Annotated in this window: 55 protein-coding genes and 1 riboswitch (2 of these 56 cut by a window edge); of the genes, 41 read left to right on the top strand and 14 right to left on the bottom strand. The window is 67.8% G+C overall.

Annotated elements, in window-relative coordinates; all coding sequences use genetic code 11:
* The 12 genes from AC1DFR_RS14190 to AC1DFR_RS14135 form a co-directional block, all read left to right on the top strand.
* Positions 1-987 carry the 3' portion of an NAD-dependent malic enzyme gene (locus AC1DFR_RS14190; RefSeq protein ID WP_476856964.1) on the top strand. Its footprint begins 426 nt before the window's first position, so the window shows 987 of its 1,413 coding nt (coding positions 427-1,413); the start codon falls outside the window, past its left edge; its stop codon occupies positions 985-987.
* Positions 988-1,022: 35 nt separating this feature from the next.
* Entirely contained in the window at positions 1,023-2,621 is a 1,599-nt protein-coding gene (gene aceB, locus AC1DFR_RS14185) for a malate synthase A (RefSeq protein ID WP_476873688.1), read from the top strand.
* 66 nt (positions 2,622-2,687) lie between these two features.
* Positions 2,688-3,974: a DUF6986 family protein gene (locus tag AC1DFR_RS14180; RefSeq protein WP_476873702.1), complete on the top strand. Its 1,287-nt coding sequence runs from the start codon at positions 2,688-2,690 to the stop codon at positions 3,972-3,974.
* On the top strand, positions 3,971-4,783 hold the full coding sequence (locus AC1DFR_RS14175; RefSeq protein WP_476873687.1) for a bifunctional allantoicase/(S)-ureidoglycine aminohydrolase: 813 nt from the start codon (positions 3,971-3,973) through the stop codon (positions 4,781-4,783). Before AC1DFR_RS14180 ends, AC1DFR_RS14175 begins: the two co-directional genes overlap by 4 nt.
* Before the next feature lie 166 nt (positions 4,784-4,949).
* Positions 4,950-5,111 (top strand): glycine zipper domain-containing protein, encoded by a 162-nt coding sequence (locus tag AC1DFR_RS14170; RefSeq protein ID WP_162159054.1) that lies wholly within the window; start codon positions 4,950-4,952, stop codon positions 5,109-5,111.
* A 279-nt stretch (positions 5,112-5,390) separates the two neighbouring features.
* Entirely contained in the window at positions 5,391-6,191 is an 801-nt protein-coding gene (locus tag AC1DFR_RS14165; protein ID WP_476873686.1) for a hydroxypyruvate isomerase family protein, read from the top strand.
* A 94-nt stretch (positions 6,192-6,285) separates the two neighbouring features.
* Positions 6,286-7,197 (top strand): 2-hydroxy-3-oxopropionate reductase, encoded by a 912-nt coding sequence (locus AC1DFR_RS14160; protein WP_290370298.1) that lies wholly within the window; start codon positions 6,286-6,288, stop codon positions 7,195-7,197.
* A 160-nt stretch (positions 7,198-7,357) separates the two neighbouring features.
* Positions 7,358-9,148, top strand: coding sequence for a glyoxylate carboligase (gene gcl, locus AC1DFR_RS14155; RefSeq protein WP_476856967.1), 1,791 nt, complete (start codon positions 7,358-7,360; stop codon positions 9,146-9,148).
* Between the two features lies 1 nt (position 9,149).
* Positions 9,150-10,364 carry a glycerate kinase gene (locus tag AC1DFR_RS14150; RefSeq protein ID WP_476873685.1) on the top strand — a complete coding sequence of 405 codons (1,215 nt, stop codon included), beginning with the start codon at positions 9,150-9,152 and terminating at the stop codon, positions 10,362-10,364.
* Positions 10,357-11,700, top strand: coding sequence for an allantoinase AllB (gene allB, locus AC1DFR_RS14145; RefSeq protein ID WP_459385722.1), 1,344 nt, complete (start codon positions 10,357-10,359; stop codon positions 11,698-11,700). Before AC1DFR_RS14150 ends, allB begins: the two co-directional genes overlap by 8 nt.
* Positions 11,701-11,711: 11 nt before the next feature.
* Positions 11,712-12,362, top strand: a complete 651-nt coding sequence (locus tag AC1DFR_RS14140) for a winged helix-turn-helix domain-containing protein (RefSeq protein ID WP_476873684.1) — start codon at positions 11,712-11,714, stop codon at positions 12,360-12,362.
* A 44-nt stretch (positions 12,363-12,406) separates the two neighbouring features.
* A complete protein-coding gene (locus AC1DFR_RS14135; protein WP_476873683.1) occupies positions 12,407-12,904 on the top strand; it encodes a peroxiredoxin in 498 nt (165 codons plus the stop codon).
* Between the two features lie 51 nt (positions 12,905-12,955).
* On the opposite strand, the gene AC1DFR_RS14130 is transcribed toward AC1DFR_RS14135, so the two are convergent.
* Positions 12,956-13,888: a serine hydrolase gene (locus AC1DFR_RS14130; protein ID WP_476873682.1), complete on the bottom strand. Its 933-nt coding sequence runs from the start codon at positions 13,886-13,888 to the stop codon at positions 12,956-12,958.
* A gap of 239 nt (positions 13,889-14,127) precedes the next feature.
* On the opposite strand from AC1DFR_RS14130, the gene bcp reads away from it, so the two are divergent.
* Together bcp and AC1DFR_RS14120 are read left to right on the top strand one after the other, a co-directional pair.
* Positions 14,128-14,607, top strand: a complete 480-nt coding sequence (gene bcp / locus AC1DFR_RS14125; RefSeq protein WP_028275479.1) for a thioredoxin-dependent thiol peroxidase — start codon at positions 14,128-14,130, stop codon at positions 14,605-14,607.
* A gap of 199 nt (positions 14,608-14,806) precedes the next feature.
* Positions 14,807-15,757, top strand: coding sequence for a hypothetical protein (locus tag AC1DFR_RS14120; protein ID WP_476873681.1), 951 nt, complete (start codon positions 14,807-14,809; stop codon positions 15,755-15,757).
* Positions 15,758-15,883: 126 nt separating this feature from the next.
* On the opposite strand, the gene AC1DFR_RS14115 is transcribed toward AC1DFR_RS14120, so the two are convergent.
* Complete coding sequence (locus AC1DFR_RS14115; RefSeq protein WP_476873680.1) at positions 15,884-16,732, bottom strand: class I SAM-dependent methyltransferase; 849 nt, start codon at positions 16,730-16,732, stop codon at positions 15,884-15,886.
* Between the two features lie 89 nt (positions 16,733-16,821).
* Between AC1DFR_RS14115 and AC1DFR_RS14110 the strand changes: the two genes are divergently transcribed.
* The 3 genes from AC1DFR_RS14110 (at position 16,822) to purM (ending at position 20,112) form a co-directional block, all read left to right on the top strand.
* Positions 16,822-17,205 (top strand): hypothetical protein, encoded by a 384-nt coding sequence (locus AC1DFR_RS14110; RefSeq protein WP_476871833.1) that lies wholly within the window; start codon positions 16,822-16,824, stop codon positions 17,203-17,205.
* 64 nt (positions 17,206-17,269) lie between these two features.
* On the top strand, positions 17,270-18,946 hold the full coding sequence (gene purF, locus AC1DFR_RS14105) for an amidophosphoribosyltransferase (RefSeq protein WP_476871832.1): 1,677 nt from the start codon (positions 17,270-17,272) through the stop codon (positions 18,944-18,946).
* Complete coding sequence (gene purM / locus AC1DFR_RS14100; RefSeq protein ID WP_476856976.1) at positions 18,943-20,112, top strand: phosphoribosylformylglycinamidine cyclo-ligase; 1,170 nt, start codon at positions 18,943-18,945, stop codon at positions 20,110-20,112. Before purF ends, purM begins: the two co-directional genes overlap by 4 nt.
* 142 nt (positions 20,113-20,254) lie before the next feature.
* Here the strand turns inward: purM and AC1DFR_RS14095 are convergent, their stop codons facing one another.
* Both AC1DFR_RS14095 and AC1DFR_RS14090 read right to left on the bottom strand, forming a co-directional pair.
* On the bottom strand, positions 20,255-21,037 hold the full coding sequence (locus tag AC1DFR_RS14095) for a VOC family protein (RefSeq protein ID WP_476873679.1): 783 nt from the start codon (positions 21,035-21,037) through the stop codon (positions 20,255-20,257).
* Between the two features lie 263 nt (positions 21,038-21,300).
* The gene (locus AC1DFR_RS14090) at positions 21,301-21,534 is read right to left on the bottom strand and encodes a DUF3073 domain-containing protein (RefSeq protein WP_018774150.1); all 234 of its coding nucleotides are present in this window, start codon (positions 21,532-21,534) and stop codon (positions 21,301-21,303) included.
* Positions 21,535-21,827: 293 nt separating this feature from the next.
* Here AC1DFR_RS14090 and AC1DFR_RS14085 point away from each other — a divergent pair, with 293 nt between their 5' ends.
* Positions 21,828-22,598, top strand: coding sequence for a septum formation family protein (locus AC1DFR_RS14085; RefSeq protein ID WP_476873678.1), 771 nt, complete (start codon positions 21,828-21,830; stop codon positions 22,596-22,598).
* Positions 22,599-22,614: 16 nt separating this feature from the next.
* Here the strand turns inward: AC1DFR_RS14085 and clpB are convergent, their stop codons facing one another.
* Entirely contained in the window at positions 22,615-25,272 is a 2,658-nt protein-coding gene (gene clpB / locus AC1DFR_RS14080; protein WP_476873677.1) for an ATP-dependent chaperone ClpB, read from the bottom strand.
* 508 nt (positions 25,273-25,780) lie between these two features.
* Here clpB and AC1DFR_RS14075 point away from each other — a divergent pair.
* The 8 genes from AC1DFR_RS14075 to AC1DFR_RS14040 all read left to right on the top strand — a co-directional run bounded on the left by AC1DFR_RS14075 (position 25,781) and on the right by AC1DFR_RS14040 (position 34,943).
* Entirely contained in the window at positions 25,781-26,839 is a 1,059-nt protein-coding gene (locus tag AC1DFR_RS14075) for a LacI family DNA-binding transcriptional regulator (RefSeq protein ID WP_476873676.1), read from the top strand.
* Between the two features lie 167 nt (positions 26,840-27,006).
* Positions 27,007-28,326: an MFS transporter gene (locus AC1DFR_RS14070; RefSeq protein WP_476849780.1), complete on the top strand. Its 1,320-nt coding sequence runs from the start codon at positions 27,007-27,009 to the stop codon at positions 28,324-28,326.
* 85 nt (positions 28,327-28,411) lie between these two features.
* On the top strand, positions 28,412-29,176 hold the full coding sequence (locus tag AC1DFR_RS14065; protein WP_476856980.1) for an SDR family oxidoreductase: 765 nt from the start codon (positions 28,412-28,414) through the stop codon (positions 29,174-29,176).
* 100 nt (positions 29,177-29,276) lie between these two features.
* Entirely contained in the window at positions 29,277-30,209 is a 933-nt protein-coding gene (gene kce / locus AC1DFR_RS14060; RefSeq protein ID WP_476873675.1) for a 3,5-dioxohexanoate:acetyl-CoA acetone transferase, read from the top strand.
* A gap of 4 nt (positions 30,210-30,213) precedes the next feature.
* A complete protein-coding gene (locus tag AC1DFR_RS14055) occupies positions 30,214-31,236 on the top strand; it encodes a glycerate kinase (protein WP_476873674.1) in 1,023 nt (340 codons plus the stop codon).
* A gap of 712 nt (positions 31,237-31,948) precedes the next feature.
* The gene (locus AC1DFR_RS14050) at positions 31,949-32,440 is read left to right on the top strand and encodes a carboxymuconolactone decarboxylase family protein (protein ID WP_476873673.1); all 492 of its coding nucleotides are present in this window, start codon (positions 31,949-31,951) and stop codon (positions 32,438-32,440) included.
* A gap of 176 nt (positions 32,441-32,616) precedes the next feature.
* Positions 32,617-33,954 (top strand): FAD-binding oxidoreductase, encoded by a 1,338-nt coding sequence (locus AC1DFR_RS14045; RefSeq protein ID WP_476873672.1) that lies wholly within the window; start codon positions 32,617-32,619, stop codon positions 33,952-33,954.
* Between the two features lie 119 nt (positions 33,955-34,073).
* Positions 34,074-34,943 (top strand): DUF4031 domain-containing protein, encoded by an 870-nt coding sequence (locus AC1DFR_RS14040; protein WP_476871825.1) that lies wholly within the window; start codon positions 34,074-34,076, stop codon positions 34,941-34,943.
* Between the two features lie 34 nt (positions 34,944-34,977).
* Here the strand turns inward: AC1DFR_RS14040 and AC1DFR_RS14035 are convergent, their stop codons facing one another.
* From AC1DFR_RS14035 to AC1DFR_RS14025, 3 genes are all read right to left on the bottom strand, one after another.
* Positions 34,978-35,451, bottom strand: coding sequence for an SRPBCC family protein (locus AC1DFR_RS14035; RefSeq protein ID WP_028275467.1), 474 nt, complete (start codon positions 35,449-35,451; stop codon positions 34,978-34,980).
* 69 nt (positions 35,452-35,520) lie between these two features.
* Positions 35,521-35,934, bottom strand: a complete 414-nt coding sequence (locus AC1DFR_RS14030) for a YccF domain-containing protein (RefSeq protein ID WP_028275466.1) — start codon at positions 35,932-35,934, stop codon at positions 35,521-35,523.
* Positions 35,935-36,076: 142 nt separating this feature from the next.
* Positions 36,077-36,628 (bottom strand): YceI family protein, encoded by a 552-nt coding sequence (locus AC1DFR_RS14025; protein WP_028275465.1) that lies wholly within the window; start codon positions 36,626-36,628, stop codon positions 36,077-36,079.
* A 423-nt stretch (positions 36,629-37,051) separates the two neighbouring features.
* Between AC1DFR_RS14025 and AC1DFR_RS14020 the strand changes: the two genes are divergently transcribed.
* Positions 37,052-38,101 carry a metallophosphoesterase gene (locus tag AC1DFR_RS14020; protein WP_476856988.1) on the top strand — a complete coding sequence of 350 codons (1,050 nt, stop codon included), beginning with the start codon at positions 37,052-37,054 and terminating at the stop codon, positions 38,099-38,101.
* A 77-nt stretch (positions 38,102-38,178) separates the two neighbouring features.
* Here AC1DFR_RS14020 and AC1DFR_RS14015 read toward each other — a convergent pair whose 3' ends face one another.
* Complete coding sequence (locus tag AC1DFR_RS14015; RefSeq protein WP_476860204.1) at positions 38,179-39,189, bottom strand: glycoside hydrolase family 16 protein; 1,011 nt, start codon at positions 39,187-39,189, stop codon at positions 38,179-38,181.
* A 301-nt stretch (positions 39,190-39,490) separates the two neighbouring features.
* Here AC1DFR_RS14015 and AC1DFR_RS14010 point away from each other — a divergent pair, with 301 nt between their 5' ends.
* From AC1DFR_RS14010 to AC1DFR_RS13975, 8 genes are all read left to right on the top strand, one after another.
* Positions 39,491-40,342 carry a glycosyltransferase family 2 protein gene (locus AC1DFR_RS14010; RefSeq protein ID WP_243180637.1) on the top strand — a complete coding sequence of 284 codons (852 nt, stop codon included), beginning with the start codon at positions 39,491-39,493 and terminating at the stop codon, positions 40,340-40,342.
* A 1-nt stretch (position 40,343) separates the two neighbouring features.
* A complete protein-coding gene (locus tag AC1DFR_RS14005) occupies positions 40,344-41,342 on the top strand; it encodes a glycosyltransferase family 2 protein (RefSeq protein WP_476856990.1) in 999 nt (332 codons plus the stop codon).
* A gap of 93 nt (positions 41,343-41,435) precedes the next feature.
* Positions 41,436-42,536 carry a hypothetical protein gene (locus AC1DFR_RS14000; RefSeq protein WP_476873671.1) on the top strand — a complete coding sequence of 367 codons (1,101 nt, stop codon included), beginning with the start codon at positions 41,436-41,438 and terminating at the stop codon, positions 42,534-42,536.
* Positions 42,537-42,547: 11 nt separating this feature from the next.
* Entirely contained in the window at positions 42,548-44,641 is a 2,094-nt protein-coding gene (locus tag AC1DFR_RS13995; RefSeq protein WP_476873670.1) for a glycosyltransferase, read from the top strand.
* A gap of 8 nt (positions 44,642-44,649) precedes the next feature.
* Positions 44,650-46,533: a hypothetical protein gene (locus AC1DFR_RS13990; protein WP_476873669.1), complete on the top strand. Its 1,884-nt coding sequence runs from the start codon at positions 44,650-44,652 to the stop codon at positions 46,531-46,533.
* Complete coding sequence (locus AC1DFR_RS13985) at positions 46,523-46,900, top strand: hypothetical protein (protein ID WP_476873668.1); 378 nt, start codon at positions 46,523-46,525, stop codon at positions 46,898-46,900. Before AC1DFR_RS13990 ends, AC1DFR_RS13985 begins: the two co-directional genes overlap by 11 nt.
* On the top strand, positions 46,897-47,076 hold the full coding sequence (locus AC1DFR_RS13980; protein ID WP_026538140.1) for a hypothetical protein: 180 nt from the start codon (positions 46,897-46,899) through the stop codon (positions 47,074-47,076). Before AC1DFR_RS13985 ends, AC1DFR_RS13980 begins: the two co-directional genes overlap by 4 nt.
* 97 nt (positions 47,077-47,173) lie before the next feature.
* Positions 47,174-47,878, top strand: a complete 705-nt coding sequence (locus AC1DFR_RS13975) for a hypothetical protein (protein WP_476873667.1) — start codon at positions 47,174-47,176, stop codon at positions 47,876-47,878.
* Positions 47,879-47,907: 29 nt separating this feature from the next.
* On the opposite strand, the gene AC1DFR_RS13970 is transcribed toward AC1DFR_RS13975, so the two are convergent.
* The gene (locus AC1DFR_RS13970) at positions 47,908-48,510 is read right to left on the bottom strand and encodes a phosphoribosylanthranilate isomerase (protein WP_476873666.1); all 603 of its coding nucleotides are present in this window, start codon (positions 48,508-48,510) and stop codon (positions 47,908-47,910) included.
* A gap of 154 nt (positions 48,511-48,664) precedes the next feature.
* On the opposite strand from AC1DFR_RS13970, the gene AC1DFR_RS13965 reads away from it, so the two are divergent.
* Complete coding sequence (locus AC1DFR_RS13965; RefSeq protein WP_476873665.1) at positions 48,665-49,318, top strand: HutD/Ves family protein; 654 nt, start codon at positions 48,665-48,667, stop codon at positions 49,316-49,318.
* A gap of 10 nt (positions 49,319-49,328) precedes the next feature.
* Here AC1DFR_RS13965 and AC1DFR_RS13960 read toward each other — a convergent pair whose 3' ends face one another.
* The 4 genes from AC1DFR_RS13960 to AC1DFR_RS13945 all read right to left on the bottom strand — a co-directional run bounded on the left by AC1DFR_RS13960 (position 49,329) and on the right by AC1DFR_RS13945 (position 53,505).
* The gene (locus tag AC1DFR_RS13960) at positions 49,329-50,141 is read right to left on the bottom strand and encodes an ABC transporter permease (protein ID WP_476849794.1); all 813 of its coding nucleotides are present in this window, start codon (positions 50,139-50,141) and stop codon (positions 49,329-49,331) included.
* 13 nt (positions 50,142-50,154) lie between these two features.
* Positions 50,155-51,084 carry an ABC transporter permease gene (locus tag AC1DFR_RS13955; RefSeq protein WP_476873664.1) on the bottom strand — a complete coding sequence of 310 codons (930 nt, stop codon included), beginning with the start codon at positions 51,082-51,084 and terminating at the stop codon, positions 50,155-50,157.
* A gap of 68 nt (positions 51,085-51,152) precedes the next feature.
* Positions 51,153-52,340 carry an ABC transporter substrate-binding protein gene (locus AC1DFR_RS13950; RefSeq protein WP_476873663.1) on the bottom strand — a complete coding sequence of 396 codons (1,188 nt, stop codon included), beginning with the start codon at positions 52,338-52,340 and terminating at the stop codon, positions 51,153-51,155.
* An 88-nt stretch (positions 52,341-52,428) separates the two neighbouring features.
* On the bottom strand, positions 52,429-53,505 hold the full coding sequence (locus tag AC1DFR_RS13945; protein ID WP_476873662.1) for an ABC transporter ATP-binding protein: 1,077 nt from the start codon (positions 53,503-53,505) through the stop codon (positions 52,429-52,431).
* 237 nt (positions 53,506-53,742) lie between these two features.
* Here AC1DFR_RS13945 and AC1DFR_RS13940 point away from each other — a divergent pair, with 237 nt between their 5' ends.
* From AC1DFR_RS13940 to AC1DFR_RS13920, 5 genes are all read left to right on the top strand, one after another.
* The gene (locus AC1DFR_RS13940) at positions 53,743-54,483 is read left to right on the top strand and encodes a FadR/GntR family transcriptional regulator (RefSeq protein WP_476873661.1); all 741 of its coding nucleotides are present in this window, start codon (positions 53,743-53,745) and stop codon (positions 54,481-54,483) included.
* A gap of 79 nt (positions 54,484-54,562) precedes the next feature.
* The gene (locus AC1DFR_RS13935; protein WP_476873660.1) at positions 54,563-55,324 is read left to right on the top strand and encodes a cache domain-containing protein; all 762 of its coding nucleotides are present in this window, start codon (positions 54,563-54,565) and stop codon (positions 55,322-55,324) included.
* Between the two features lie 22 nt (positions 55,325-55,346).
* Positions 55,347-55,413, top strand: a riboswitch (guanidine-III (ykkC-III) riboswitch).
* Between the two features lie 9 nt (positions 55,414-55,422).
* Positions 55,423-55,746, top strand: a complete 324-nt coding sequence (locus AC1DFR_RS13930) for a DMT family transporter (RefSeq protein ID WP_028275448.1) — start codon at positions 55,423-55,425, stop codon at positions 55,744-55,746.
* 20 nt (positions 55,747-55,766) lie between these two features.
* On the top strand, positions 55,767-56,153 hold the full coding sequence (locus AC1DFR_RS13925) for a DMT family transporter (protein ID WP_476849797.1): 387 nt from the start codon (positions 55,767-55,769) through the stop codon (positions 56,151-56,153).
* Positions 56,154-56,329: 176 nt separating this feature from the next.
* Positions 56,330-56,339, top strand: the 5' end (the start) of a protein-coding gene (locus tag AC1DFR_RS13920) for an aldo/keto reductase (RefSeq protein WP_476873659.1). The gene runs 1,001 nt beyond the window's last position; only the first 10 of its 1,011 coding nucleotides appear in the window; its start codon is at positions 56,330-56,332; the stop codon falls past the right edge of the window.

The raw sequence follows: 56,339 nt of genomic DNA, 5'->3' as shown, positions 1-56,339 counted from the left end.
GTCGTGACCGACGGCTCCGCCGTCCTGGGCCTCGGCAACATCGGCCCGGCCGCCGCACTGCCGGTCATGGAAGGCAAGGCCGCGCTCTTCAAGCAGTTCGCCAACGTCGACGCCTGGCCGGTCTGCCTGGACACCCAGGACACGGAGGAAATCATCCGGATCGTCAAGGCGCTCGCCCCGGTCTACGGCGGGGTCAACCTTGAGGACATCGCCGCTCCGCGCTGCTTCGAGATCGAAACCCGGCTCCGCGAGGAACTCGACATCCCGGTCTTCCACGACGACCAGCACGGAACCGCAATCGTCACGCTGGCAGCCCTGACCAACGCCCTGCGCGTCGTAGACAAGAAACTCTCCGAGGTCCGGATTGTCGTTTCGGGCGTCGGCGCCGCCGGCTCCGCCATCATCGCGCTGCTCAAGGCACAGGGGGCCCGCAACATCATCGCCGCCGGCCGCTCGGGAGCGATCCACTTCGGCGAACAGTACAACGACGAGCACCGCACGTGGATTGCCGAGAACACCAATGAACGTGGCTTCTCGGGCACCCTGCACGAAGCGCTCAAGGGAGCCGACGTCTTCATCGGCGTCAGCGCACCGCACGTGATCGGCGAAGAACAGGTGGCATCCATGGCCAACGACGCTATTGTGTTCGCCATGGCCAACCCCACGCCGGAAATCGACCCGGTGGTCGCATCACGGCACGCCGCTGTGGTGGCGACCGGCCGCAGCGACTTCCCCAACCAGATCAACAACGTCCTGGCCTTCCCAGGGTTCTTCCGCGGGCTGCTGGACGCGGGGGCGGCGGACATCACCCCCGAGATGCTGGTGGCCGCCGCCGCGGCGATCGCCAACCGGGTCGCCGACGACGAGCTCAATGCCAGCTACATCATTCCCAGCGTCTTCGACCCCCACGTTGCCGCCGACGTCGCCGCGGCGGTTGTCGCGGCTGCCCACGCGACGGTCCCGGCCGCCGCGCTGACCCACGCCTGATTCGCCGCCTGCTTCACCGACCAGGAAGGACCACAATGGCCCTCACCATTTCAGCCCGCCGCCCCGTTGACCGCGCGGAGGAGATCCTCACACCCGAGGCGCTGGCCTTCATTGAGCAATTGCACCAGCGTTTCGCCGCCACCCGCGCGGATTTGCTCAAGGCCCGCGCGGTCAAACGCGGCGAGGTGGCCCGCACCGGCCGGCTCGATTTCCTGCCGGAAACCCGTGATATCCGTGAAGGCGACTGGACGGTGGCCCCGGCCCCGACAGCCCTGCAGGACCGCCGGGTGGAAATGACGGGTCCGGCCGCACCGGCCAAGATGGCCATTAATGCCCTGAACTCCGGGGCCAAGGTCTGGCTCGCGGACCTCGAGGACGCCAGCACTCCCACCTGGTCCAACGTGATCGAATCAATCCTGAACCTCCGCGACGCCGCGGCGGGAACCCTGGCCTACACGTCCCCCGAGGGCAAGGAATATACGCTCCGGACCGATGCCCCCCTGGCCGTCGTAGTCGCCCGCCCGCGCGGCTGGCACATGGCCGAGCGCCACCTGCTGATCGACGGCGAACACACCGTGGGCGCCCTGGTGGACTTCGGCCTGCACTTCTTCCACACCGCCAGGCAGCTGCTGAAGAATGGCCATGGCCCGTACTATTACCTGCCCAAGATGGAGAGCCACCTCGAGGCCCGGCTGTGGAACGAGGTCTTCGTCTTCGCCCAGGACTACCTCGGCATTCCGCAAGGCACCATCCGCGCGACCGTCCTGATCGAGACCATCCCCGCAGCGTTCGAAATGGACGAGATCCTCTACGAACTCCGCGACCACGCCTCCGGCCTGAACGCCGGCCGCTGGGACTACCTGTTCAGCATCATCAAGTACTTCCGTGACGCCGGCTCGCGCTTTGTGCTGCCGGACCGCGCCACCGTGGCTATGACCGCGCCGTTTATGCGTGCCTACACCGAACTGCTGGTCAAGACCTGCCACCACCGCGGCGCCTTCGCCATGGGCGGCATGGCGGCCGTCATTCCCAACCGCCGCGAACCCGAGGTGACAGCCCAGGCGTTCGAGAAAGTGCGCGCGGACAAGACCCGTGAGGCGAACGACGGCTTTGACGGTTCCTGGGTGGCCCACCCGGACCTGGTGCCGGTCTGCCGGGACGTCTTCGACGCCGTCCTGGGCGAGCGGCCGAACCAGCTGGACAGGCAGCGCCCGGAAGTCTCGGTCACCGCGGACCAGCTCCTGGACGTCGCCTCCGCCCGTGGCACGGTCACCGAGGCAGGCATGCGCCTGAACCTCTACGTTGCCGTCGCCTACACAGCGGTGTGGATTTCGGGCAACGGCGCGGTCGCCATCCACAACCTGATGGAGGACGCGGCGACGGCGGAAATCTCGCGGTCCCAGGTCTGGCAGCAGATCCGCAACCACTCTGTGCTCGCCGACACTGGCCGGACCGTCACCCGCGAGCTGGTATCCGGGATCCTGGCCGAGGAAACCGAGAAGCTCCGGGGCGAGGTGGGCGAGGACGCTTTCGTGAAGCACTACCTGCCCGCCAGCAAGCTCATCGGCGACATCTGCCTGTCCGAGGACTACACGGACTTCCTCACCACGCCGGCGTACGAGCTGGTGGGCTGAGGCATGGCAGCCACCTCCGCCAGCGCCAGGCCGCAACCACGCAGCCATCTGCAGCGTCAGGGTCCGGTGACGCCTGCCCTCTCCGGGGCCGACCTCGCCCGGATCGATGCGCAGCTCGCCGACACCGACCGGCTGCTGGAGCGCAGCTACCCGGGCGACGACGGCTCCCGCCAGCCGGTGCACACCGTCTACGTTCCGGCCGACCGCTTCAGCCCGGAGTTCGCCGCGGACTGGGGCGCCCAGGCCCTCGCCGCGGTGGACGCCCGCGGCGGCGTCGAAAGCCTGTGCGCGCTGCAGGGCCAGGAAACCGAACTGGCCGCCGCCGTCGCGCCGCGGGTCCGGGCCAAGCTCTCACGCGAGCCGATCGAGGACCTCCGTCTGGACTTTGAGGACGGGTTCGGGGACCGGGGCGACGACGCCGAGGACGCCGCCGCTGTCGCCGCGGCATCCGCCGTGGCCGCCGCCGTCGCCGCCGGTACCGCGCCGCCGTTCATCGGGATCCGCTTCAAGTGCTTCGAGGCTGCCACCCGCGCCCGGGGTCTGCGGACCCTGGATCTCTTCGTCTCGCAGCTGGCCACGGCCGGCGAACTGCCGGACGGGCTCGTCCTCACCCTGCCCAAGGTCACCACGGTGGCACAGGTGGAGGCCATGGCCTTCGCCGTGTCCCGGCTCGAGGAAGTCCACTCGCTCCCCGCGGGCCGGCTCCGCTTTGAGGTGCAGGTGGAAACGCCGCAGCTCATCCTGGGCCCGGACGGAACCTCGCCGGTGGCGCGCCTGCCGCACGCGGTGCCCGGCCGGATCAGCGGGCTGCACTACGGCACCTACGACTACTCAGCATCGCTGCAGATCTCCGCCGAATACCAGTCCATGGAACATCCCGTGGCGGACTTTGCCAAAGAAGTCATGCAGCTTGCCGCGGCCGGCACCGGGATCCGGCTCTCCGACGGCTCCACCAACATCATCCCGGTGGGCGGGAACGTGGAGCAGGCCTGGCAGCTCCACGGCCGGCTGGTCCGCCGCTCGCTGGAACGCGGCTACTACCAGGGCTGGGACCTCCACCCCGCCCAGCTGCCCAGCCGGTTCGCCGCGACCTACGCCTTCTACCGGCAAGGGCTCCCGGCCGCCGCTGCCCGGCTCCGCAATTACGTGGACCAAACCGCCGGCGGCGTTCTGGACGAACCCGCCACCGCACGGGCTCTGGCAGCCTTCGTGCTGCGCGGCGTCCAGTGCGGCGCCGTCGGCACCGAAGAAGTCCTGGCGCTGGCCGGCGTCGGGCTCCCCGAACTCACCGCACTGGCCCACCCCCGGCTGGCCAACACCTCCACTCCCTCCGCAAAAGGAACGCACCCATGAGCAACTATTTCTACCCCGAAGGCGGGCTTCCGCCGCAGACCCAGATCCTCTCCGACCGGGCCGTGGTCAAGGAGGCCTACACCGTCATTCCGAAGGGCGTGCTCCGGGACATCGTCACGAGCAAACTGCCCGGCTGGACCAACACCCGCTCCTGGATCCTGGCCCGGCCCATCGCCGGTTTTGCCACGACGTTCTCGCAGCTGATCGTCGAGGTGGGACCGGGCGGAGGCTCGGAAAAGCCCGAGCCGGAGGCCGGCGTCGAAGGCGTCATCTTCCTGACCAAGGGCGCCCTGGCACTGACCCTTGAGGGGGAAATCCACAGGCTGGGCGAGGGCGGCTACGCCTACCTCGCCGCGGGGGCCCAATGGTCCGTGACGAACGAGTCCGGGGAGATCGCCAGTTTCCAGTGGATCCGGAAGGCCTACGAGCCGCTGGACGGCTACACGGCGAAATCCTTTGTAACCCGCGACCAGGACGTCGCACCGCGGGCGATGCCGGACACCGACGGGGCCTGGGCCACCACGCGTTTCGTGGACCCGGAGGACCTCGCCCACGACATGCACGTCAACATCGTCACCCTCAAGCCCGGCGCCTCCATCCCCTTCGCGGAAACCCACGTCATGGAGCACGGCCTCTTCGTGCTGGAAGGCAAAGCCGTCTACCGGCTCAATGACGACTGGGTGGAGGTGGAGGCCGGCGACTTCATGTGGCTGCGTGCCTTCTGCCCCCAGGCGTGCTATGCCGGCGGTCCGGGCAACTTCCGGTACCTGCTGTACAAGGACGTCAACCGCCAGATCCGCCTGACCTAATACCGATCCACCAATACCGATCCACCAATACCGATCCACGTAGTGGAGTCCGCCCCGTCTGACGGGGCGGACTCCTCCGTGGTTCCGCTGGCCGCGCCTCGGCACCAAATCTGGTCACCCAGCCCGGAGCCCTTGCGGCCCGGGCGATGCTTGCTAGCCTGAGGCTGTGAAGTACGAATCCCTGTGGATCGGAATGCTCCTTGGCGCGGCCCTCGGCTTCGCCATCGGAGTCACCACCGTCGACAAGCCATTCACTGGCCTGCTGATCGGCCTCGGGGTCGGCGCACTCGTGGGCCTGGGCATCCGCAAGGACCCAACGAAGCGGTAGGGAATTTCGCCGCATCTGCTGCCCGCGCGCCCTGAACTGCCGGAACCTGAAATACCGTAGGCTCCCGCGCTCCGAGGTGCCGGGGCAAGAATATCGGGGTCCCTCGCGCCTCACCCCGCAGCCACACCCCCATTCGCTCACCCCTTGACTCCCCGACCCAACCTTCCCTACACTTTTCATAAAGCAGAATCTTAATTCCACAAAGCGGAAAACAAGCAAGGATCTGCAAGGCAAAGGTGCCCGGGATCCAGCTCCCGCCCACACCGGAAGGAACCCACAATGACGTACACCGTGAACTGCTCCATCCTCCTGACGGAGCTCCCCCTCTGGGAACGCCCGGCCGCCGCGAAGGCCGCCGGTTTTGACGCCGTAGAATTCTGGTGGCCCTTCGAGACCTCCGTCCCCACCGACGTCGAGGTTGCCCGGTTTGAGAACGCCATTACCGACGCCGGCGTTCAGCTAACGGGCCTGAACTTCAACGCGGGCGACATGCCCGGCGGCGACCGCGGCCTGGTCTCCTGGCCCGCGCGCTCCACCGAATTCCAGGACAACATCGACGTCGTCGCCGGCATCGGTGAGCGCCTCGGCTGCATGGCCTTCAACGCCCTCTACGGCAACCGCATTGACGGCGAATCCGCTGAGCAGCAGGACGCCATTGGCGCCGAAAATCTCGCGACGGCGGCTGCCGGCGTGGCCCGCATCGGCGGTACGGTCCTCCTGGAACCCGTCAGCGGCGCCCCCCGGTACCCCCTGCTCAAGGCGCAGGATGCCCTCGATGTGATCGCCCGGGTCAAGCAGGAATCCGGCGCCGGGAACGTCAAGCTCCTCGCGGACTTCTACCACCTGGCCGTGAACGGTGACGACGTCGCCGCCGTCATCGAAAAGCACGCCAAGGACTTCGGCCACATCCAGATCGCCGACAACCCCGGCCGCGGGGCTCCCGGAACCGGGCAGCTTCCCCTCGGCGAATGGATCGCCCGCAGCCGCGCACTCGGCTACGAGGGCTACATCGGCCTCGAATACAAGGAACCCGCGGGGACCGCATTCAGCTGGGCCATCCGCCAGCGCGTCCCGCAGTAATCCCCACCCGCTCCCTAAGCTCGCAAGCTCGGCCAGGGAACCCGGCGGGCGTGGGCCCACCGCCCGCCGCGACAAAGAAGCACACCCGCGCTACATCGAACACAAAGACTTCAGAAAGAGAACCACAATGAGCAACATCGCAGTCATCGGCCTCGGTATCATGGGCCTGCCCATGGCCATCAACCTCGTCAAGGCCGGCCACGCGGTCACGGGCTTCAACCGCAGCCAGGACAAGACCGACAAGCTCGTCTCCGAAGGCGGCAAGGGTGCCGCGAGCATCGCGGAGGCCGTCAGGGACGCCGACGTGGTCATCACCATGGTGCCGGACTCCCCCGACGTCGAAGGCGTGGTCAGCGGTCCCGACGGCGTGTTCGACAACGCCAAGCCGGGCGCCCTGTGGGTTGATGCCAGCAGCATCCGCCCCGACGTCGCCAAACGCCTCGCCGACGACGCCCGGGCCGCCGGGATCCGTCCCCTCGACGCCCCGGTCTCCGGCGGCGAACAAGGCGCCATCGACGCCGCGCTCTCCATCATGGTGGGCGGTGACGCCGCCGACTTCGAGGCGGCACGGGATGTCCTGGCCGCCGTCGGCAAGACCATCGTCCATGTGGGGCCCTCCGGCGCCGGCCAGACCGTCAAGGCAGCCAACCAGCTGATCGTGGCCGTCAACATTGAAGTCCTTGGCGAGGCGATCGCCTTCCTCGAGGCCTACGGCGTGGACACGGACGCCGCCCTCAAGGTCCTCGGCGGCGGCCTGGCCGGCTCCAAGGTCCTGGAGCAGAAGGGCCAGAAGATGCTGGACCGCAACTTCGACCCCGGCTTCCGCCTGGCCCTGCACCACAAGGACCTCGGCATCGTCACCTCCGCGGCCCGCGAGGCCAATGTCGCCGTCCCCCTCGGCGCCATCGTCGCGCAGCTCGTCGCCGCCACCGTCAACCAGGGCGACGGCGGACTGGACCACTCGGGCCTTTTCAAGCAGGTCCTGAAGCTCAGCGGCCGCAACTAAGCGGCGCTGCCGCCCCGTCAAGGGGCACTTCGACACGAACGCACCGGCCGGCGTCGAGATTTACGACGGCGGCCCGCCCTCCCCCCAACAAGAGGTGCCCGCGACGATTCGCCGGGCCTCCCTTCAGCACACCCAAAAACAGACTTTCAAGGAGCACACCATGACGAAGATGCGCACTGTAGACGCAGCCGTCGCCATCCTGGAAAAGGAGGGCGCCACCGAGGCGTTCGGCCTGCCAGGCGCGGCGATCAACCCGTTCTATTCGGCCATGAGGGCCCACGGCGGCATCCGCCACACCCTGGCCCGCCACGTTGAAGGCGCCAGCCACATGGCCGACGGCTACAGCCGGGCCAAGGACGGCAACATCGGCATCTGCATCGGCACCTCGGGCCCCGCGGGCACGGACATGATCACCGGCCTGTACGCGGCGTGGGCCGATTCCATCCCGATGCTCTGCATCACCGGCCAGGCACCCGTGGCCAAGCTGCACAAGGAGGACTTCCAGGCCGTGGACATCGAGTCCATCGCCAAGCCGGTCACCAAGTTGGCCATGACCATCCTTGAACCCGGCCAGGTTCCCGGAGCCTTCCAGAAAGCTTTCCAGCTGATGCGCTCCGGCCGCCCGGGTCCGGTCCTGCTGGACCTGCCGATCGACGTGCAGATGGCCGAGATCGAATTCGATATCGACACCTATGAGCCCCTGCCCGTTGAGAAGCCCAGGGCCAGCCGGAAGCAGCTGGAAAAGGCACTGGACATGCTCACCGCAGGCGAGCGCCCGCTGATCGTGGCCGGCGGCGGCATCATCAATGCCGGAGCCTCGGCGCAGCTCGTGGAACTGGCCGAGCTGCTGGGCGTCCCCGTGATCCCCACCCTGATGGGCTGGGGCGCGATCCCGGATGACCACGAACTCATGGCCGGCATGGTGGGCCTGCAGACCAGCCACCGGTACGGCAACGAGAACTTCCTGCGCAGCGACTCCGTGATCGGCATCGGCAACCGCTGGGCCAACCGCCACACCGGCGGCCTGGACACCTACACCGCCGGCCGCACGTTCGTGCACATCGACATCGAGCCGACCCAGATCGGCCGCGTGTTCTCCCCGGACTTCGGCATCGCCTCCGACGCCGGCGCCGCCCTGGATGGGCTGCTGGAGCTGGCCCGGGAACGCCGGGACGCCGGGTCCCTGCCGGACTACACCGCCTGGGTTGACGAATGTTCCGGGCGCAAAGCCACACTGCACCGCAAGACCCACTTCGACAACGTGCCGATCAAGCCGCAGCGCGTGTACGAGGAAATGAACAAAGCATTCGGCAAGGACACCACGTACGTGTCCACCATCGGACTGTCGCAGATCGCCGGCGCCCAGATGCTGCACGTGTTCGGCCCGCGCAAATGGATCAACGCCGGACAGGCAGGCCCGCTGGGCTGGACCGCCCCCGCCGCGCTGGGCGTGGTCCGGGGCAAGCCGGACCAGACCGTGGTTGCCCTCTCCGGCGACTACGACTTCCAGTTCATGATCGAGGAACTGGCCGTGGGCGCGCAATTCAACCTGCCGTACATCCACGTTGTGGTCAACAACTCCTACCTCGGCCTGATCCGGCAGTCCCAGCGCGGCTTCAACATGGAACAGAACGTGTCCCTGGCGTTCGAGAACATCAACTCCACGGATCTCTCTGCAACCGCAAGCGGCTACGGCGTGGACCACATTAAGGTGGCCGAGGGCCTGGGCTGCAAGGCGATCCGGGTGGAAAACCCGGAGGACCTGCCTGCCGCGTTCGACAAGGCCAAGGCGCTCCTGGGCGAGTTCAGGGTTCCGGTGGTGGTGGAAGTCATCCTGGAGAAGATCACGAACATCTCCATGGGCACCGAAATCAACGCCGTCAACGAGTTCGAGGCCCTGGCCGAGACCGCCGAGGACGCCCCCACCGCCATTCTGGCCCTGCAGGCCTGAGATGCGCGTCGTCATAGCGCCGGACAAGTTCAAGGGATCGCTCTCGGCCCCGGACGTCGCCCGGCACCTCGAAGCAGGGCTGCAGAGGGCTTGCGGTGGCAATCTGGAGGTACTGCGGATTCCCGTGGCCGACGGCGGCGAGGGCACCCTCGATGCCGCCGTCGGCTCCGGCTTCACCCGCCGCAGCGCCGTCGTCAGCGGCCCCACCGGCGCGCCGATCCGGGCGGAGTTCGCGGTCCGCGGACGCGAGGCGGTCATTGAGATGGCCGCCGCGTCCGGCCTCGCCGTCCTGCCCGGCGGCAGGGGCGGCCGCCCTGATTCCGCCTCCGCCAATGGCGCCAGCAGCAAGGGAACCGGCGAACTGATCCGGGCCGCGCTCGACGCCGGGTGCCGGCAGATCATCCTGGGCGTCGGCGGCAGCGCCAACACCGACGGCGGCGCCGGGGTCCTGCAGGGACTCGGTGCCAAGCTCCTCGACGCCGACGGCAACGAGCTTCCGCCCGGCGGTGCGGCCCTGGCCCGGCTGGCCTGGATCGACTTCTCCGGCTTCGATTCCCGCCTGGACGAGGCACGCTTCGTACTCGCCAGCGACGTCGACAACCCGTTGCTTGGTGCCCAAGGCGCCGCTGCGATCTTCGGTCCGCAGAAGGGCGCCACCCCCGAGGACGTAGCAGCCCTCGACGCCGCCCTGGCCCGCTTTGTGGACGTGCTCTGCGCCGAAATCGGGCCCCGCGCGCGGAAGGCTGCGGACGCTCCGGGTGCCGGGGCTGCCGGCGGCGTGGGCTACGCAGCCATCGCGGTACTGGCCGCGACCCGCCGGCCCGGCATCGACGTCGTCCTCGAATTCACCGGGCTGGCCGAGCGGCTGGCCGGCGCGGATCTGGTGATCACCGGCGAAGGCAGCCTCGACGAACAGACCCTGCTGGGCAAGACTCCGGTGGGCGTTGCCCGGGCGGCGCGCCGCGCCAAGGTTCCGGTGGTCGCGGTGTGCGGCCGGTCCGTCCTGACCCCGGAGCAGATCAGCAGTTCCGGGTTCCTCGCAGTCCACGCTTTGACGGAGCTGGAAAGCAATGTAGACACATGTATAACCGACGCCGCGGCGCTGCTGGAGCGCCTCGGACGGCAACTCGGCGAGCAATTGGCCAACGTGGCGCACTCCGCGCAGGGCGCCCGCGCCCTGGACAGTGCTCCGGGAAAGGAGACCCTCAGTGTCTGAAGAAACCTACGACGTCGTCTTCCGCGGGCAGCGGGTGCTGACCACCGCCGGCATCGCCGCCCGGGAAGTCGGCATCCGCGGCGGCGTGATTGTCGCGATCGAGCCGCTGGGCAACGGCCTCTCCGGCCGTGAAGTCATTGAACTCGCCGACGACGAGACCCTCCTGCCGGGCCTCGTGGACACCCACGTGCACGTCAATGAGCCCGGCCGGACCGAGTGGGAGGGATTCGCGTCCGCCACCCGGGCGGCAGCGGCCGGCGGCGTCACCACCATCATTGACATGCCGTTGAACAGCATCCCGCCCACCACTACCGTGGAGGCCCTGAAACTCAAGCGGGAGGTGGCCGGGGACCAGGTGTTCGTGGACGTCGGCTTCTGGGGCGGAGCCGTCCCGGGCAACAAGAACGAACTGCGGCCGCTGCACGACGAGGGCGTTTTCGGCTTCAAATGCTTCCTGCTGCACTCCGGCGTGGACGAGTTCCCGCACTTGGAAGCGGACGAAATGGAACAGGACATGGCCGAGCTCAAGTCCTTCGACTCGCTCATGATCGTCCACGCCGAGGACTCCCACGCGATCGACCACGCGCCCCACCCCGGCGGCGACCACTACTCCACGTTCCTGGCCTCCCGCCCGCGCGGGGCCGAGAACAAGGCCGTCGCCGAGGTCATCGAACGGGCCCGCTGGACCGGAGCCCGCGCCCACATCCTGCACCTTTCCTCCTCCGACGCGCTCCCCATGATCGCCACCGCCAAGCGCGACGGCGTTCGCCTCACCGTGGAAACGTGCCCGCACTACCTGACGCTGACGGCCGAGGAAATCCCGAACGGCGCCACAGCCTACAAGTGCTGCCCGCCGATCCGCGAAGCCTCCAACCGCGAACTGCTGTGGGCCGGCCTGCAGGACGGCACCATCGACTGCATCGTCTCGGACCACTCCCCGTCCACCCTGGACCTGAAGGACCTGGAAAACGGTGACTTCGCCGTGGCCTGGGGCGGCGTCTCCTCGCTGCAGCTGGGCCTGTCGCTGATCTGGACCGAGGCCCGGCACCGCGGTATCCCGCTCGAGCAGGTTCTCTCGTGGATGGCGGCAAAGCCGGCCCAACTCGCCGGCCTGGGCAACAAAGGCCAACTGGCGCCGGGATACGACGCCGACCTCGCCGTATTTGCCCCGGACGAGGCTTTCGTTGTGGATGTCTCCAAGCTCAAGCACAAGAACCCCATCACCCCGTATGACGGCAAGGCGCTTTCCGGCGTCGTCCGGCAGACCTACCTCCGCGGCACCCTGATCGACGGCCGGACCCCGACCGGCAAGCTGATCCGCCGCGGCGGCGTGTGAGCCAGGCGGCCGTGGCCGGCACCCCGCCCGCCGTTCACGCACGGGCCCGGCATAACGGGCAGGCACGGCAGGCCGGCCTCACCGCGAAGGGACTGGCGGTCTGGGTCACGGTGCCGGACGACGCCGACGTTGACCCGGCGTGCCTGGCCCGCGCGGCCGAACTCGTGCTCGGCCGCGCCCTCAGATGTGCCCCGGAGGCGGAAGTCCACTTTAGGCCCGCCGCCGGAGCCGCAACATCCGCCGTCGTCCGGTCCCCCGGAGACGACGGCACCCCGGCGGGAACAGCAGATCCCGCCGGGGACACCGGCGGGGCGGGCCTGGAGCCCGTCCCCGGCAGCATCAGCCGGCTCGCCGTCGACCTCGCGGCCGGAGACGCCAGGCTGGACGGAGAGCGGGTGCCCCTGACGGATCTGGAGTTCACGCTTCTGAGATGTCTCGTGCAGAACTGCTCCCGCACGGTAAGCCGGCAGGAGCTGCAGCTTTGCCTCGACGCGTTCGACACCCCGGGCGCGGCAACCCGGTCCATCGACGTGTACGTCGGCCGGTTGCGCCGGAAACTCAAGGGCTGCCGGCACGCCGTCGTCACCGTCCGCAGCGGCGGCTACCGCTTCGTCCCCGGTCCGCGGGCGACGGTACGCGGACCAGCGGAATACAGCATCTGAGCTCCGCTGTCACAACCATCCCGACCCTCGATCGAAGGAACTGCATGCAATCCACCGTGACCACCAAGCTGCACGCCATCACTAAGCTGCACAGCGAAGATCCAGCACCCGGGTTCACGCTGCCAGATGCTGCGGGCCGCCGGATCTCCCTGGCCGATTATCGCGGCAAAAGCGTCATCATCTACTTCTACCCCCGCGCAGCCACTCCCGGGTGCACCACCGAGGCTTGCGACTTCCGAGACAGCCTCGCTGCCCTCCACGGCGCAGGCTTCGAGGTCCTTGGCATCTCACCCGACGCCCGGGAGGCCCTGTCCGCCTTTGCCGCGGAACATGCGCTCACGTTCCCCCTTCTCGCGGACGAAGACCACGCTGTGGCCCTCGCGTACGGCGCCTGGGGCGAGAAGCTGATGGACGGCGAGGTCCGCGAAGGCACGGTCCGGTCCACCGTGGTTGTCGGTCCCGATGGCAACGTGGTCTTGGCGCAATACCACGTCAGTCCGCAGGGCCACGTGCGGGCGCTGCGGGAGGAGCTTGGCATCTAGGGGCTCGGACGCCATGCGGGCGGACCCGGACGTGCGCGGGCTGGAAACGGCCTAGAAGAGGGCGTCCGCCACCGCCTGCGTCAGCTGATGGATCACTTCAGTGCGTTCCGGGACGTCGCTCAGGTCCTGGCCCTTGGTGTAGATGACCAGCGCGTATGCGGTGCCGTCCCGGGCGAGGATGCCGGCGTCGTGCAGCTCACCGCCCAGGAGCCCGTACTTGTGGAAGACCGTGATCCCTTCCGGAACGGCGGCGGGAATGAGCGTTTCGTAGTTGGTGTCCTGCATATAGGACAACAGCTCGGCGGTGTCCCCGGCGTTCAGGAGCGTCCCGGAGTAGACCCCCGCCAGGATCGTCGCCATTTCCGCCGGTGTCAGCGTGTTGGTTTCCGGGTCATAGCTCACACCCAGCGACGCCGCGTACTCTGTCAGTTCCTCGTGGCCCACTGCGTCCATGATCAGCGACCACGAGTCATTGTCGCTCTGCTGGATCATCTCCCGGAGCTGGAAGCCGGCGGTGTAGCTCCCCAAAGGGTCATCGAGGCTGGCCGCCCCGGTTTCGACCAAGTGGTAGTAGGCCGCCGCGGCCAGGACTTTGGCTGTGCTCGCGGCCACGAATTTCTCCCGGACACCGTATTCGTGGACGTCCGCGGTACCGGCGCCCTGGGAGAGGCCGATCAGCGCCACGCCGATCTGGTACTGGCTGTTGGCAGCGAGAATGGCCTGGATGCGCGCGTCCAGGGCAGCGTCCACCGCGCTCGACGCCGGGACCGCCGGGACCGCCGGATTGAGACTGGCTGACGGCGAAGCACCGGCCTCAGCCGTCGTCGCGGCAGACGGCGCGGCCGACGTCGTCGTGGGATTCGCCGCCGTGGGATTCGCCGCCGTCAAGCGGGCTTGCGCAAAGGAATAGATACCTGCGGCCAGGACGACCGCGAGCACTGCTGCACAGACCGCACCCATCAAGGCCCGTGGCCGGACGGTCACTCGACGCGCCCGCGGCCGGAAGTGCGCCCGAATCCAAATCGTCGCTGCTGTGGATTTCGCTGTTCCATAATGACTTCAATCTAGCTACGGCAGCTATGCCGGAGCTATGAAAAAGCTGTCGGCCCCAAGCCTGCCAAAGCCGCCCCGGACGGGTCCTTGCCAGACCCAGGCGGCGGAATACAGCCTCGGTCCACGATGTTGTGCATCACAGACCCGTTGTCCACCCCCGAAGGATCATCATGAGCGCAAACATGACCGTCAAGCTTCAGCCGGGCACCCCGGCCCCGGATTTCACCCTGCCTGACGCCGAAGGCAAGCCGGTTGCCCTGGCCGACTACCGCGGCAAGAACGTCATTGTGTACTTCTACCCGCAGGCGGCAACCCCCGGCTGCACCACCGAGGCGTGCGATTTCCGCGACAACCTCGCGTCCCTGCAGGGCTCCGGCTACGAGGTCCTGGGCATCTCCCCCGACGCCCCCGAGGCCCTGGCCCATTTCACCGGCGACTTCGCCCTGACCTTCCCGCTCCTGGCCGACGAGGACCATGCCGTGGCCCTCGCCTACGGCGCGTGGGGCGAGAAGCTGGTCCACGGCGAGGTCACGGAGGGCATCGTCCGCTCCACCGTGGTGCTGGACCCCGAGGGCAAGGTCAAACTGGCGCAGTACCAGGTCAAGGCCCAGGGCCACGTGGCGTCGCTGAAGGAAGCGCTGGGCGTCTGACGACGCACCGCTCCACGGCGTTCTCGCGGCGTTCTCGGGGCGGATTCGGACCACCGCGGCGGAATCGGACAGATGCAGCACGGATCCGCGGCGCGCGGTTCCCATAGCTGCGCGCCGGTCCGAAGCCGCAGCGGAGTAGTTTTCCACATCCGCCCCGCCGGTGGTTGTCCGGCCCCGCAGCGAGGGCCACCATCGGGGCATGGACCTACCCCGACTGATTCTCAGCAGCGACCTCGCGCGCCTCGGCCAGGACGCACGGGGCCTTGCACGGCAGGCGAAAGCCGGGCAGCTCCGGCGCATCAGGCAGGGAGTGTACGTCCGGGCCCACGAGTGGGAGGCGCTGCCGCCGTGGGACAGGAATCGGGTCCTCATCCGGGCGGCTGCTTCCACATTGCGGAGCCGGACCGTCTTCTGCCGCCAGTCCTCCGCTGTGCTGTGGGACATGCCGGTTCTGGGCCACAGCCATCTGGTGCATGCCTGCACGTCCGACGGCGGCGGCGGGCGCTCGCGCGCCGGGGTCCGCCGGCATCTGGTCGATTTGGACTCGGTGCAGATCGAGGAACGTCACGGGCTCCTGGTCACAGACCGTGTCCGGACAGCACTGGACCTGGCCGCCTTCGAATCGTTTGAGCAGGGCGTCGCAGTATTCGACCATGTCCTGGGGCCGCGGCCTGGCAACCTGGCACCGCTCAGCCGCGGGGAACTCGACGCCGGCATTGGCGGCAACTACACGGCAGCCGCGGCCCGGCGGATCCGGACCGCCCTGCAGTTTGCTGATCCTGCGTCCGGCTCCCCTGGAGAATCGGTGAGCCGCGCCCTGATGCATCGGCTCGGCTTCCGGGTCCCCCTCCTCCAAGTCGAAATTCGTGATGCCCGGGGGCTGGTGGCGTTCACTGACTTTGACTGGCCCGATGATCAGCTTTGCGGAGAGTTCGACGGCCTCGTGAAGTACCGCAAGGCGGAGTATCTCCGGGGCCGGACGCCAGCAGAGGCCCTCACCGACGAGAAACGCCGGGAGGACCGGATTCGTGCCACCGGCCGCCGGGTGATCCGTTGGACGTGGTCGGAGCTGGCCAATCCCGGAACATTCGGCACATTTCTGGCGGCGGCTGGCGTTCCCCGGCGGCCGCTCCCGTCCTGCCGGCGCTGATCCCGCCACGTTCCCGGGAATTCGCTACGAAATCGGACCCGTGCAGCGCGGATCCCCGGCGCGCCCGTCCGAAACCGCAGCCCCTGTCCGAAAACGCCGCGAAAACGGGCCCGGGACGCCAGCCGGCTACACCTTTGTCCCCGCCACCACGGTGGCGGTGGACCGGAGCCGGATCGCGCCGTCGTGCTCGTAGCGGCCCAGCAGAGCGAACACATCCGAGCGGATCAGGGCCCGCGACTCCGCGTCCGCCTTGGCCAAGCCCATCGCCACGGTGGTCGCGATGTCGGTCATGAACTCCCAGTAGCTCTCCGGGGATTCGTGCACCAGGTCGGTGCTGACCTGGTGCTCGGCCACCTCGGCGAGCCCGGCCTCCTTGAACATCCGGGTCATGAACCCAGTGGGTGCGCAGCGGAACAGCCCGGGAGTCTCGGCGGGCGGAATGGGCAGTTCCCGGTGCCGGGCAATTGTGCCCAGGATCAGGCTGGCCCAGGGGTTTGCCGCCGCGCGTCCCCAGACGACGGCGCCCACCCGGGCGCCCGGCCTCGCGGTGCGCGCCATCTCTGCCATGGCCGCGGACATCACCGGGAAGAACATCAAACCGAAGTGGCTGTACACGGCGTCGAACGTGTTGTTGCGGAACGGCAGGGCGGCCGAATCGCACACTTGAAAGTCCAGGTTGTTCAGGCGCCGGGCCAATGCCTTCTCCTCGGCCACCCGAAGCATTCCGGCCGAAATGTCAGTCAGGACCACACGGCCTTCCGGCACCTGCGCGGCCACGTTAAGGCCGGGCTCCCCCGTGCCTGCCGCGACGTCCAGCACCACTGAGTCGGGGCGGAGCCGGAGCTCCTGGCGGAGGGCGTCGCCAAACGGGGCCTGCCAGCCGAGCAGTTCCGCGTCCCATTTCTTCCAGCCCGCCGAGAACTCATCCCAGAGCAAGCGCTGCTCCTCACGAACACGGTCGGCTGAGGCTAACATGGCGGATCCTTAGCTCGTCTGTACCTAGCCCTAGTCTGCTCTGGGATGCGGTCCGCGGCAATGAGTCGAAGGGCAGTAGGCTTAACGGCATGTCTCCCCACGAAACCCCCGGCACAGCAGGCAACGACCCCCAGCGGGAACCGGCACAGGGCAACGTTCAGGGCGGCGTTCCGGAGCGCCGCGAGGTCACCGTCCGCCGGGCCCCGAAATATGTGCCCTTCCTGATCCTGGGCGGGCTCCTGGGCGTGGCCGTCGCGGCCATCATCGCCTACGCCCTGCCCGGTGACCCGAGCTTCGACCGCTCCTCGGTCTTCGGCTTCTTCATGGTCCTCTGCGCGGCCGGCGGCGTCATCGTGGGTGCCGCGATCGCCCTCGTCCTGGACCGGCGGAGCGTCCGCCGCGCCGAGCACGCCGTCGTTGAATCCGCACCGGACGCCGACGACGACGAGGGCCGCGACGGGAACCTCCGCTGAAGGGCGTCAGGTCATAAACCGGCCGCCGGAAAAGTCTTAGCGCACATCGTGAGATAATCGACCAGTGGCACGCGGCGATGGAAAACTTTCTCATGATCTTCTCCCAGGCGAAAAAGGCCCTCAGGACGCATGCGGCGTCTTTGGGGTCTGGGCACCCGGTGAAGAAGTAGCAAAACTCACCTACTACGGGCTGTATGCACTGCAGCACCGCGGTCAGGAGTCGGCTGGCATAGCAACCAGCGACGGCAAGCGGATCAACGTCTACAAGGACATGGGCCTCGTTTCCCAGGTCTTCGACGAGACCACGCTGAACACCCTGACCGGGCACCTGGCCGTCGGCCACTGCCGCTATTCCACTACCGGTGCGAGCCACTGGGCCAACGCCCAGCCCACCCTGGGCGCGACGTCCACGGGCACCGTGGCCCTGGCCCACAACGGCAACCTGACCAACACGGCCGAGCTCAAGGCGATGATCGAGGACCGCAACGGCGGAAACCTCAGCGGCGAGATGAAGCAGGGCAACACCTCCGACACCGCGCTGGTGACCGCGCTCCTGGAGGGCGAAGAGGGCAAGTCCCTGGAGCAGACGGCCATGGAGCTGCTGCCCATGATCAAGGGCGGCTTCTGCTTCGTCTTCATGGATGAAGGCACCCTCTACGCGGCCCGCGACACCTACGGGATCCGCCCGCTGTGCCTGGGCCGGCTCGAACGCGGCTGGGTGGTTGCCTCCGAGCAGTCCGCCCTCGCCACCGTCGGCGCCAGTTTCATCCGCGAAATCGAACCCGGCGAATTCATCGCGATCGACGAGGACGGCGTCCGCTCGCAGCGCTTCGCCGAGGCGACGCCGGCCGGCTGCGTTTTCGAATACGTCTACCTCGCCCGCCCGGACGCCTCCATTGCGGGCCGCTCGGTGTACGAATCCCGCGTCGAAATGGGCCGCCAGCTGGCCCGCGAAAACACCCAGGAAGCGGACATCGTCATTCCCGTGCCCGAATCCGGCACCCCCGCGGCGGTGGGCTACGCCGAAGAATCCGGCATCCCCTTCGCGCACGGCTTCGTCAAGAACTCCTACGTGGGCCGCACGTTCATCCAGCCCTCGCAGACGCTGCGCCAGCTCGGCATCCGGCTCAAGCTCAACGCCCTCGAATCCGTGATCCGCGGCAAGCGTGTCGTCGTGGTGGACGACTCGATCGTCCGCGGCAACACCCAGCGCGCCATCGTGCGGATGCTCCGGGAGGCGGGCGCCGCAAGCGTCCACATCAAGATTTCCTCCCCGCCGGTCAAGTGGCCCTGCTTCTACGGCATCGACTTCGCCTCCCGGGCGGAACTGATCGCCAACGGCGCCACCATCGACGAGATCACCCAGGCCATCGGCGCCGACTCGCTCGCCTACATTTCCGAAGACGGCATGATCGACGCCACCCGCCAGCCGCGCGAGCGTCTCTGCACCGCCTGCTTCACCGGCAAGTACCCGATTGAGCTGCCCGGCGCTGACAAGCTCGGCAAGAACCTGCTCGAGCGCACCGACCTCGGCGGCCTCCCAACCGCCGCCGGCGCGGCTGATTCCGCCGCGGCGCCCTCCGGTGCCGCCTCCGACGCCGAACCCGGCACCTCCATCGCCGACGATCCGGCCGAGAAGGCCGGCGCCACCGGCTGCGATCCGGGGCCGGACTCCGAATTCGAAGAACTGCTCACCGATGCCGACCGCGTCACCACAGCCGACAAGAAAGAGCCAGTATGACTTCCGCCTCCCCGGCCGCTGACATGAACGCCGCCCAGAACGCCGGCATCACCTACGCCTCCGCCGGCGTCGACGTCGAAGCGGGAGACCGCGCCGTCGAACTCATGAAGGACGCCGTCAAGGCCACCCACAACGCCTCGGTGATCGGCGGCGTCGGCGGGTTCGCTGGCCTCTACGACGTCTCCCGGCTGCTTACCTACAGGCGCCCGCTGCTGGCCACCTCCACCGACGGCGTCGGCACCAAAGTGGCAATCGCTCAGGCCATGGACATCCACGACACCATCGGCTACGACCTCGTCGGCATGGTGGTGGACGACATCGTCGTCGTGGGCGCCGAGCCGCTGTACATGACCGACTACATCGCCTGCGGCAAGGTGGTCCCGGAGCGCATCGCCGACATCGTCCGCGGCATCGCGGCCGCCTGCTCGGTCGCCGGCACCGCCCTGGTGGGCGGCGAAACCGCCGAACACCCCGGCCTGCTCGGGGAACACGAGTACGACGTCGCCGGTGCCGCCACCGGCGTTGTCGAGGCCGACCAGCTGCTCGGCCCGGACCGCGTCCGCGCCGGCGACGTGGTGATCGGCATGGCCTCCTCCGGCCTGCACTCCAACGGCTACTCACTGGTCCGCCGCGTCATCAACCACGCCGGCTGGGCCCTGGACCGCCAGGTCTCCGAGCTAGGCCGCACCCTGGGCGAGGAGCTCCTCGAGCCCACCCGCGTCTACGCCGCGGACTGCCTGGACCTCGCCCGCACCTTCCCGGTGAACGGCTCCGCGGGCGGCAAGGCCGTCCACGGCTTCAGCCACGTGACCGGCGGCGGCCTCGCAGCCAACCTCGCCCGCGTCCTCCCGCAGGGCCTGCTGGCCACCGTCGACCGCTCCACCTGGGAGCTCCCGGCCATCTTCAAGCTGGTTTCCGAGCTCGGCAACGTCCCGCTGGCCGACCTCGAGCGCACCCTGAACCTGGGCGTGGGCATGGTCGCCATTGTTTCGCCGGAAGCGGCCGACGCCGCCGTGAACCGGCTCAACGACCGCGGCCTGCCGTCCTGGATCATGGGCACCGTCGAGCAGAACTCGGATGCGGCCCTCAAGACCGGCCCGGATTACGTCCAGGGCGCCAAGGGCGTCGACGGCGGCGCCGTCCGGCTGGTCAACGCCTACGCCTAAACGGGCCCGACCCACGTCGAGTGCTCCCCAGCCGTTTTGAGGTCTCAAAACGGCAGCCGGTCCCACGCCGGCAGGGTTCCCTGGCCGAGCTTGCGAGGCGAGGGAGCAGGTGGGAAGCACTCGATCCGATTAAGCCGCGGTCCTAAACCTCCAGCAGGCTGAAGACGCCGCCCTGCGGATCCTTGAGGGTGGCGATGGTGCCGGCTTCCTCGATCTCATCCGGTTCGATCAGCACGACGCCGCCCGCGGCCACCGCAGCCTGCACCGCCACTGCGACGTTGGAGACGCCGAAGTAGACCTGCCACCCCGGCTCGAGGGTGTCCTGCGCGTCGCCGGGAACCCGGGCGATGCCGGCCACCTCGGCACCGCCCACCATGAGCGTGGTGTAGGTGCCGCCGTCGTCCTGGGGGTATTCGGTGACGTCGTGCCCGAAGAGCTGTTGGAAGAAGCCGACGGCGGCCTGCGGTTCCGGCGTGAGCAGTTCAGCCCAGGCCAAGGTGCCCGCTTCCTGGCTCCGGCCGGCTCCGATGTGGCTGCCGGCCTGCCAGGCCCCGGTGGTTCCGCCGCCGGGCGGGGCGAAGAAGACCATGACGCCGGTATCACCGATCTCCTCGGGGCCGAATTCAAGGTGCCCGGGAGAATGGGCCAGTTCGGTGGCCAGGTCCCGGGCGTCGTCGACCGCGAAATACACGTTCCACCGGCCCGGTTCAGCCGCGGCTTCCTGCTGTGGGTTCTGCGGCGCGAGCACGGTAACCAGGTCGTCGCCCAGGAAGGCTTTCGCGTAGCTGCGTCCGTCCGGAGTGGGCAGGTCTTCGTACCGCCAGCCGAAAACCTCCGCGTAAAAGACCTTCGCCGTCTCCACGTCGGGGGTCTGGAGGTCCGTCCAGCAGAGCTCGCCCTCGGCGAATCCTTTGCGCATGGTCATGGCAGTCCTTCCGGGGCATCGGTGTGGCGTCCGGGAAAATCCGGCACGAACAACCTAGCCCGGCGCCCCGCCGGTGACAACTGCGCCGGCTCATCCGCGGCGAAGCGCGGGCCAGCCGGCCGGCCCGGATACGGAAGGCTGCGGTCACAAGAAAGGCCGCCGGCCACGCCTGTTACAGGTGTGGCCGGCGGCCTGAAAATCTTTGGCTGGCACCGCGGTGCCGGATGGATCCCCCGGAGAAAACTGCCGGAAGGAAGCGTCGACTAACCTATGCGACGGGAATCAACCTCGTCGTCGTCGTCTTCCACATCGTCCGCGTACTTATCCACATACGCTGAATAATCCGGTTCAACCGGGTCATCCGCGAAGTGGCTCGTGGCACGACTTCCCGGGCCCGTGAGCTCGCGCTGGAGGGCCGAATAGTCAGTGTTCGGGGAGTAGTACTTGATGTCCCGAGCCTGCTTGGTAGCTTTTGCCTTTTGACGGCCGCGCCCCATGGCGTGACCCCCTTTTGTACTTGGACCGGAGGTGGTCACCTTTTGGCGATAGGTGAGGCCCCGGAATGTTTGGTCAATTTGTCGTACACCTAGATTACATGCTTTCGGCGCCAACTGCTCGCCGGCCCGCCCCCTGTGGACAGTGTGGCGCCTCCCGCAACGGTGGCCGGAGCCACCGGCGCATGCGCGGTGCCGCGCATCTTCGATAGAGTTTCGTGATGTGCGCCCAGAAAAGGGCCGCTACGCCGGGCCTCCAGCCCCGGCAAAGACGCACGGAAGTGGTGAATTTCTCAGTGACCGAAGAGAATCCAAGGAACGACGCCGGGACTATCCCGCCGCCGCCCTCGAGGCCGCCGACGTCCGCCCTGCCCGTCATTACAGCCGACCGTGCGCGGCCCACGAATCCTGCGGCGGCACCCGCAGCGGCGAAACCCGCGCGCCCGGCCCTTGCCGGCACCGCTTTCGCCGGCGCCAGGAAAGCGCTCTCACGCACCACGAAGGCTCTCTCACGGCGGGCACGTCCCCTGGTCCGCCGGATCCGCCGGCAGGGGCCAAAGCGGCTCGGCGCGGCCGCGGCCGTCCTGGTGGTGCTTGCGCTTCTGGTCTGGTGGGCTGTGGCCGCATTTGCCGGCAGCGGCCAAGCCTCCGCGGAAAACGACAGCCCGGCCCCCGCCGCTTCGTCGGCGTCCGCCCCCGCCAGCCGCGGGGCGTTGCCGCTGGAGGGCGTCAGCCCCCTGGACTTCCAGCTGCGGGACTGCTTCAAGGACTTCGACCCGGATGCGCAACAGTCCACCGTCGTGGATTGCGCCACCGGCCACTCGGCGCAGCTGGTCGCCGTGGAAAAATACGGGGCAGATGACTCGTACCCGGGCCGGGACCAGCTCAAGCAGAAGGCACGCGATGCCTGCAAGGCGGCTCCGCTCACGGCAAAGGCCGGCGACTACGACCTGAGCTACAAGCTGGCCTACCCGAGCCCGCGCAGCTGGGAGATGGGTGACCGGCGGGTCGACTGCTACGCCGCGACGAACGGCGGAAACGTCATCAAGGAGTCCCTGCTGCCCTAGGCTTGCCCGGCGGCGCCTACTCCTTGCGCCGGACCGAGAGCCCGGTGCCCGTGGCTGCGCCGCCGGTGGTCAGCTCACTGTCCGCCAGCCCGCCCATGGTGAGTTCCATCAGGTCCGGCGCGGTGTCCACCAGGACGGTGTCGCCGTCGGCGATTTCGCCGGCCAGGATGGCCTTTGCCAGCCGGTCGCCGATCTCGCGCTGCACCAGGCGGCGCAGCGGCCGCGCGCCGTACGCCGGATCGAAGCCGGATACGGCCAGCCAGGCGCGGGCACCCTCGGTAACTTCGAGGTTCAGCCGGCGGCCCTTGAGCCGCTCGCCCAGCTCCTTGACCTGCAGTTCCACGATCCGGGAGAGCTCCTCCACGCTCAGCGGATCGAACAGCACCACTTCATCGAGCCGGTTGAGGAACTCCGGCTTGAAGGAGGCGTTCACCGTGGCCATGACGGCGTTCTTCTTGGCCGCGGCGTCGAGGTTGGGGTCCACGAGGAACTGGCTGCCCAGGTTCGAGGTGAGCACCAGGATCACGTTGCGGAAGTCCACGGTGCGGCCCTGCCCGTCGGTGAGCCGGCCGTCGTCGAGCACCTGCAGGAGGATGTCGAAGACCTCCGGGTGGGCCTTTTCCACTTCGTCGAGCAGCAGCACGGAGTACGGGCGCCGCCGCACGGCCTCGGTAAGCTGGCCGCCCTCCTCATAGCCGACGTACCCGGGAGGCGCCCCGACGAGCCGGGCCACGGAGTGCTTCTCCGAATATTCGGACATGTCGATCCGCACCATCGCGCGCTCGTCGTCGAACAGGAAGTCCGCGAGGGACTTGGCGAGTTCGGTCTTGCCGACGCCGGTGGGGCCGAGGAACAGGAACGAGCCGGTGGGCCGGTTGGGGTCGCTGATCCCGGCGCGGGCGCGGCGCACCGCGTCGGAGACCGCGGCGACGGCCTGCTTCTGGCCGATCAGCCGCTCGCCCAGCACGTGCTCCATGTTCAGCAGCTTCTGGCTCTCGCCCTGGAGCATGCGCCCCGCGGGGATGCCGGTCCAGGCCGAAATCACCTCGGCGATGTCGTCGGCGGTAACCTGGTCGGCCACCATCTGCCCGGACTTGTCCGGCACGGCCGCTTCGGCCTCGGCGGCGGCGTTCAGTTCCCGTTCCAGGGCGGGGATCTCGCCGTAGAGGATCCTGGATGCGGTCTCCAGGTCCCCCTCGCGCTGGGCCTTGTCCGCGGCGGAGCGGAGCTCGTCAAGCTTGGCCCGCAGGTCGCCCACCCGGTTCAGGCCCGCCTTCTCGGCCTCCCACCGGGCGTTCAGGCCCGCGAGTTCCTCCTTCTTGTCCGCCATGTCCGCCCGCAGGGCCGCGAGCCGTTCCACCGAGGCGGGATCGGTCTCGCCGGCCAGGGCCAGTTCCTCCATGGTCAGTCGGTCCACCTGGCGGCGCAGCTGGTCGATCTCCTCCGGGGCGGAATCGATTTCCATGCGCAGCCGGGACGCGGCCTCGTCCACAAGGTCGATCGCCTTGTCCGGCAGCTGCCGGCCGGAGATATACCGGTTGGAGAGCGTCGCGGCCGCCACGAGGGCGGAGTCGGAGATGGAGACCTTGTGGTGGGCCTCGTAGCGTTCCTTGAGGCCGCGCAGAATGCCGATGGTGTCCTCCACGCTGGGCTCGCCCACGTAGACCTGCTGGAACCGGCGCTCCAGGGCGGGGTCCTTTTCGATGTTCTCGCGGTACTCGTCCAGCGTGGTCGCACCGATGAGGCGCAACTCGCCGCGGGCCAGCATCGGCTTGAGCATGTTGCCGGCATCCATGGAGCTGTCCCCGGTGGCGCCGGCACCCACCACCGTGTGGAGTTCGTCGATGAACGTGACGATCTGCCCCTCAGAGTTCTTGATTTCCTCCAGGACAGCCTTGAGCCGCTCCTCGAATTCGCCGCGGTACTTTGCCCCGGCCACCATCGAGGCGAGGTCCAGGGCGATCAGCGTCTTGCCGCGCAGGCTTTCGGGCACGTCGCCTTCCACGATCCGCTGGGCGAGCCCCTCGACGACGGCGGTCTTGCCGACGCCGGGCTCGCCGATGATGACGGGGTTGTTCTTGGTGCGGCGGCTCAGGACCTGGATGATCCGCCGGATCTCGGCATCACGGCCAATCACAGGGTCCAGCTTGCCCGAGCGGGCGACCGCAGTGAGGTCCGTGCCGTACTTCTCCAGCGCCTGGAACGAGTTCTCCGGGTCCGCGTTGTCCACTTTGCGGTCGCCGCGGACGCCCGGGAGGGCGGCCAGCAGCGCCTCGTGGGAGGCGCCGGCCTCGCGCAGGAGCTTCCCGACGCCGTCGCTCCCGGCGGCAAGGCCCAGCAGCAGGTGTTCGGTGGAAACAAAGGCGTCCCCGAGCCGCTCGGCCTCGTTCTGGGCATTCTTGATCGCCTGCAGCCCTGCCCGGGACAACTGCGCCTGCTGCACGCTGCTCCCGGAAGTCGACGGAAGGGCCTTGATGGCGGTGCTCGCCTGGACACTGACGGCGTCCGGGTCGGCACCGGTGGCGCGGAGCAGCGCGACGGCGACGCCCTCCCGCTGGTCCATGAGGGCCTTGAGCAAGTGAGCGGGCTCGAGCTGCGGGTTGCCTGCGGTCGAGGCGTTCATGGCGGCCGCAGCGAGGGCCTCCTGGCTCTTGGTGGTGAATTTGGCGTCCAACGAGGGCTCCTTCCGGAAAGGTTCTGATATCAAAGTTGAGTCTACATCGCTCAACTTTGATAAGAGGGCGGCTGGCTCCATGTTTGCCGACAGCGAAACGCCTGTCTAGGGCCGACCGCCCGCGGCCACCGTGCGCCCCGCGGCCGCGCACCCCGGCCGCGCACCCCGGCCGCGCACCCCGACCGAGGGCCATGCCCCCCCTGGGCACCCCGCCGCTGGACATGCCCTCCCCCGCGCCCGAAGAGTGGCCATAGTGCCACTATGCCCAGCGCCCGGGCCCACGGCTGGACATGTCCCCCCGGCCCGGGCGCGAACAATGAGCATGCCCCCTCGGCCCGGGCGCGAACAATGAGCATGCCCCCTCGGCCCGGGCGCGAACGATGAGCATGTCCGGCACCAGTCGGCCTGCACGGCCCGCGTGAATGACTTAACGTTGCTTAACGATCGGCGGGCTCCTTACTGTAACTGGGGTCACAGCAAAACGAACCGACGCGAAGGAGGGCCGGACATGCACGAACACGCCATAAGCGTCACCGTCGACGGCCCCGTACCGCCGGTTTCGGCCGCTGCCGTGGCCCGCGCCGCAGGGGTTTCCTCGGCTGCGGTTTCCTACGTCCTCAACGGCAAGGGCGGCGTCTCGCCCGAGACCCGACGCCACATCATCCACGTGGCGAACGAGCTCGGCTTCAGGCCCCGTAAGCCGTCGCAGTCAACCGACCCGCAGCGGACCCGGGTCATCGGGCTGATCCTGCCGAACATCATCAATCCGATGTTTCCGCGCTGGGCGCAGGGCGTCATTACGGCCGCGGCGGAGTCCGGCTACGAAGTGTTCGTCGCCACCACCCAGGACGATCCGGAGGTGCTCGCCCAGGTCACCTCGACGCTCGCGCACCGCAACGTCGATGGCATCATCCTGGCCGCCTCGCTCCGGGACGACGCCACCGCGCTCCGCACGCTGAGGGCGGCCCGCATCCCGTACGTGTGCCTGTCCCGCCGGGCGGACTTCCTCGACTCGGATTTCATCGGGATCGACGACGACGCCGCAGCCACCACGCTGATGCAGCACATGCTCAGCCACGGCTTCACCGAAATCGCCACCGTGATCGGCCCCCGGTTCTCAACGGCCTCCCTGGCCCGCGAACAGGCGTTTGTCCGCACAGCCGCCGCGGCGGGCATCACGATCAGCGGCGACCGGAAGATCAGCACCAGGGTGAACAACGAGGGCGGCCGGCTGGCGGCGGAGCGGCTCTTCTCGGCCGGAACGCCGCCGCAGGCCGTGGTCTGCGGCAGCGACGAGCTTGCCATCGGCGTCATGGAATACGCGTTGTCGCGCGGCCTGCGCATCCCGGACGACGTCGCCGTCGCCGGCTGTGACGGGCTGCCGCACAGCCGCTCCGGGCTGATCAACCTGACCAGCATTGTCCAACCGCAGCAGGAAATGGCCAACGAGGCGTTCGCCATGCTGCTCAAACGCATCGATTCCCCGTCCGCCACCTATACCTCGAAAGTGTGCCGGCACCGCCTGCACGTCGGGCGGACGTGCGGCTGCACGCCTCCTGACAGCTGAGGCCGCGCTACACGCGGGCCGGCCCGTCCGCGGCCAGCCCTACCCATTCCCGCGACCCTGACGAACCACGCGCCGCGCGCACTGCCGCGGCCGTCTGCCTCCCGTTTGCCCTTTCCGCATGCCCGCTCTGACCACCTATCCCGCCCACGAGCCAAGGACCCCGACCCATGTCAGTTGTATCCGCAACAAAGAAGATGCGCACGCCACAGGAAATCAACGGCGTGATCTTACGCCGCGTCATGCCGCTGCTGATCGGCGCCTACATCATGGCCTTCCTGGACCGCACCAACATCGGTATGGCCAAGGACCGGCTGGAGATCGACCTCGGCATCTCGGCCACCGCGTACGGCATCGGCGCCGGGCTGTTCTTCCTGACCTACGCCTTGTCCGAAATCCCGTCCAACCTGATCATGCACAAGGTCGGCGCCCGGTTCTGGATCATGCGGATCATGATCACCTGGGGCATCATCTCCGCCGGCATGGCCTTCGTCCAGGGCGAATGGTCCTTCTACATCATGCGGATGCTGCTCGGCGTGGCCGAGGCCGGACTCTTCCCGGGCGTCATGTACTTCCTGACGCAGTGGTTCGTGGTCAAGGACCGCGCCAAGGCCAACGGAATGTTCCTGCTCGGCGTCTCCATCGCCAACATTGTCGGGGCCCCGCTGGGCGGGCTGCTGCTGACCTTTGATGGGCTCGGCGGCCTGCACGGCTGGCAGTGGATGTTCCTCGTCGAAGGACTCCCGGCCTGCGTCCTCGCCTACGTCGTCTGGAAGAAGCTCCCGGACCGCCCCAGCATGGCGACGTTCCTCACCGCCGAGGAAGCCGCCGATCTCGAGGCCCGCATCGCCGCCGAGGAGACCGCCGGCGCCGCGGCCTCCGGCAACCACCTGCTCCGCGATGTCCTGAAGGACAAGCAGATCCTCCTCGTTGTCGGCGTCTACTTCACCCACCAGATCGCCGTCTACGCCCTGTCCTACTTCCTGCCCTCCATCATCGGCACGTACGGCAAGCTCAGCCCGCTGCAGATCGGCCTGCTGACGGCCATCCCGTGGATCTTCTCCGCGGCGGGCGCCCTGCTGGTCCCCCGCTTCGCCACCGACGGCCGCCGCTCCCGGATGCTGGTCACCGGCACCATGACCGGCATCGTCGCCGGCTTCGCCCTCGGCGCCGTCGGCGGGCCGCTGCTGGGCATGATCGGCTTCTGCCTCGCCGCCTTCAATTTCTTCGCCCTGCAGCCGATTCTCTTCACCTACCCGGCCACCCGGCTCAGCGGCGCCGCCCTCGCCGGCGGCATCGCCTTCGTCAACACCATCGGCCTCTGCGGCGGCTTCCTGGGCCCCTACGTCATGGGCTTCATGCAGGACGCCACCGGCTCCAAGCTCTCCGGCCTGTGGTTCATCGTGGGCATGTGCGTCATCGGCGCGCTGCTGTCCCTGCTGCTCAAGCGCGGCACGGAGAAGCCCGCGATTGTTCCGGCCGCCCACTGACGCACTGCTCCCACCGCCCGTTCCGGATGCGCCCCGCCGCGCGTTCGGAGCGGGTCCGCAAGCCATCTCACTGCAAGGACTACTCATGGATTTCACCGCCAAGCGCATTCTCGTCACCGCCGGAGCGAACGGCATCGGCCTGGCCATCGCCAGCAAGTTCCGGGAACTCGGCGCCACCGTCTTCGTCACCGACATCGACCCCGACGCCGTCGACAAGGCCCGCGTCAACGGGCTCCTCGCCGCGGTCAGCGACGTCTCGGACGAGGGCCAGGTCCGCGAACTCATGGACACCGTCCGGGACGAAATGGGCGGCCTCGACGTCCTCGTCAACAACGCCGGCATCGCCGGTCCCACCGGGCCCCTGGAATCCCTCGACGCCGCGGCGTGGAAGGCAACCTTCGACGTCAACATCCATGGCCAGTTCTTCTGCATCAAGCATGCCCTGCCCCTGCTGCGCGAGGGCAGCGGCGCCTCTATCGTGAACCTGTCCTCGGCCGCCGGGCGGCTGGGCATGGCCGGCCGCAGCGCCTATTCGGCGTCGAAGTGGGCCGTCGTCGGGCTGACCAAAACCCTCGCGATCGAACTTGGCCCGGACGGCATCCGCGTCAACGCCATCTGCCCCGGCGCCGTCAACGGCCCACGCATCGACTCCGTGATCGCCGCCAAAGCCCGGATGCTCGAGCTGCCGGCGGACGAGGTGTCCGCGCTGTACCACAACCAGTCCTCGCTGGGCCGGCTGATCGAGGCCGAGGACATCGCCAACATGGCCGCCTTCGTGGCCAGCGACATGGCCCGCAACGTCAACGGCCAGGCACTCGCCGTGGACGGCAACACCGAAAAGCTCTACTGACCTGAACTGAACTGCCTGGGGAGCCGGTCCGCCCCAGGCCGCCGCCCGCCCCGCACCCACGCTGCCCCGCCCCACCCCGCCCCACCAAGGAGACATTCCCATGGCTGCTGCCCGCAAAGTCATCATCACCAGCGCCGTCACCGGCGCCATCCACACCCCGTCCATGTCCCCGCACCTGCCCGTCTCCCCCGACGAGATCGCCGACGCCGCGATCGGCGCCGCCGAGGCAGGCGCCGCGATTGTGCACATGCACGCCCGCGACCCCAGGGACGGCCGCCCCTCCCAGGACCCCGAGCACTTCGCCCCGATCCTGGACAAGCTCAAGCGCAACACCGACGCCGTCATCAACATCACCACGGGCGGCTCGCCGCACATGAGCGTCGAGGAGCGGATGCAGCCGGCGGCGCTGTTCAAGCCGGAGCTTGCCTCACTCAACATGGGCTCGATGAACTTCGGGCTGTACCCGATGCTGGACCGCTTCACCGAGTTCGGCCACGACTGGGAGCGCGAAGGGCTCGAAAAGAGCCGCGACCTCGTCTTCAAGAACACCTTCCAGGACATCGAGACCATCCTGGGCATCGGCAACCAGAACGGCACCCGCTTCGAGTTCGAGTGCTACGACATCTCGCACCTGAACAACCTCGCGCACTTCCACGGCCGCGGGCTGGCCAGGGGACCGCTGTTCGTCCAGTCGGTCTTCGGCCTGCTCGGCGGCATCGGCGCGCACCCCGAGGACCTCATGCACATGCGCCGCACGGCGGACCGCCTGCTCGGCGAGGACTACGAGTGGTCCATCCTGGGCGCCGGCAGGAACCAGATGCCGCTCGCCACGATCGGCGCCGCCATGGGCTCCCACGTCCGGGTGGGCCTGGAGGATTCCCTGTGGATCGGTCCCGGCCAGCTCGCCGCGTCCAACGCCGAACAGGTCACCCGGATCCGCACCATCCTGGAAGCCCTCAACTTTGAGGTCGCCACCCCCGACGAGGCGCGGCAGATGCTGCAGCTCAAGGGCCGGGAAAAAGTAGGGTTCTGAGCCGATGAGCATCCTGGTGGCCCCGGACAGTTTCAAGGGCACCTTCACGGCTTCCGAGGTGGCCGGGCACATCGCGGCCGGCATCCGCACGGCCGGCGCGGCGGCCCGCGAGCTGCCCGTGGCCGACGGCGGCGAGGGCACCACCGAGGCCCTCGCCCGCGGTCTGGACGCCCGGCCCGTCTTTGTCACCACGGTCGGGCCGTGGGGCGAACCCGTCGAGGCGGCGGTCGGGCTCACCGCCGACGGGACCGCCGTCGTCGAACTGGCCGTCGCGAGCGGCCTCAACCTGCCGTCCGCCGGCGGCCGGGACCCGCTGACGGCGAGCACGTACGGCACCGGCGTCCTGATCGCGGAGGCTGCCCGGCACGGCGCACGCCGCATCGTGGTGGCGGCAGGGGGCTCGGCCACCACCGACGGCGGGGCCGGCGCCATCGCCGCGATCGAGGAACGCTGCGGGCTCCGCGGTGCCGAGCTGGTGATCCTGAGTGATGTCACGACGCGTTTTTCCGATGCCGCACGCGTTTTCGGGCCGCAGAAGGGAGCCGGGCCGGCCGCGGTTGAGCTGCTGACGCACAGACTCGAACTGCTCGCGGCGGAGTTCGCCCGGGACTACGGCCGCGATCCCCGTCTGGTGGACCGGACCGGCGCTGCGGGTGGCTTCTCCGGCGGAATGTGGGCCCGTTACGGCGCCCGCCTGGTCTCAGGGGCGGACTATGTCCTGGATCTGCTGGGCTTCGACGCGCAACTGGCCGCCAGCAGCGCGGTGGTGGTCGGCGAGGGCCGGCTGGATTCCCAGACCGGCCAGGGGAAGATCATCGGTGCCATCCTGGCCCGTGCCGGCACCACGCCGGTGTACGCGGTGGTGGGATCGGTGGATCCGGACCTTGGCGACTACGCAGACAGCTTTGCCCGCATCATCGTGGCCGGAGATCCGGCAGCCATGCAGGCGGCGGGGGCGGAACTGGCCCATGCGGCTTCGGCGGCTTCCCCTGCTGCTGGCGCTGCTCCTGCTCCTGCTTACCCGTGAGTCCGCGGGACATGTCCTCCTTGGCCCGCGCCAGTGGACATACTCCCTTTGTGCCCATCCCCGGACCTGAAGGCTGGACATGTCCTCCGCTGCCGGATGTGACCAAGGGACATGTCCTCCCCCGCTCCGCAAAATAGCCCAAAAACTGGACATGCCCATCGCTGCCACGTGTGACCACCGGGCATGCCCTCCGCTGCCCCGTGCCAGTGGACATACTCCCTTTGTGCCCATCCCCGGACCTGAAGAGTGGACATGTGCCCCGCTGCCGGACGTGGCCACTGGACATGTCCTCCCGCGGCCGCACGATTGGCTGAAAACTGGACATGTCCCCCAGCGGGATCCGGCGAAAATCAACTCGTGAAGCCCGGCCTGGCGGAGCTCGGCGGCGCGAAGCCTGGCCCGGCTCGGAAGGCACGGCTAGGAAGGACCGGCTCAGAAGGCACGGCTAGGAAGGAGCAGCTCAAAGGCGCGGCTCAGATGGACCGGCTAGGAGGAGGCCCGGCCTGGCGGAGCTCGGCGGTGCGAAGTCTGGCCCGGCTCGAAAGTAGCTGCCCGGGGAGGCCCGGCTCAGAAGGAGCGGTCCGGCGGCCGGGTCCCCCAAGGAGCCGGCCGCCGAACCAAACACTCCCACCTCCAAAGCTTGTCACAGGTTTGACAAAATTGTCACACGCCGCTCCGGCCCGTGCCGAGGCCCGTCGGTATTGTGGAATTCATGAATGACACGACGGCACCGCAGGATCCCGGGCACCGGAGCATATTCCTTGACAAGGCGCACCCCGCTGCCTGGCGCGCACTCAACGGGCTGGGCCTGAAAGCCAAGGAAGCCGCCACCGAGGCCGGGCTGGACGACACCCTCATCGAGTTGCTCAATGTCCGCATTTCGCAGATCAACGGCTGCGCCTTTTGCCTGGACATGCACGTGGGCGACGCCGTCAAGAACGGCGAGTCGGCCCAGCGCCTGGCCGTCCTCCCCGCGTGGCGCGACACCACCCTGTTCTCCGAAAAGGAACGTGCAGCCCTGACGCTGGCCGAGGCCATCACCACCATCTCTGACGCCCATACCCGCGACCACGAAGGCGCACAGGCCAGGCGGCACCTGACGGCCGAAGAATTTTCCGCCGTCAGTTGGCTGGCGATTACGATGAACGCGTTCAACCGGGTTTCCATCGTCAGCCAGCACCCGGTCCGCGACGCCCGCGGCTAAACCACCGTCCACTCCCGCCAGCCGCCCGCACCAGAACACCCGGTCGGCGGACAGGTGTCCGCGGCTAAGGCGCCGGCAGTGCGCGGCTGGCTAAGCAATGAGCCGTAGCCACAACTGGCGTGCAGTCGTAAGCTCGAAAAGTGGGGCGGAGCCGCGGTCACCGAGGGAGCACTGCCATGAGGTGGGTCAGGCCGGGTCACCCGGAGTACGACGAAACACGAAGACTCTTCAACGCGATGATCGACCGCCATCCGGCCGTCATTGCCCCGTGCGCCGACCCGGAAGGGGTGGCCGACGCGTTGGCGTACGCGCGGACACACGGCTTCGAAGTCGCCGTCCGGGCCGGCGGCCATTCCGTAGCCGGCATGTCCATGAACGACGGCGGCCTCGTGATCGACGTTCGTCCGATGAAGTCCGTACGGGTGGACCCGGAGGCCCGCACTGCCACGGTGGGCGCGGGCCTCACCTGCGGCGAGTTTGACCGCGCCACACAGGAATACGGCCTCGCCATCACAGGCGGGCGGGTCTCCACGACCGGGCTCGCGGGTTTCACGCTCGGGGGCGGGTCCGGCTGGCTCGAGCGCGCCTTCGGCTTCGCCTGCGACGACCTCGTCTCCGTGGATCTGGTCACCGCCACCGGCGAGCAGGTGACGGCCAGCGCCCAGGAGAATCCCGAACTCTTCTGGGCCCTGCACGGCGGCGGCGGGAACTTCGGCGTCGCCACCTCGTTTACGTTCGGCCTGCATCAGCTGGGGCCAAGCGTGCATGCCGGGGTGCTGATGTGGCCGGGGGACGCAGCCCCGGAACTCAGCCGCGGATACCGGGACCTGGCCTCCGCGGCTCCCAACGAAGAGTCCGCCACCCTCATCTACGGGATTGCACCGGCGGAACCATTCGTGCCCGCGGCCATGGTGGGCAAGATGGCGGTGTACGTCGTGTATGTCTTCGCCGGGGATGCCGAGGAAGGCAAAGAACATGCCAAGGCATACCGGGAACTGGGCCCTGTTGTGGACCTGGTGGAAGACACCGGCTACGCAGACTTCCAGTGCTCCCTGGACGACCCGCCGGGCAAGTACAACTACTGGAGCGCCGACTACCACGACGAACTCTCCGACGACGCCCTGGACGTCATCATCGACTCGGCCCGGAATCTCCCGGGACCAAGCTCCCAGCAATTGATCGCCCATTGGGGCGGGGCGGTGAGCGGGCCGGCCGCCGCGGCCACCCCGTTGCTGAACCGGACCGCCAGCTGGGTGAGCCACCCGTTCGGCCTGGGTGACACCCCGCAGGGCGGGCAGGACGCGAAGGCATGGGTCAAGCGCTTCCGCCAGGACATCTCCCCCTACGCGACCGGGGGCGTCTGGCTGAACTTCATCGGCGACGAAGGCCAGGCCCGGATCCGCGCGGCCTTCGGCGACGAAAACTACAACCGGCTGGCGGAAGTGAAACGCGAGTTTGATCCCGGGAACGTGTTCCGCGGGAACCAGAACATCCGACCCGCCGTCGCGGTGTGACCACAACGGCGGTGGCCCCGCCGTCGCGGCATGACCCCGACGGCGGCGCCCTCCCGGTGCCCGCACCGGTGCGAGCAGTCCGGGCCGCGCGTGTCCGCGGTCGGGGCTAGACTGCCACCATGGCCGTCTACGTCGATCCGCCGCTCTGGCCTGCCCACGGAACCCACTTTTCCCATCTGGTCTCGGACACGTCGATCGCGGAACTGCACGCCTTCGCCGCAGCCGCCGGCATCCCCGGGCGAGCGTTCGACGGCGACCACTACGACGTCGCCGAGGCCCGGTACGAGGCCCTGGTGGCGGCCGGCGCCATTCCTGTGGAGGGCCGGGTCCTCGTCCGAAAGTTGATCGCCAGCGGGTTGCGGATCCCGGCCCGACGGCGCGGCAAGGCCCTCCGGGTCCCGCTCCTGAACCGCTGGAACGAGGCGTTGCCGGGCCACGACGCCCTCTTCCTGGACCTGCTGGACCGCTGGGGCGAGGAACACCGGAAGTACCACGGCCGCACCCACCTGCTGGCGGTGCTGGAAGCCCTGGACCTGCTGTGCGATCCGGCCGTTCCGCCCCGGACCGTGCTGCTGGCCGCCTGGTTCCACGACGCCGTCTACCGCGGCGTGGCAGGCCAGGACGAGGAAGAGTCGGCGCGGCTGGCCGACGACCGGCTCCGGCATGCCGGACTCCCGGCCGCCGAGGTGGACGAAGTGGTGCGCCTGGTGCTGCTGACGGCCGACCACTGTCCGGAGCCCGGAGACGACGACGGCGCTCTGCTCAGCGACGCCGACCTCTCCGTCCTCGGCGGGGAACCGGAGGCCTACGCCCGCTACCTCGCCGCCGTCAGGGAAGATTTCGCCCACATCGGCGACGCCGACTTCGCCGCCGGCCGCGCCGCCGTCGTCCGCCAGCTGCTCCAGCTCGATCCGCTCTTCCACACCGACCGTGGCCGCACACTGTGGCTGGACGCGGCCCGCCGGAACCTGCAGGGCGAACTCGCGTGAGCGGTGTCCCGCCCTCCCACTAGAGACCGGCGGCTCAGGCAGCCACGCTGAGGTGATTCGCCAGCCGGTCGAACGACTCGCGCCACCCTTCGCCATGGCGGTCGCGGCTTTCCGCGGAATCGAACGGCCCCTGGGTGAAGGTCATCTGCGTGCCGCCGTCGATCTCCTCCAACCGGATCGTCACCTCGGTCTCGAAGCCGCGGGTGCCGTCCGGCCTGTCCCATGCGTGGGTGAACACGAACAGGTGCGGCGGCTCGACATCGGTATGCACCCCGCTCCACCAGAATTGCTGCCCGGTACTGTCCTGGATCATGCAGGCGCGGTACAGGCCGCCGACTTCGAGGTCCGCGTCGACGCTCTCACGCGGGACGTGGAAGCCGCGCGGACCCCACCACTGCGGAGCCTGGTCCGGGTCCGTCAAAGCCGACCACACGCCCTGGATCGGCGCCCTGAACTCGCGGACAATGACCAGCATGAGGTCCGTTTCGCCGTTTGCCGGTTGGCTCATGGTCCTCTCCCTCGGATTGCTTGAACTGACAGGTGAAGTGCCCCGGCCTGCTGGCTGCGCTGCCGCCGCCTAGCGCCGGCCGGGGCTGTAGGCGGTCACATACGGGGTGTTGCTCGGGATGATTTGTTTCCCGAGCGGCATCAGCGAGATGGGTATGAGCTTGAGATTGGCGATCGCCAGCGGAATGCCGATAATCGTGATGGCCATGGCGAAGGCCGTAACGACGTGTGCGATCGCGATCCAGATCCCGGCCACAAGCAGCCAGATGACATTTCCCACCAGGGTGAATATGCCGTTGCCGCCGGGCTTGTCCACCACCATGCGGCCGAACGGCCACAAGGCATAGGACGCGATGCGGAACGAGGCCAGGCCCCACGGAATGGTGACGACCAGCAGGCAGCAGACGACGCCGGCCAGGAAATATCCCAAGGCAAGCCACAGGCCGCCGAAGAGCAGCCAGATGATGTTCAGGAGTGTCTTCATGGATTAATTCTCGCCCGTAGGAGTGACATTCGGATCAGTGGTTTACCCGGAAAGATCCCTGATTTTCGCGCCCAACCCCGGACAGGTTTCCACGAGCCCGGTCCACGGGTGCCCGGCCGGGTTCGGTCCGCCTCGTCGGTGCCTAGGTATCGGCCTGTTTGACCATGGCGGCCTCAACGTTGATCTTGACCTTGTCGCTGACCAGCAGGCCGCCCGCTTCAAGGGCGGCGTTCCACGTCAGGCCGAATTCCTTCCGGCTGATGTCCGCCTCGGCACTGAATCCGGCCCGGGTGGCGCCGAAGGGGTCCACCGCCACACCGGTGTACTCGACTTCGAGCTCCACCGGCTTGGTGACTCCACGGATTGTGAGCTCGCCGGTCAGCACATAGTCTTCCCCCTCGCCCCGGATCCCGGTGGCCCGAAAAGTCATGTCGGGGAACTGCTCAACGTCGAAGAAGTCCGGGCCGCGGACGTGGCCGTCGCGGTTGGCGTCGCCCGAATCGAAGCTGGCCGTCTTGACCGTGGCGTGCAGGCTTGCGTCCGCCAGCGACTCGCGCACCCTTGCCTCGGCGGAGGCCTCGTTGAACCGGCCGCGGACCTTGCTGATGCCCGCGTGGCGGACGCTGAAACCGATTTCGCTGTGGGACATGTCCAATGTCCACACTCCGGGGGTCAAACCTTCGGGCAGAGTCACAACGGTCTCCTTCGAGCGGTGGCGGGCCTGTCCCGCCGGGGCGGTCGGGGTATTCCCCACTCTGCATGCTAACGAGGAAGCCCGTCCCGGGCTAGGTCCCACCGGCCCTGACGCGGGACACGCGGCGCGCGACACGCCAGGCGGCGGCGGCGGGCGTCGGCGTCGCGCGGCGGCGGCGGGCGTCGGCGTCGCGCGGCGGCGGCGGGATTTCCGACGGCGGGTMCAGCGATCCGGGGCCGACGCGTTCTCTGGCCTTCGCTCCACGGCCGGGTTACTCTGGCCTATAAATGCCGGCCAATCACCGAATTTAGCAGAACTATTTACACAGTCCTGATCAACCAAATGATGTGAGGAATCGTGGCCAGGTCCCTGGGGAAACATGGCAAGGCGGGTATCGGCGCTTGCTTGCTGAGCCTGGGTCTGTTGCTTTCCGCCTGCCAGCCCGGGCCGCCGGAACCCGCACCGCGCCCGAGCCCCGGCACGCCGTCGTCCCCCGCGCCGTCGCCCCCATCGCCGTCCACCGCACCGCCGTCGTCGTCTGCCGCGCCGTCGGCCGGCGAGCCCGTGCATTTCACCGCCCAGGGTGACATCGGCGTAGGCTCGGGCGCCAAGAAAGTGCTCGACGCCGTTGCCGGCCTCAAGCCCCACCTGAACCTGGCTCTGGGCGACTTCGCATACAAGGCCGGGCTCGAACAGGAGTTCTGCGACATGGTCACCGCCCGCCTCGGCGAGAACTTCCCGTACCAGTTGGTGACCGGAAACCACGAGAGTGACGGCCGGGATGGCGACATCGAGAAGTATGTCCAGTGCCTGCCCAACAGGATGCCCGGCCTCCAAGGCGAATACGGCGTCCAATGGCGCCTCGATGTCCCCGAGCAGAATCCTGTTGTCCGCTTCATCATGGTTTCCCCCGGCATCGATTTCCGGGGCGGGGAGCCGCTGGACTACTCAAGGGACAGCGAACGCTGGCGCTGGACCGCGGACGCCATCGACGAGGCCAAATCGCAGAACATCCCCTGGACGGTGGTGGGCATGCATACCCCGTGCCTGAGCGTCGGCAACTACGACTGCCAGGCGGGGCAGGACTTCACGAACATGCTGATCGAAAAGCAGGTGGACCTGGTCCTGTCCGGCCACGACCATGTCTATCAGCGGACGCATCAACTGGCCACGGGCGGAGGCTGCGCGGAACTCGTTCCCGCGACCTTCGCCTCCGCATGCCTGGCCGATACCGATGACGCCATGGCCCAGGGCTCGGGGACCGTGTTCGCCACCGTCGGCGTTGGCGGCGTCGGACTCTATAACGTCCGATCCGAGGACCCGGAGATGCGCTACTTCGCCAGCACATCCGGGAAGAACCAGGACCCGGCCTTTGGGACCCTGGACGTCATGGCGACGGCGGATGAACTTGCCGCCCGGTTCATTCCCGCCGACGGCTACAGCTTCTCGGATTCCTTCACCCTCCGCCGGTAACCTGCTGCGGCATAAGGGCTCAGGTGTGCGGCGGCGGGTAGGCCGCCGGTAAGCCGTCGGACGCGCCCCGAGAGGGCTCAGGCCGGCACCCAGATGCTGACCCAGTCCAGGTAGACGTGGCCCTGGGTTTCCGGAGCCGGACACAGAGGCAGGCAGGATTCGGTCTGCAGGATGAAATGCATGGGCGTCGAGGGCACGTCCGTTGTGCTCGCGCCGATGGATCGTCCGTCAATGAAGAACTCAACGCGACCGGGGGTCCACTCTGTCGTGGCAACATGCCAGTCTGTGGAAACTTTATTGGAAAAGAACTGTTCAAAGCGCTTTGGATCCAAGGACATGAAATGGGCAGCTGCCGTCAGGATTGCTCCGAGGTCGCCTTCTGGGAAATCTATCTCCCCGTCCCGCGGCCAGATGCCACTATCCGGCCACAGGAGCCACGCCGTCTTGAAGCCAGGCATGGCATCCCCCCTGTACCGGACTGAGTAGCGGCCGTACAGCATGCTGTTGGCCCTCGGGGGATTTTTGCTGGCATTCGGAAATTTGGGCGTGGGCGCGGCACCCATGAAGACACCGTTTTCCGAATGCATGAACCAGTCCAGAACGCCGTTTTTGACGCTCAGGACTTTCGAGGGATAGTAGCCCGATTTTCCGCCGCTGACCTGTCCGTCCGTATCCGGTGTTCCGTCTTTGTATCCGGCACTCCACCGGTCCCGGTAAAGCGGCCCGGGAAAGGAGCCCAGGGGGACGTCACCGCCGGAGAAGTCCTCCACAAAGACGTTCCTCCATCCGGGCAGATCCCCCGACATGGCCGTGTCAGTGGTCCGGTCCGGAGGCGGTGCCGATGTCCGGGCAGGCCGGGACGCCGGCGCGCCCCCAGGCGCAGGGGCGGCAGTGGCGGTGCCACCTGCCGGCGGCTCGGTCGGCGCCACCGACTGGAGCCCGGGCTGTGCCCCTCCTGTTCCGGCGTCGGTCGGCGGAGCCGCCGGCGACGCCGAAATGGACGTGAACAGCGGCCGCTCGCCCTGTGGAGCGGCATCCGTGCCGCACGCCGCCAGGGCCATGACCAGGACCATGGCGGGAACCGCCATGGTCCTGAAGGTCAGGAGACGCCGGCGTCCTGCCGGCACGCGCCCCCAATGAACGGGTGTCCGCATCGAGCCAGTGTCGCATGGACGCAACCGCCCATCAACAGTTGTGCCTCAAATTTGGTTGAAAGTTCCAGTTAATCCAAGGTTAATGCAAGGTGGCGAAACCAAACTTTAACCCTGGGGTATATCACTAAGTTGTCGACAACCGAACAGCGTAAGCATTGGGTCTATTTTCCGGTCGGAGGAGTCGGAAAGCGCTGTAGTTGCGACGAGCAGAATACGTCATTGAGTGGTGAGGCCAGTGTCCATCCCGAATCTCAAGCCGAACGTGCGCCCCCAAACGACGCCCCCGCCGGCAAATCCCTCGGTCAGCGTGGTGATCCCCACTTTGAACGAGGCAATGAACCTGCCGTGGGTGCTGCGGCGTATGCCCTCCTATGTGGATGAGGTGGTAATTGTTGACGGCCGTTCCCTGGACGGCACAGTGGAGGTGGCCCGGGCCTTGCGCCTGGACGTCGTGGTGGTGGCAGAGCCCCGCCCTGGCAAAGGAAACGCCGTGCGGGCCGGATTCGCCGCAGCCTCCGGCGACATCATCGTCATGCTCGACGGGGACGGCAGTATGGACCCCCAGGAGATCGGCTGGCTGGTGACTCCGCTCCAGCACGAATACGACTTCGTCAAAGGCTCCCGCTATGTGACGGGCGGCGGCTCAGACGATCTCACATGGCTGCGCAGCGGCGGAAACAAGATGCTCACCCGGCTCGCCAACACTGTCCTCCACAGCGACTACTCGGACCTTTGCTACGGCTACATCGCCCTGCGCCGCGAATGCGTTGACATTCTGGAGCTGGAGTCGGACGGGTTCGAGATCGAAACTGAACTGATTGTGCGGGCCTCGAGGGCCGGCCTGCGCATTGCCGAGGTGCCCAGCCACGAACTGTCCCGCATCTCCGGGCAGTCAAACCTGCATACCTTCCGGGACGGCTGGCGGGTCCTCCGCACCCTGGCCCGCGAGCGCGTGAGCTGGGAAGCCCCGACCGCCGGCGCCCGCCCCGAGGCCCTGCGTCGGGTCAAGTACAAGTACCCCAACGAGGTCTTCCCGCACGTTCCCACCGATCCCAGCAGCGTCCTGGGCGTACGGGCAGGCGAATAGGATGTCCGAGAACTCCAGCCTTCCGGAAGTATCCGTGGTCATTTGCTCCTACTCGGAGGACCGGTGGGACCAGCTGATCGGCGCCCTGGACTCCGTCCGCACCCAGACCTTCCCACCCAAGCAGACGATCGTCGTCGTGGACTACAACGTAGACTTGTACAAGCGCCTGATCTTTACCGTCCCGGATGCCGTAATTATCGAGAACGCCGGACCCAAGGGTCTCTCGGGCGCCCGCAACACCGGAGCAGGCATCGCTAAGGCCGAGATCGTGGCCTTCCTCGATGACGACGCCGAAGCCGAGCCGGACTGGCTCGAACGGCTCGCGGCGATGTACGACGATCCCGACGTTCTGGCGGTCGGCGGCCGGGTGGAACCGCTCTGGGAAGCCGGACGGCCGGGCTACTTCGCCAACGAGCTCGACTGGATTGTCGGCTGCACGTACCGGGGAATGCCCAAAGTCGCCGCCGAAGTCCGCAACGTCATTGGCGCGAACATGTCCTTCCGCGCCAGCGTCCTGGAACGGGTCGGCGGTTTCAACACAACCCTGGGCCGTCAGGACGCCGTCCCGCTGGGCTGCGAAGAGACCGAACTGTGCATCCGCGCGGTGATCGGAGCTCCCGGATCCCGGGTGGTCTATGAGCCCGCGGCCCTGGTGCACCACCACGTTCCGGCCGAGCGCGGCACCCTGCGCTACATGCTGGCCCGTTCCTGGGGCGAAGGGATTTCCAAGGCGCAGGTCAGCAGGGTCGTCGGCCACAAACGGGCACTCGGTCCCGAACGGCGCTATGTCCGGCAGGTCCTGCCTCGTGCAGTATTCGCCGGAATCCGCGGCTGGCTCGGCGGCGGGGACCGTGCCGGGCTCGGCCGGGCAGCGGCCATCATCGCCGTGCTCGCGGCCACCGCGACCGGCTATGTGCGCGGCCGCCGGCTGCCTGCGGCGCCGTCGCCGGACAAAGCGGCTGTTGTGACGCCGGAAGAGCCGTGGCGGGAAGTCAAATGAACCGCGCTGCGCCCTTCCCCGTAGACCGCCCGGTGCAGGCCCTGCACCCGGAACCACCTGACCGCAGGAACCCGACCCCAGAAAGCTTGGATCATGAGCCAACCTGAGCGCGACGTGAAACAGCCCATTGGCGCCTCTGCCGGAGCCTCCTTCGATGTCCACGGGATCGTGGGCATCGACGTGGAGGCGGGCACACCAGGGGAACCGCAACTGCGGGATATGCTCGCCCCGTTCCTGGGGAATTCCACCGCGCCGCGGCGGATCACCATCGGCGCCAAGATATCGCCGGTTTCCAGCCAGTCGCACGCGGAGGATGCCTACCGGTTCACCGGGGAGTCCCTCTATATTCCGGCGGACCGCGTCCAGATCATCGAAACAAAGGACGGGTACCGGGTCGAAGGCGCCGGTGAGCTCCTGACCTCTGTGATTCCGCTGCTGGACCGGCTGTGTGTCCAGGAGGAGACGGCAATGATCCATGCTGCCGTGGTGGACTTCCGCGGCTCCGGGGTTCTCCTGCCGGCCTGGGGAGGTGTTGGAAAGACCAGTACGGTGGCGAAGCTGGTGGCCATGCCCGATGTGCGGTTCATGGCCGACGACTGGGCCTTCATGGGCGCCGGCGGAATGCTCATGGGCTACGCCAAACCGATGTTCATCAAACCCCACCACCGCGCCATCTACCCGGACATGTTCCGGGGAACCCGCAAGCCCCTGGCCCCCGGATGGCTGACGACTCCTGTCGCCCATCTGGCCACGGCGGTCCATCCGGTCATTGTCCGCTATCCGAAAACAGCCGCATTCACCCGGCGCTGGTCCCCCGAACACCGCATGGTGCAGCCGGAGCATGTTTTCGGAGCGCAACGGATCTCGTCCGCGGCGCCGGCACAGCTGGCCATCTTCCTCGAGCGCTTCGACGGCGCGGACGCGCGGCTGGAAGCACGCAGCGCCGAGTGGATGACCTCCCGGGTCGTCGGCAACTTCCATTCGGAACTGCCCATGGTCTCGCGGCGCCTTGTCGAGGCCCTCGGCGCCACCAGCCTGGTCCCGCTGGAGGAGCATTTTGGCCAGAAGGCGGCCGTGGTGCGCCGGGCCCTGGAGGACGTTCCCTGCTGGCTGCTCCGGCTTCCCGCCGCTTGGTCAGCGGACCAGGCCTCTGACTTCATCGCGAATCTGGTTCGTTCAAAACTGGATGAGTGAGGCGAGGCCACGTGAGCGATCTGAAGGTGTCGGTTGTTGTTCCGGCGCGCAATGCCGCAGCCTGGCTGGGCGAGTGCCTGGAGTCGATCCGCAGCCAACACCCGTACGAGATGATCGTGGTCGATGGCTGCTCGACGGATGACACTGTCGAAATCGCCCGCGACTGCGGGGCGACTGTCATCTCCGATGAAGGACGCGGCCTGCCTGCCGCACGGATGCTCGGCGCCCGCAGTGCCACCGGCGACGTTGTCGCCCTGATCGACGCCGACGTCGTCCTTCCGCCGAAGAGCCTGTCCCGGCTGCTGACCGAATTCGCGGCCGGCGGCTACGACGGCCTGCAATTCGGGCTGGCCAGCGAAGCCGACGGCCCCGGCTATTGGGGGGCTGCGCTGGCCTGGCACCACAACCACAGCCGGGTGCGCAAGTGGTTTGGCGTCAGCGCCACGCTGATGCGCCGCGACGTGCTGCTCGACGTCGGGTTCGACGACGACTTCCGCTCCGGGGAGGATGTGGAGCTGAGAATCCGGCTGGAGCAGGCCGGGTTCAAGCTCGGCGTCTCCGACTCCGTGGTGGTCAGGCACCGGTTTGACGACACGTTCGACTACGCCCGCGACCAATGGCTCCAGGACGGGGCCGGGATGGCCCGGACCGTCCGTAAGCACACGGGCCGCGCCGGCTGGCTCGTGATGCTGCCACTGCTGGCCACCGTGCGGGGGGTTGGCATGTCCCTGGTCCGGGCACCCCGCTTCCTGCCGTACTGGATGGGCTTCCTGCTCTACAACTACCGCGCCATGGCCGGCGAGCTCCTGCGGCCGGCCCACAAACCGATCTCGGTCGGCGGGAACGCGGCCTGGCTGGCCGCCGCGAGGATTGCCCCCATGGTGACGGGCTTCCTGTTCTGGGCACTCGCGGCCCTCGTGCTCCCGCCGGAGCAAATAGGCCTGGGGTCCGCGGTGGTCGCAGCCGCGCTCCTGACCGTGCAGCTGGGGATGCTCGGCGTCGGGCCTGCCACGCTGACGCTGCTGCCCGCGGAAACTGACGGCGGCCGGCGCCTCATCGCCACCGGCCTGCTTACCGTGGCAACCTGCTCCCTGCTGGGCGCTGGCCTGCTGGTTGCCGTCACCTCGTGGCTCGGCACAGGCGTGGGCGAGGCCTGGGCCGACCCCCTGGTCACCATTCTTTTCCTGGCCACGGCACTGCTCGCCGCCACCGCCTACCAGCTGGACCACGTGGGCGTAGCCCAGGAACGGGCCGACCGCACGCTGGTCAGAAGCCTCGCACAGTCCCTCGTCCAGCTCCTCTTCCTGGCCGCCGCGCTGGCCGCCGGGCTCCGTGACCTGGCGGTGATTGTGGGCGCCGTCGCCGCCGGCGCCCTGGCCAGTGTCCTCGTAGGGCTGCGCCAGCTCGCCCGTGCCCACGTGTCCCCGGACTGGAAGCACGGCTTCCGGCCTCGGCCGGCCCTCAATCTCCTGAAGCCGGGGCTTCCCAACCACGCCCTCACGCTCGCCGACCGCGCGCCCGGCTACCTGCTCCCGCTCATCGTTGCAGCTACCCTGGGCCCGGCGTCGACTGCCGCCTGGTATGTGGTCTGGATGATGGCCTCGGCAGTGTTCTTCGTGCCGCAGTCCGCCGGGTTTACCCTGCAAACGGCCCTCGCGGGTTCACGGGCGCGGCCGGGCCTCCTCGCCTCAGCGTTACGGGCCAGCTTTATGCTGACTCTCGTGGCCGGGCTGATACTGCTGCTGGCCGGCCCCCTGCTTCTGGGCTTCCTCGGACCGGATTATGCGTCCGCGTGGGTCCTCATTCCTGTACTCGTCCCGGCACTCCTCCTGAGTTGCGTGACCCAGGTCTACTACGGGCTGTGCCGGGCCCAAGGGCGGCTTTTCGAATCCACGATAGTCGCCACTCTGGCCGCCATCCTGGTCGTGGCACCCGCCGCGGCAGTGGCGCAGCAATATGGCCTCACCGGGGTCTCAGTCCTATGGGCCATTGCCCAAGCGGCTGCTTGCCTGATGGCCACCTGGCGCCTGATCACCCTGACCCGGATGAAGCCCGCCTCCACCGCAGGCGAGATTCCTTCAGCGGCGCGCCACCAGCCGACCTGAATCGAGAAATGATGACACACGAAACGGCAACAAGCCTCCCTGTGGGCACCGCCCACCGGCATGAGGCGCATGCGCACGTCGGCGGTGCTAAGCCGCCCACCCACCGCAACCTCGGACTCACGCCGTCGTGGCACATCGGTGCCCTGGCCGCGGCAGCCGCGGCCGCGCTCGCCCTCGGCGTGTGGAGCATGAACCAGGTCAATCCTTTTCAGATCGGCGGGGCCGGGCTGATTGATGCCCTCCCGCCGGCCTATTTCGTTGCGCTCGCGCTCAGCCTCGCCGGATTTGTTGCGTCGCTGAGCCTCCGCCGTCTGGTTCCGGCGCTTCTGACCTGGCAGCTCCTGGTCACAGTGGTTCTCCTCGACGGTGCTGACCCGATCATTCATGGCCTGCCCCGGCTCGAGGCCAGCTTCCGGCATCTGGGCATTGCGGACACCATTAGCCAAACGGGCCAGCTGGATCCGACCCTGGACGCCTACTTCAACTGGCCAGGATTCTTCAACGTGCTGGGAATGCTCTCCGGGGCGACGGGCGCCAAGGATCTTTTCGGGATCGCAACGTGGGCGCCGGTGGGCATCAACATCCTCCTGCTCGCACCACTGCTGGCCCTGGCCCGGCGGTTGACGGCAAATCCGCGCCAGGCCTGGGCGGCTGTCTGGATCTTTTACGTGGCCAGCTGGATTGGACAGGACTACCTGTCACCACAGGCCTATTCGTTCCTCCTCCTGCTCACACTGATTGCCTGCCTGCTCAGCGTCTTCGGCGGTTGGGCCTGGCCCACGGAGCGCACCCGCTTCTCCCGGTGGCTTGCCCGCAGTGTCAGCAAACTGGACAGCTCGGTCCCGCGGTATGGCGCCGCGGAACCGCACCGGGCGGACACGGCGATTCTCGTGGTGGTCTGCGCACTGATCCTGCTTGCCATGACGGCTTCACACCAGCTCAGCCCCTTCGCCGCGATCCCCATCCTGGCCGCGCTCCTGCTGACCGGACGTCTCCGGCTGCGCTTCTTGCCGGTCCTGGCCGTGGTCCTGCCCGTCGGCTGGCTGCTCTTTGCGGCTTCCACATTCGTGGAGGGGCATTTCGGCCAGCTGCTCGGCTCGCTCGGTGACATCGGCGCGAACAGCCTCGGCGCGCTGAGCAGCAGGGTCTCAGGCAGCGACGCCCACATGTTCGTGGTATACACGCGCATGGCCGAGGTTGCGCTGGTCTGGGTGCTCGCCATTGCCGGCGCCATTGTGGGCTACCGGCGGAAGGCACCGTGGCTGGCGGCCGCGGCCGCGGCGCTGGCGCCGCTGGTCCTGATTCCCCTCCAGCCCTATGGCGGTGAACTGCTTCTGCGCCTGTATCTCTTCAGCCTTCCGTTCGCCGTCTGCCTGGCGGTGCTGCCACTGATGTCAGACAGTGCCGCGGGGCTGAGCCTGCGCCGGGCCCTCGCGCTGCTGCTGATGGGCGCGGTGCTCGCTACAGCCACTGTCGTCTCCCGTTACGGAAATGACGGCATGGAAAGCTTCAACGACGACGAAATCGCCTTAGTGAACCACCTCTATGCGACAGCGCCCACCGGTTCCGTCCTCATTGAGGCAGTTCGCAACACCCCGTGGAGATACCAGCACTACGCGGACTACGACTACCGGGCGCTCGTTGCTGCCGAGCCCATTCCCAACGCCGCGCCGCTCAGTTGTGACGCGGCCAACCAGATCGCCCACAAAGCGGGCGCGTACCTCATCGTTACCGAAAGCCAGCAGGAGGCAGCCGAACTTCGCGGTTCGACTCCCACCGGCGACCTTCAACGTTTTACCGCCACATGCGCCACGAGTCCGGGCTGGACAAAGGTTTTTGAAAACGCAGGCGGCGTGATTTTTCACATCGAAGGAGTTAGCAATGGCAACTGAACGCAGCTACGTGAGCTATGCGACGGCAGCCGTCGCCGTAGCAGCCATACCGCTCTCGTTTGTCGGCCCCGAGGGCCTGCGCCTGGCGGTGATAGGCCTGCTGATGCTGGCCGGGCCTGGAACGGCGCTGGTGCTGCTCCTCCGCTTCGACCCCCCGCGCTCAGCCCAGGCAACTGGTGCGCTTCCCCTCAGCATCGCCATCGCAATCGCCTTTAGCCTCGCGATGTCCACCCTCGTGGCGACGGCGATGATCTACGCACGTCTCTGGTCACCGCCGGCGGCCGTATGCCTCCTGTCGGCCCTGACCCTCGTATTCCTGGGCCTTGAGTTCAAGCGGCCAAAGCGTGCCCTGGTGCGTGCGAAATGATCATCTTCCTGACAGGGCTGGCCACGATGACGGCCCTCGTGAGCTGCGATGTGCTTCGCGTGTTGCAGCCGGACAAGGCACTCCCGCGCGCCGTGGTGATCACCACGGCAGCCCTGCTGGCCATAGTCGGCGTCGCGGTGGTCATGCAATTGGTGCATCTGGCGCAGCTGGCATGACAGAAACCGTCCGCCCGGTGCCGCGGCACCGGGCGGACACCAACAAGTCGAACCAATCACGGAAAGTATTTCAATGAGAAAACTTAGAACACTCAGCATGGTTGGGACGCTCGGAATGCTCGTAGCCGGTTCCCTTGTCTTCGGTTCCGCCCAGGCTGCCACCGCCGCAACCTGCAGCCCGGCACCGACAAATTCCTATCCGGGCACCGTTGTGCTCGCCACCAGTTTTGAGGCGGGCGGCTTTTGCGGCCTCGTCCCCAAAGTGTCCGGCACCGGCACCGCAACGATGTCCACTTCGCGGCCCCACACCGGGACGCATGCGACCAAGCTGCACGTGACCACCGATTCCGGCTCGCTCGCAAACCTCTCCTCGCCTTCGTTTTCCTCGGGGACCAAGACCTCGTACGCAGACGGCTGGTTCAATATCACTGTTGCCGGCGTTTCCGGCAATGACGTCCCGTACTTCCGTTTCTTCTCCGGTTCCACCCGTGTCGCGGACATCTACCGCTACAACAGCAACGGGCAGTTGTGGCTCCGGGTCACGTCACCGAGTGGCAGCTTTGTCTACACGAAGCTGATCTCCAGCAGCATCTCTCTGAGCGCCTGGCACCATGTGTCCATGCGGGTGACCGCCAACGGCAATTCGTCAACAATCCAGGTATGGTTCGACGGCGTGCAGCGCTACAGCAGCTCGAGCGTCCAAATGCTCGGGAGCAGCCTAAGCAAAGTTCAGCTCGGGGCCGAGCACAACCGGCAAAAGGGCGACGAATACATCGATGACGTCGTCATCAAGCGCTCTTAGCCCTCAGATGGTCCGCGGGCGGCCCAGCCTCATTCAGGCGCCTTGGCCGCCCGCACGAAATCCCCGATCTTGGCCAAGTCCTTGATGCCGCGCGCCGACTCGACGCCGGAGGACACATCGACACCCCACGCCCCGGCCTCCGCCGCTGCCCGGGCGACGTTGGCGGGATCGAGACCGCCGGCGAGCAGCCACTTGCGTCCGGTCAGAGCCTTGGCCCGGACCGAGCCGTAGTCCCAGGCCTCGCCTGAGCCTGGCACGGCGGCATCGATCAGGAGCAAATCCTCGTCCCAGTCGCTGAAGGCCTCCGGCGCGGCGGCCATGGTGACGGCCCTGATGAGTTTCATCCCGGCGTCGTGCACTGTCCGGACGTCGGCGGGTGAGCGGTCCCCGTGGAGCTGGACCCAGACCAGGCCCGCCTCACGGGCGACGGCGACGGCGTCGGCGGCCGGTTCGTACCGGAACACCCCCACCGCGGGCACCCCGTCCGGGACATGGGCGAGGAGGTTCCTGACCTGTTCCGGCGTGACCTCCCGGGGGCTGCGGGTCAGGACGAAGCCGACGGCGTCCGCGCCGGCGCCTGCCGCGACGCGGACCGCATCCGGGGTGCTCAGGCCGCACACTTTGACAAACATTCGGGCTCCTTCTGGGCGCTTCCTGCCTCCGACGTTAGCAAGGCCGGGCCCCGGCCGCCGACTTTGCGTCGGCACGGGCGTGCGCAGTCCCCGCCGGCGTCCCGGCGCGTCGGCGCGAGCGCCGTCCCCGGAAACGGGCCGATAGGCTGAGGCCATGGAGATCATCCGCTATGCCGAGCTCAAAGCCCACCCCTGGCGCAACGGCGGCGGGGTGACGCGCGAAGTGGCGCGCCATCCAAGGACCCCGTCCCTGCGGACCGCCCCGCAAGATACAGGGCAGGACAACGCCTGGGACTGGCGCGTCAGCATTGCCGAAGTCTCCAAGGCGGGCCCCTTCTCCGCGTACGCCGGGATGGACCGTGTACTGACAGTGATTGACGGCGACTTGCTGCTGCTGAGCGTGGACGGGGCCGAACATCCGCTGGAGAAGTACCGGCCGTTCCGGTTCTCCGGCGACGCGGACTCGGCGGGGGCACTGCCCACCGGCGACATCCGGGATCTGAACGTCATCACCCGCAACGGCGCCTTCAAGGGCTACACCTCGATCGTCGAGCTGTCCAAGAAGCGTGCCCATCCGGTGTTCGCAGGCCAACTCGGCATCCTCCTGCAGGGGCAGGGGACCGTCAGCCCCGGGACTGCCGGCAGCCTTCCCGTCGGGCCGGCCGCCGTCGCCGCCCCGGAGCCGGAGCAACTTGAGCTGAACCGTTACGACGCCGTCGTCGGCGCCGATACCGCGACACCGGAAATCGTGGGCCGCGGATTCCTGGCTGTCATCTCGATCGACCCTGCGGAACCCGGCACCGTATAGCGCTGTCCGCCTACACCCGGGCGCCGCCGACACGCACCGAGTCCCCGGACAGCCGCTGCGCGAGCCAGATCGGGACGATCGAGACCACGATCAGCACGACCGCCACGACATTGACCACAGGCGCCTGGTTCGGACGGAAGAGGTTTTGCAGGATCCAGATCGGCAGCGTGGTCTCGCCGGCCCCGATCGTGAACGTGGTAACGATGATCTCGTCGAAGCTCAGCGCGAAGGCCAGCAGGCCGCCGGCCAGCAGCGCGGAGCGGAGCTGGGGGAAGGTCACCAGGCCGAACGTGGTGAAAACACCGGCGCCGAGGTCGGCAGAGGCTTCCTCGAGGCCGGCGCTGGTGCGGCGGAGCCGTGCAATGGCGTTATTGAACACCGTCACCATGCAGAACGTGGCGTGGGCGATCACCACCGTCCACAGGCTCAGCGGGACGCCCAGGATCGTGGTGAACATGTTGTTCAGCGCGATGCCCGTGACAACCCCGGGCAACGCGATGGGCAGGATGACCAGGAGGTTGATGACGTCACGGCCGAAGAACTCATAGCGCTGCAATGAGATCGCCAGCAGCGTCCCCAGCACCAGCGAAATGATGGTCGATACGACTGCCACCCACAGGGAGGACACGACGGCCTCCCTGACGCCGGGCGAGTCAAAGGCCTTGCCCCACCATTCCAGCGTGAAGCCCTTGGGCGGCCAGCCGAAAGTCCGGTCTGCGTTGAAGGAGTTCACGACCACCAGCAGCAGCGGTGTGTAGATGAACAAAAACACCAGCGCCGTGACAATGCCCAGGACCACCTTGGCGCTACGGGAAAGTCTCATGATGCTCCTCGCACTACAGGCTGTTCAGGGCGCCGGTGCGGCGGACGACGAAAAGGTAGAACATGATGATGGCGATCGGCACCAGCGATACGGCGGCGGCGAACGGCAGGTTGTTGGCCGCTCCGACGTTGGCGTAAATCACGGTGCCCAGCATCTGGGTGGTCCCGCCGACGATCTGCGCAGTGATGTAGTCGCCCAGGGACAGGGAGAACGTGAAGATCGTGCCCGCGATGATGGAGGGGACCAGCAGCGGAAGCATGACCAGGCGCATGGTGGTGAGCGGCTTCGCGCCCAGATCCCCGGAGGCCTCCAGCAGGGAGTCGGGCACCCGGTCAAAGCCCGCGTAGATCGGCAGGATCATGTATGGCAGCCAGATGTAGGACAGGGTCAGGATGACGGCGGTTTCGCCGTAGCCCGGCGAGGACAGGCCGATCGGGGTCCCCAGCCACTCCAGCAGCCCACCCTCGGACAGGACATTCCGCCAGGCGTAGGCCTTGACCAGGTAGCTTGCCCACAGCGGCATCAGCACGGCCACAACGAGCAGTTTCTCCCAGCGGGCGGGAGCGACCTTGGCGATGAAGAACGCGATGGGCAGTGCCAGGATCATGTCAATCACGGTGACCGCCACGGCGATCCACAATGTCCGCAGGGTGATCCGCTGATACACCGGATCGGTCAGGACCGTGACGATGTTTTCCGTGGTCCAGACCGTGGACACCTCCCCGGTGAAGGTGTCCACGGTCCAGAACGCGGTGATGAGCAGTGCCGCCAAAGCGGCGATGTACACCAGCACCAGCCAGCCCGCCGGGGCGGTGAGCAGGGCCGCCAGCCTCAGCCGGGGCGAGCGGTGCAGCAACGCCGAAAAGGCGTTGGTTTTCGCCCGTGGCACGGCCCCGGCAGCACCGGGCGCCCCGGGCGGCAGCTGTTGCGTATGAAGTGCCATCTCGCCTTAATCTCTGCCGGCCCCCGGGGCCGGCTCGTTCGTAAGGGTTTGGTGCGGCGGAGCCGGAATCAGCCCTTGATTTCCGTCCAGGCCTTGGTCCATTCCGAATAGTCGGTGCACTTGACGTCCTTGCGGCCATCGAGGCACTCGGCCACCGGTGTGGTCCAGAACCAGATCCTGTCGGCGTAGGCCGCATCACCTGAGTGGTACGTCTGGCAGTGGTTGGGATCCTTGGTCAGCTCGCAGGCTTTCGCGTTGGCCGGCGATTCGCCAAAGTACTCCGCCACCTGGGCGTTCGGCTTGGGGCTGGCGATGTAGTCGAGCCACTTGTAGGCGCAGTTCGGGTTCTTGGTCTTGGAGCCGATCATCCAGGTGTCCGACCAGCCGGTGGCGCCCTCGTCCGGGACCAGGGTTGCGACCTTGGCGCCGTCTGCCGTCGCGATGTTGGCCCCCACCTGCCAGGTGGTGCCGACCACGGTGCTCCCGGACGTAAAGGCCTGGACCTCCTTGACGACGTCGCTCCAGTACTCGCCGATGTGCGTCCGCTGCTGCTTGAGCAGGTCGACGGCCGCGGCCAGCTGGTCCTTGTCGAGGGCATAGGGGTTCTTGATGCCGAGGTCCGGCTTATGGGCCATGAGGTACATGGCGGCATCGGCGATGTAGATGGGCGAGTCGTAGGCCGTGACCTTGCCGGTGTTCTTGGCGGCGTCGTCAAACACCGCGCTCCAGGAGGCGGGCGCCGGGGCGACCTTGTCCGTGGAGTACATCAGCAGGTTGGCGCCCCAGCCGTGGGGCATTCCGTAGTTGACGCCGTTGACGGTGTTCCAGGCTTTGTCCTTCAGGAACGGGTAGATGTCCGGGTAGTTCTTCAGCAGGCTCATGTTGACCGGTTGCACGTCCTGGCCGGCGATCAGGCGCAGCGACGCATCCCCGGAGGCCGAGATAACGTCGTACTGTCCCGTGCGCATGAGCGTCACGGCCTCGTCCGAGGTGCCGAACGGCTTGAAGCTGACCTTGCACTGGGTTTCCTGTTCGAACGGATGCACCCAGTCGACGGCCGGGTCGTTGCTGCCATCCTCGACGTAGCCGGGCCATCCGAGGATGGACACCTGGCCTTCACCGGTGCCGATCTCGGTTTTGACCGGCTGCGCCGACTGTGCAGAACCCGATCCGCCGCTGGTTCCGCAGGCCGACAGCGCGAAGGCTGCGGCCGCAACCACCCCGACTACGAGGGAGGCCTTAGTTCTTGGTGCCATGATCCGTACCTTTCGCTGTGGAGAAAAACTCTGGACTGGAACGCTGCGCCGCGGCACGGACGGCAACCCCGCCCGGCATGGCCCGGCGTCAGGTAGTGCCGGGGACCGGAAGCCAAACGACGGCGTCGTCGTCCCAGCTGACCGTGACGGGCCCGTTTACCAGATCGGTGTCGCTGCCGGGCAGCTTTTCCGGAACGAGCGCGACGACGGCGGGTCCGCCGTCGAGCTGCACCCGCACCTGGGTGGCGTGCCCGACGTAAACGAACGACGTCACTGTCCCGGGCCGGGAGGTGGTGCCGGAACGGCGCTCCGGTTCGCCGGCCCAGGCGACGCGCAGCCGCTCGGGACGGATGCACAGCGGCTCCGGCCGGCCATAGATCGCCTGGGCCTGGCCGGCGTCGAAAATGTTGGAGGTGCCGACGAAGTTGGCCACGAAGATGCCGCCCGGGCGCTCGTAGATTTCGTGCGCGGTGCCGATCTGTTCGATGCCGCCGTTGTTGAACACGCCGATCCTGTCGCTCATGGTCAGGGCCTCCTCCTGGTCGTGGGTGACGAAGATGAAGGTGATACCCAGCGAGCGCTGCAGTTCCTTGAGTTCGACCTGCATCTGCTGCCGGAGCTTGAGGTCCAGGGCACCGAGCGGCTCGTCCAGGAGGAGGACCTTGGGCTCGACCACCAGCGCGCGGGCCAGGGCAACGCGCTGCCGCTGGCCGCCGGAGAGCTGGGCGGGTTTGCGGCCGAGGAACTTCCCGAGCTGGACGCGGTCCAAGGCTTCCCTGGCCCGCTCCCGCCGCTGCTTCCCGGGCATGCCGCGCACCCGCAGCCCATAGGCGACGTTGTCCACCAAGGACATGTGCGGGAACAGCGCGTAGTCCTGAAATACGGTGTTGACGTCCCGCTGGAAGGGCGCCATGGCCGTGACGTCCTTGCCCTCAAGTTCGATACTCCCGGACGTCGGCAGCTCGAAGCCGGCGATCAGGCGCAGGACCGTCGTCTTGCCGGAGCCGGACGGGCCAAGCATGGAGAAGAATTCCCCGTGGCGGATGTCCAGGTCCACGCCATTTACCGCGACGGTGTCCCCGAAGACCTTGGTGAGCTTACGCAGACGGATCGCCGGAACCTCTTCCTTTCCGGTCGAGGTGCCGGCGGCCAGTGTTTCGGTCATGGGGTGCGCCTTACTCCGTTGCCGGATCGTCCACAGGAACCACGCAACCGAATGTGATCCAGTCCACACTGGGCTGCTGGGCCAAATGCTATTACTCCATAGGTTTTGTGTATAGACCCTCCGGCAAAGCCCGGATTAGGATGTCATCAGCCCGGGCGGCGCGCGGCGGCACCGCGGAAGCCGCAGGGATGCACGGCCGGGGCGCGGCGGATACCGCCGGAGGGAAGGGAGGCCCGAATGGTGTTGTCGCCCACGGGCGCCTCCCGGAGCCTGGCGGCGGTGTTCACGCCGATCAAATCACGCGGGCTTGTGGATGAAGTGTGCGGCCGGATCGAACAGGCCGTGGAGACCGGGCTGCTCACCAGCGGCCAGCGGCTGCCGAACGAAACCGAGCTGGCCGCGGCCCTCGGAGTGTCCGCGGTAACGGCACGGGAGGCCCTCTCCCAGCTGCGCGCCTCGGGAATCATCCGGACCGCGCGCGGCCGCAGCGGCGGAAGCTTCATCGCCGACGACGTGCTGCCCTCCCGGGAACGGGCCCTGGCGCAACTGCATCAGCTGAGCCGGCTGCAGATCAGGGACCTCGCGCTGCATTACCAGGCGATCGCCGCGGCCTGCGCGGGCGTGGCGGCCCGCCGCTCCGACGCCGCCGACATCGCCACGCTGCGCTCATTCATCCCCGCAGCGGACGATGACTCCCTGAGCTGGCGTCTGGCCCTCTCGGAGTTCCTGCTGGAAGTCGCGGCCATTGCCCGCTCGGCCCGGCTTGCCCGGGAGCTCATCCGGCTGCAGGCAGATCTCGGCACCCTCACGCTGCTGCCCTGCGCCGACACCGGCTACCGCGGACGCACCGCCTTGATCCTCGGGGACGTGGCGGCCGCCATCGAGACCCACGACCCCGGGGCCGCCGAAACGGGGGTCAAGGCCCTCATCTCCGCCACCACCGACTGGCTGCTGACCGAGCAGGCCAAGAGCTATTGACCGCACCCGCATCCCGGAGCCACGATCGTGGCCATCTTTGACCGCAAATGTCCGGCACCTTCGAGCTAAGGCAGCACCGATGTCCGAAACCACCTCCACCGCAGGCCCCACCGCAGCGTCCATGGCAGCGCCGGCCGAACCCGGCGCTGTTGAGAAGTCGGCCCAGCTGGCCGCAGCCGAACTCGACGCCACCATCGCCGGCATCGAGCACTGCCTGACGGAGTGGGCCGCTGACACCGGGGCCGCCCTGGCCGCCATGTCCGGCAAAGTCACCGGCACGGCCGTGGACAAGCTCATCCGTCCGGTGGTCGAGGAACTGGTGCAGCTGCCCGGCGGCTACGCGGCCGGAGCGGGGTTCATCGCCAACGCCGGGCTGCTCGGGCCCGGGCGCAGCTACATCGCTTGGTGGCAGGGCCCGGATCTGGAGCACGTCGACGCGCTGGCCAACTTCAGTCCGAACTCCATCAGCCGCTACGTCAAGGCCGAGTGGTTCCGGATCCCCGTGGAAACAGGACGGGCCCACGTCACCGGGCCCTACGTGGATTTCCTCTGCACCGACGAGTACGTCCTGACCTTCACGCACCCGGTGTTTACCCGCCCGGACGGCCCGGTCGCGGGAATCGTGGGCATCGACGTGACAGTTCAGCGCCTGGAACGCGGAGCCATGGCGGCGCTGCGGCGGATCGGCGGCCGGGCCACCCTGGCCAATGCCGACGGCCGGGCCATCGTGTCGGCGGCATACGATATCGACGCCGGCGACCTTACCGCGCCGAACGAGCCGTGCGCGCAGTACCCCGTGGGGCGCACGTTCACTCTTTGCAGCGACGCCGTCGGGCTCTGATGCCGATTTGCTAGACTTGGAGGCCAAGGCCCCTCTTCCAGGCCTCCGGACGACGGTTCAGTACCCGGCACGCGACAAGACTGGCCACAGGAGCTGTCATGTCGTGGCTAATACTCATTCTTTCCGGGGCGCTGGAGGCCGTTTGGGCCGCCGCCCTGCACCGGACCGCCCAGGCCAGGGGCCGCCGCCGGCTGGTCCCGGCCCTCGTTTTCCTCGTTTCCGTCCTCGCCAGCACCGGCGGGCTCGCCGTCGCCATGCAGTCCATCCCTACCGGAACGGCCTACGCCGTGTGGGTGGGGGTCGGCGTCGTCCTGACGTCCGGCTACGCGATAGCCGCCAAGGTTGAGCGCCCGACGGCGGCACGGATCCTGCTTCTTGGCGGGATTGCCGCGAGCGTCGCCGGCCTGAAGCTGGTGGCGTGACCATGATGAAACCAGCTGCAATGTCATGGGTGATTCTGCTCGCTTCCGCTGTGCTGGAGGCGGTCTGGGCCACGGCACTGGGCCTGTCCGACGGGTTCTCCCGCCCGTTGCCGACCCTCGTGTTCGCCGTGACGGCCACCCTCAGCATGGTGGGGCTCGGCTTGGCCGTGAAGCGCATTCCGCTCGGCACCGCCTACGCCATCTGGGTGGGGATCGGCGCTGCACTGACGGTCGGCTGGGCGATGGCCACCGGCGTCGAACCGGCCAGTCCGCTCAAGCTGCTGTTCATCGCCGGAATCGTGGGATGCGCGGCGGGCCTGAAGCTCCTCCCGCCAACGGCGGACTCAGAGGAACCGGCACAAGGCGCTGTCCGGCCGGCCTCCCCTGCGGAAATTCCCCACGTTTAGGGCAGTCCGACGGCGTGTCCCCTGCGGCGCGCCGTCGTGCCGGCCGCGCAAGGGTCAAAGGTGGGGAGAATCGTCTGCCCGGCCGATAGCAGGGCCGGAATAGCCGCGCGCATCCCGGGGTTCTTGGCAGGGACGGAAGTCCTACGGAACTATTCAGTGCGCGAATGGAGACCAAGATGACGGCAG

This window comes from Arthrobacter sp. 05T410 (assembly GCF_056396505.1).
The sequence above is the reverse complement of the archived record's forward strand: the minus strand, read 5'-3'. Positions and strand labels throughout refer to the sequence as shown.

Excerpts from the sequence above, each read along its gene's own strand:
- AC1DFR_RS14135 (WP_476873683.1), top strand. The coding sequence starts at position 12,407 with ATGCAATCCACCGTGACCACCAAGCTGCACGCCATCACTAAGCTGCAC.
- bcp (WP_028275479.1), top strand. The coding sequence starts at position 14,128 with ATGAGCGCAAACATGACCGTCAAGCTTCAGCCGGGCACCCCGGCCCCG.
- AC1DFR_RS14030 (WP_028275466.1), bottom strand. The coding sequence starts at position 35,934 with ATGAAGACACTCCTGAACATCATCTGGCTGCTCTTCGGCGGCCTGTGG.
- AC1DFR_RS13950 (WP_476873663.1), bottom strand. The coding sequence starts at position 52,340 with ATGGCACCAAGAACTAAGGCCTCCCTCGTAGTCGGGGTGGTTGCGGCC.
- AC1DFR_RS14175 (WP_476873687.1), top strand. The coding sequence starts at position 3,971 with ATGAGCAACTATTTCTACCCCGAAGGCGGGCTTCCGCCGCAGACCCAG.
- AC1DFR_RS14075 (WP_476873676.1), top strand. The coding sequence starts at position 25,781 with ATGCACGAACACGCCATAAGCGTCACCGTCGACGGCCCCGTACCGCCG.
- AC1DFR_RS13935 (WP_476873660.1), top strand. The coding sequence starts at position 54,563 with ATGTCCGAAACCACCTCCACCGCAGGCCCCACCGCAGCGTCCATGGCA.
- AC1DFR_RS14115 (WP_476873680.1), bottom strand. The coding sequence starts at position 16,732 with ATGTTAGCCTCAGCCGACCGTGTTCGTGAGGAGCAGCGCTTGCTCTGG.
- AC1DFR_RS14050 (WP_476873673.1), top strand. The coding sequence starts at position 31,949 with ATGAATGACACGACGGCACCGCAGGATCCCGGGCACCGGAGCATATTC.
- AC1DFR_RS14035 (WP_028275467.1), bottom strand. The coding sequence starts at position 35,451 with ATGAGCCAACCGGCAAACGGCGAAACGGACCTCATGCTGGTCATTGTC.
- AC1DFR_RS13965 (WP_476873665.1), top strand. The coding sequence starts at position 48,665 with ATGGAGATCATCCGCTATGCCGAGCTCAAAGCCCACCCCTGGCGCAAC.
- AC1DFR_RS14005 (WP_476856990.1), top strand. The coding sequence starts at position 40,344 with ATGTCCGAGAACTCCAGCCTTCCGGAAGTATCCGTGGTCATTTGCTCC.
- AC1DFR_RS14095 (WP_476873679.1), bottom strand. The coding sequence starts at position 21,037 with ATGACCATGCGCAAAGGATTCGCCGAGGGCGAGCTCTGCTGGACGGAC.
- AC1DFR_RS14165 (WP_476873686.1), top strand. The coding sequence starts at position 5,391 with ATGACGTACACCGTGAACTGCTCCATCCTCCTGACGGAGCTCCCCCTC.
- AC1DFR_RS13960 (WP_476849794.1), bottom strand. The coding sequence starts at position 50,141 with ATGAGACTTTCCCGTAGCGCCAAGGTGGTCCTGGGCATTGTCACGGCG.
- aceB (WP_476873688.1), top strand. The coding sequence starts at position 1,023 with ATGGCCCTCACCATTTCAGCCCGCCGCCCCGTTGACCGCGCGGAGGAG.
- AC1DFR_RS13990 (WP_476873669.1), top strand. The coding sequence starts at position 44,650 with ATGATGACACACGAAACGGCAACAAGCCTCCCTGTGGGCACCGCCCAC.
- gcl (WP_476856967.1), top strand. The coding sequence starts at position 7,358 with ATGACGAAGATGCGCACTGTAGACGCAGCCGTCGCCATCCTGGAAAAG.
- AC1DFR_RS13925 (WP_476849797.1), top strand. The coding sequence starts at position 55,767 with ATGTCATGGGTGATTCTGCTCGCTTCCGCTGTGCTGGAGGCGGTCTGG.
- AC1DFR_RS14000 (WP_476873671.1), top strand. The coding sequence starts at position 41,436 with ATGAGCCAACCTGAGCGCGACGTGAAACAGCCCATTGGCGCCTCTGCC.
- AC1DFR_RS14110 (WP_476871833.1), top strand. The coding sequence starts at position 16,822 with ATGTCTCCCCACGAAACCCCCGGCACAGCAGGCAACGACCCCCAGCGG.
- AC1DFR_RS14090 (WP_018774150.1), bottom strand. The coding sequence starts at position 21,534 with ATGGGGCGCGGCCGTCAAAAGGCAAAAGCTACCAAGCAGGCTCGGGAC.
- AC1DFR_RS13940 (WP_476873661.1), top strand. The coding sequence starts at position 53,743 with ATGGTGTTGTCGCCCACGGGCGCCTCCCGGAGCCTGGCGGCGGTGTTC.
- purM (WP_476856976.1), top strand. The coding sequence starts at position 18,943 with ATGACTTCCGCCTCCCCGGCCGCTGACATGAACGCCGCCCAGAACGCC.
- AC1DFR_RS13975 (WP_476873667.1), top strand. The coding sequence starts at position 47,174 with ATGGTTGGGACGCTCGGAATGCTCGTAGCCGGTTCCCTTGTCTTCGGT.
- AC1DFR_RS13970 (WP_476873666.1), bottom strand. The coding sequence starts at position 48,510 with ATGTTTGTCAAAGTGTGCGGCCTGAGCACCCCGGATGCGGTCCGCGTC.
- kce (WP_476873675.1), top strand. The coding sequence starts at position 29,277 with ATGGCTGCTGCCCGCAAAGTCATCATCACCAGCGCCGTCACCGGCGCC.
- AC1DFR_RS14070 (WP_476849780.1), top strand. The coding sequence starts at position 27,007 with ATGTCAGTTGTATCCGCAACAAAGAAGATGCGCACGCCACAGGAAATC.
- AC1DFR_RS13930 (WP_028275448.1), top strand. The coding sequence starts at position 55,423 with ATGTCGTGGCTAATACTCATTCTTTCCGGGGCGCTGGAGGCCGTTTGG.
- AC1DFR_RS14120 (WP_476873681.1), top strand. The coding sequence starts at position 14,807 with ATGGACCTACCCCGACTGATTCTCAGCAGCGACCTCGCGCGCCTCGGC.
- AC1DFR_RS14045 (WP_476873672.1), top strand. The coding sequence starts at position 32,617 with ATGAGGTGGGTCAGGCCGGGTCACCCGGAGTACGACGAAACACGAAGA.
- AC1DFR_RS14040 (WP_476871825.1), top strand. The coding sequence starts at position 34,074 with ATGGCCGTCTACGTCGATCCGCCGCTCTGGCCTGCCCACGGAACCCAC.
- AC1DFR_RS13945 (WP_476873662.1), bottom strand. The coding sequence starts at position 53,505 with ATGACCGAAACACTGGCCGCCGGCACCTCGACCGGAAAGGAAGAGGTT.
- AC1DFR_RS13985 (WP_476873668.1), top strand. The coding sequence starts at position 46,523 with ATGGCAACTGAACGCAGCTACGTGAGCTATGCGACGGCAGCCGTCGCC.
- AC1DFR_RS13980 (WP_026538140.1), top strand. The coding sequence starts at position 46,897 with ATGATCATCTTCCTGACAGGGCTGGCCACGATGACGGCCCTCGTGAGC.
- AC1DFR_RS14065 (WP_476856980.1), top strand. The coding sequence starts at position 28,412 with ATGGATTTCACCGCCAAGCGCATTCTCGTCACCGCCGGAGCGAACGGC.
- AC1DFR_RS14015 (WP_476860204.1), bottom strand. The coding sequence starts at position 39,189 with ATGGCGGTTCCCGCCATGGTCCTGGTCATGGCCCTGGCGGCGTGCGGC.
- AC1DFR_RS14055 (WP_476873674.1), top strand. The coding sequence starts at position 30,214 with ATGAGCATCCTGGTGGCCCCGGACAGTTTCAAGGGCACCTTCACGGCT.
- AC1DFR_RS14150 (WP_476873685.1), top strand. The coding sequence starts at position 9,150 with ATGCGCGTCGTCATAGCGCCGGACAAGTTCAAGGGATCGCTCTCGGCC.
- AC1DFR_RS13955 (WP_476873664.1), bottom strand. The coding sequence starts at position 51,084 with ATGGCACTTCATACGCAACAGCTGCCGCCCGGGGCGCCCGGTGCTGCC.